Origin of the sequence: Vibrio sp. Hal054 (assembly GCF_037162405.1) — a bacterium.
In the GTDB taxonomy this organism is placed as follows: Bacteria; Pseudomonadota; Gammaproteobacteria; order Enterobacterales; family Vibrionaceae; genus Vibrio; species Vibrio diazotrophicus.
Map to the genome: position 1 here is coordinate 1 of NZ_JARLUT010000003.1, position 57,671 is coordinate 57,671.

60 protein-coding genes (1 of these 60 running past the window's edge) are annotated in these 57,671 nt (G+C 42.5%); 32 read left to right on the forward strand and 28 right to left on the reverse strand.

Annotated features, from left to right (window positions below):
* The 11 genes from P4S58_RS22340 to P4S58_RS22390 form a co-directional block, all read right to left on the reverse strand.
* The coding region (locus P4S58_RS22340) for a pilus assembly FimT family protein (protein WP_443089035.1) at positions 1–897 on the reverse strand (897 nt) is incomplete at its 3' end.
* A 20-nt stretch (positions 898–917) separates the two neighbouring features.
* Complete coding sequence (locus P4S58_RS22345) at positions 918–1,481, reverse strand: type IV pilin protein (protein ID WP_337165878.1); 564 nt, start codon at positions 1,479–1,481, stop codon at positions 918–920.
* An 81-nt stretch (positions 1,482–1,562) separates the two neighbouring features.
* Entirely contained in the window at positions 1,563–2,765 is a 1,203-nt protein-coding gene (locus tag P4S58_RS22350) for a hypothetical protein (protein ID WP_337165880.1), read from the reverse strand.
* Entirely contained in the window at positions 2,762–4,492 is a 1,731-nt protein-coding gene (locus P4S58_RS22355; protein WP_337165882.1) for a GspE/PulE family protein, read from the reverse strand. The genes P4S58_RS22350 and P4S58_RS22355 overlap by 4 nt, the downstream gene beginning before the upstream one ends.
* A gap of 10 nt (positions 4,493–4,502) precedes the next feature.
* Complete coding sequence (locus P4S58_RS22360; protein WP_337165883.1) at positions 4,503–5,204, reverse strand: hypothetical protein; 702 nt, start codon at positions 5,202–5,204, stop codon at positions 4,503–4,505.
* Between the two features lie 179 nt (positions 5,205–5,383).
* Positions 5,384–6,847: a hypothetical protein gene (locus P4S58_RS22365; RefSeq protein ID WP_337165884.1), complete on the reverse strand. Its 1,464-nt coding sequence runs from the start codon at positions 6,845–6,847 to the stop codon at positions 5,384–5,386.
* Between the two features lie 3 nt (positions 6,848–6,850).
* Entirely contained in the window at positions 6,851–8,524 is a 1,674-nt protein-coding gene (locus P4S58_RS22370; RefSeq protein WP_337165885.1) for a hypothetical protein, read from the reverse strand.
* A 10-nt stretch (positions 8,525–8,534) separates the two neighbouring features.
* Positions 8,535–9,764, reverse strand: coding sequence for a TcpQ domain-containing protein (locus P4S58_RS22375; protein WP_337165886.1), 1,230 nt, complete (start codon positions 9,762–9,764; stop codon positions 8,535–8,537).
* 294 nt (positions 9,765–10,058) lie between these two features.
* A complete protein-coding gene (locus tag P4S58_RS22380) occupies positions 10,059–11,249 on the reverse strand; it encodes an ATPase, T2SS/T4P/T4SS family (protein WP_337165887.1) in 1,191 nt (396 codons plus the stop codon).
* Complete coding sequence (locus P4S58_RS22385) at positions 11,242–12,255, reverse strand: type IV secretory system conjugative DNA transfer family protein (protein WP_337165888.1); 1,014 nt, start codon at positions 12,253–12,255, stop codon at positions 11,242–11,244. Before P4S58_RS22385 ends, P4S58_RS22380 begins: the two co-directional genes overlap by 8 nt.
* Positions 12,252–12,944, reverse strand: a complete 693-nt coding sequence (locus tag P4S58_RS22390) for a DotD/TraH family lipoprotein (protein WP_337165889.1) — start codon at positions 12,942–12,944, stop codon at positions 12,252–12,254. Before P4S58_RS22390 ends, P4S58_RS22385 begins: the two co-directional genes overlap by 4 nt.
* A 185-nt stretch (positions 12,945–13,129) precedes the next feature.
* On the opposite strand from P4S58_RS22390, the gene P4S58_RS22395 reads away from it, so the two are divergent.
* Complete coding sequence (locus P4S58_RS22395; RefSeq protein ID WP_337165891.1) at positions 13,130–13,759, forward strand: hypothetical protein; 630 nt, start codon at positions 13,130–13,132, stop codon at positions 13,757–13,759.
* A 96-nt stretch (positions 13,760–13,855) separates the two neighbouring features.
* Here P4S58_RS22395 and P4S58_RS22400 read toward each other — a convergent pair whose 3' ends face one another.
* The 13 genes from P4S58_RS22400 to P4S58_RS22460 all read right to left on the reverse strand — a co-directional run bounded on the left by P4S58_RS22400 (position 13,856) and on the right by P4S58_RS22460 (position 25,780).
* On the reverse strand, positions 13,856–16,852 hold the full coding sequence (locus tag P4S58_RS22400; RefSeq protein WP_337165893.1) for a hypothetical protein: 2,997 nt from the start codon (positions 16,850–16,852) through the stop codon (positions 13,856–13,858).
* A gap of 15 nt (positions 16,853–16,867) precedes the next feature.
* Positions 16,868–17,182 carry a hypothetical protein gene (locus P4S58_RS22405; RefSeq protein ID WP_337165896.1) on the reverse strand — a complete coding sequence of 105 codons (315 nt, stop codon included), beginning with the start codon at positions 17,180–17,182 and terminating at the stop codon, positions 16,868–16,870.
* 15 nt (positions 17,183–17,197) lie between these two features.
* Positions 17,198–18,412: a hypothetical protein gene (locus tag P4S58_RS22410; RefSeq protein WP_337165897.1), complete on the reverse strand. Its 1,215-nt coding sequence runs from the start codon at positions 18,410–18,412 to the stop codon at positions 17,198–17,200.
* Positions 18,413–18,426: 14 nt separating this feature from the next.
* A complete protein-coding gene (locus P4S58_RS22415; protein WP_337165898.1) occupies positions 18,427–19,197 on the reverse strand; it encodes an HNH endonuclease signature motif containing protein in 771 nt (256 codons plus the stop codon).
* Between the two features lie 25 nt (positions 19,198–19,222).
* The gene (locus P4S58_RS22420) at positions 19,223–19,600 is read right to left on the reverse strand and encodes a hypothetical protein (RefSeq protein ID WP_337165899.1); all 378 of its coding nucleotides are present in this window, start codon (positions 19,598–19,600) and stop codon (positions 19,223–19,225) included.
* 45 nt (positions 19,601–19,645) lie between these two features.
* Complete coding sequence (locus P4S58_RS22425; protein ID WP_337165901.1) at positions 19,646–20,038, reverse strand: hypothetical protein; 393 nt, start codon at positions 20,036–20,038, stop codon at positions 19,646–19,648.
* Between the two features lie 18 nt (positions 20,039–20,056).
* The gene (locus tag P4S58_RS22430; RefSeq protein ID WP_337165902.1) at positions 20,057–20,251 is read right to left on the reverse strand and encodes a hypothetical protein; all 195 of its coding nucleotides are present in this window, start codon (positions 20,249–20,251) and stop codon (positions 20,057–20,059) included.
* Positions 20,252–20,301: 50 nt separating this feature from the next.
* A complete protein-coding gene (locus tag P4S58_RS22435) occupies positions 20,302–21,249 on the reverse strand; it encodes a hypothetical protein (protein WP_337165903.1) in 948 nt (315 codons plus the stop codon).
* A gap of 9 nt (positions 21,250–21,258) precedes the next feature.
* Complete coding sequence (locus P4S58_RS22440) at positions 21,259–22,578, reverse strand: TrbI/VirB10 family protein (RefSeq protein WP_337165904.1); 1,320 nt, start codon at positions 22,576–22,578, stop codon at positions 21,259–21,261.
* Positions 22,571–23,701 (reverse strand): DotH/IcmK family type IV secretion protein, encoded by a 1,131-nt coding sequence (locus P4S58_RS22445; protein WP_337165905.1) that lies wholly within the window; start codon positions 23,699–23,701, stop codon positions 22,571–22,573. The genes P4S58_RS22440 and P4S58_RS22445 overlap by 8 nt, the downstream gene beginning before the upstream one ends.
* 105 nt (positions 23,702–23,806) lie before the next feature.
* Positions 23,807–24,535, reverse strand: a complete 729-nt coding sequence (locus tag P4S58_RS22450) for a hypothetical protein (RefSeq protein ID WP_337165907.1) — start codon at positions 24,533–24,535, stop codon at positions 23,807–23,809.
* 2 nt (positions 24,536–24,537) lie between these two features.
* Complete coding sequence (locus tag P4S58_RS22455) at positions 24,538–25,089, reverse strand: DotI/IcmL/TraM family protein (protein WP_337165910.1); 552 nt, start codon at positions 25,087–25,089, stop codon at positions 24,538–24,540.
* 4 nt (positions 25,090–25,093) lie between these two features.
* Positions 25,094–25,780 (reverse strand): hypothetical protein, encoded by a 687-nt coding sequence (locus P4S58_RS22460; protein ID WP_337165911.1) that lies wholly within the window; start codon positions 25,778–25,780, stop codon positions 25,094–25,096.
* A gap of 384 nt (positions 25,781–26,164) precedes the next feature.
* Between P4S58_RS22460 and P4S58_RS22465 the strand changes: the two genes are divergently transcribed.
* The 14 genes from P4S58_RS22465 to P4S58_RS22530 all read left to right on the forward strand — a co-directional run bounded on the left by P4S58_RS22465 (position 26,165) and on the right by P4S58_RS22530 (position 41,984).
* A complete protein-coding gene (locus P4S58_RS22465) occupies positions 26,165–26,782 on the forward strand; it encodes a hypothetical protein (protein WP_337165912.1) in 618 nt (205 codons plus the stop codon).
* 9 nt (positions 26,783–26,791) lie between these two features.
* Positions 26,792–28,231, forward strand: coding sequence for a secretion/conjugation apparatus DotM-related subunit (locus P4S58_RS22470; RefSeq protein ID WP_337165913.1), 1,440 nt, complete (start codon positions 26,792–26,794; stop codon positions 28,229–28,231).
* On the forward strand, positions 28,224–31,259 hold the full coding sequence (locus P4S58_RS22475; RefSeq protein ID WP_337165915.1) for a TraM recognition domain-containing protein: 3,036 nt from the start codon (positions 28,224–28,226) through the stop codon (positions 31,257–31,259). Before P4S58_RS22470 ends, P4S58_RS22475 begins: the two co-directional genes overlap by 8 nt.
* 10 nt (positions 31,260–31,269) lie before the next feature.
* Positions 31,270–31,836: a transglycosylase SLT domain-containing protein gene (locus tag P4S58_RS22480; protein WP_337165916.1), complete on the forward strand. Its 567-nt coding sequence runs from the start codon at positions 31,270–31,272 to the stop codon at positions 31,834–31,836.
* On the forward strand, positions 31,820–34,195 hold the full coding sequence (locus tag P4S58_RS22485; protein ID WP_337165917.1) for a DNA topoisomerase: 2,376 nt from the start codon (positions 31,820–31,822) through the stop codon (positions 34,193–34,195). Before P4S58_RS22480 ends, P4S58_RS22485 begins: the two co-directional genes overlap by 17 nt.
* A complete protein-coding gene (locus P4S58_RS22490) occupies positions 34,192–36,411 on the forward strand; it encodes an ATP-dependent helicase (protein WP_337165918.1) in 2,220 nt (739 codons plus the stop codon). Before P4S58_RS22485 ends, P4S58_RS22490 begins: the two co-directional genes overlap by 4 nt.
* 5 nt (positions 36,412–36,416) lie before the next feature.
* Positions 36,417–36,569, forward strand: a complete 153-nt coding sequence (locus P4S58_RS22495) for a hypothetical protein (protein WP_337165919.1) — start codon at positions 36,417–36,419, stop codon at positions 36,567–36,569.
* Positions 36,547–37,611, forward strand: coding sequence for a hypothetical protein (locus P4S58_RS22500; RefSeq protein WP_337165920.1), 1,065 nt, complete (start codon positions 36,547–36,549; stop codon positions 37,609–37,611). The genes P4S58_RS22495 and P4S58_RS22500 overlap by 23 nt, the downstream gene beginning before the upstream one ends.
* A gap of 58 nt (positions 37,612–37,669) precedes the next feature.
* Positions 37,670–38,281 (forward strand): hypothetical protein, encoded by a 612-nt coding sequence (locus tag P4S58_RS22505; RefSeq protein WP_337165921.1) that lies wholly within the window; start codon positions 37,670–37,672, stop codon positions 38,279–38,281.
* 253 nt (positions 38,282–38,534) lie between these two features.
* Entirely contained in the window at positions 38,535–39,275 is a 741-nt protein-coding gene (locus tag P4S58_RS22510; RefSeq protein WP_337165923.1) for a DNA/RNA non-specific endonuclease, read from the forward strand.
* Between the two features lie 21 nt (positions 39,276–39,296).
* Positions 39,297–39,725 (forward strand): hypothetical protein, encoded by a 429-nt coding sequence (locus P4S58_RS22515; RefSeq protein ID WP_337165924.1) that lies wholly within the window; start codon positions 39,297–39,299, stop codon positions 39,723–39,725.
* 9 nt (positions 39,726–39,734) lie between these two features.
* Positions 39,735–40,964: a hypothetical protein gene (locus tag P4S58_RS22520; RefSeq protein ID WP_337165926.1), complete on the forward strand. Its 1,230-nt coding sequence runs from the start codon at positions 39,735–39,737 to the stop codon at positions 40,962–40,964.
* A gap of 73 nt (positions 40,965–41,037) precedes the next feature.
* Positions 41,038–41,319 (forward strand): hypothetical protein, encoded by a 282-nt coding sequence (locus P4S58_RS22525; protein WP_337165928.1) that lies wholly within the window; start codon positions 41,038–41,040, stop codon positions 41,317–41,319.
* A 383-nt stretch (positions 41,320–41,702) separates the two neighbouring features.
* On the forward strand, positions 41,703–41,984 hold the full coding sequence (locus P4S58_RS22530) for a type II toxin-antitoxin system HicB family antitoxin (RefSeq protein WP_337165930.1): 282 nt from the start codon (positions 41,703–41,705) through the stop codon (positions 41,982–41,984).
* 53 nt (positions 41,985–42,037) lie between these two features.
* Here the strand turns inward: P4S58_RS22530 and P4S58_RS22535 are convergent, their stop codons facing one another.
* Entirely contained in the window at positions 42,038–42,553 is a 516-nt protein-coding gene (locus P4S58_RS22535; RefSeq protein ID WP_337165932.1) for a hypothetical protein, read from the reverse strand.
* Positions 42,554–42,816: 263 nt separating this feature from the next.
* Between P4S58_RS22535 and P4S58_RS22540 the strand changes: the two genes are divergently transcribed.
* The 13 genes from P4S58_RS22540 (at position 42,817) to P4S58_RS22600 (ending at position 51,540) form a co-directional block, all read left to right on the forward strand.
* On the forward strand, positions 42,817–43,341 hold the full coding sequence (locus tag P4S58_RS22540; protein ID WP_337165933.1) for a hypothetical protein: 525 nt from the start codon (positions 42,817–42,819) through the stop codon (positions 43,339–43,341).
* A 546-nt stretch (positions 43,342–43,887) separates the two neighbouring features.
* On the forward strand, positions 43,888–44,313 hold the full coding sequence (locus P4S58_RS22545; protein ID WP_337165934.1) for a hypothetical protein: 426 nt from the start codon (positions 43,888–43,890) through the stop codon (positions 44,311–44,313).
* Between the two features lie 38 nt (positions 44,314–44,351).
* Positions 44,352–44,642, forward strand: a complete 291-nt coding sequence (locus P4S58_RS22550; RefSeq protein ID WP_337165936.1) for a hypothetical protein — start codon at positions 44,352–44,354, stop codon at positions 44,640–44,642.
* 105 nt (positions 44,643–44,747) lie between these two features.
* Positions 44,748–44,927, forward strand: a complete 180-nt coding sequence (locus tag P4S58_RS22555) for a hypothetical protein (protein ID WP_337165937.1) — start codon at positions 44,748–44,750, stop codon at positions 44,925–44,927.
* 11 nt (positions 44,928–44,938) lie between these two features.
* Positions 44,939–45,178: a hypothetical protein gene (locus P4S58_RS22560; RefSeq protein ID WP_337165938.1), complete on the forward strand. Its 240-nt coding sequence runs from the start codon at positions 44,939–44,941 to the stop codon at positions 45,176–45,178.
* Between the two features lie 402 nt (positions 45,179–45,580).
* The gene (locus tag P4S58_RS22565; RefSeq protein ID WP_337165939.1) at positions 45,581–46,822 is read left to right on the forward strand and encodes a DUF1173 family protein; all 1,242 of its coding nucleotides are present in this window, start codon (positions 45,581–45,583) and stop codon (positions 46,820–46,822) included.
* 139 nt (positions 46,823–46,961) lie between these two features.
* Positions 46,962–47,270, forward strand: a complete 309-nt coding sequence (locus P4S58_RS22570) for a hypothetical protein (RefSeq protein WP_337165940.1) — start codon at positions 46,962–46,964, stop codon at positions 47,268–47,270.
* Between the two features lie 96 nt (positions 47,271–47,366).
* Positions 47,367–47,645, forward strand: coding sequence for a helix-turn-helix domain-containing protein (locus P4S58_RS22575; protein ID WP_337165941.1), 279 nt, complete (start codon positions 47,367–47,369; stop codon positions 47,643–47,645).
* An 80-nt stretch (positions 47,646–47,725) separates the two neighbouring features.
* Positions 47,726–48,328 (forward strand): hypothetical protein, encoded by a 603-nt coding sequence (locus P4S58_RS22580; RefSeq protein WP_337165942.1) that lies wholly within the window; start codon positions 47,726–47,728, stop codon positions 48,326–48,328.
* A 25-nt stretch (positions 48,329–48,353) separates the two neighbouring features.
* Positions 48,354–48,863 carry a hypothetical protein gene (locus tag P4S58_RS22585; protein ID WP_337165943.1) on the forward strand — a complete coding sequence of 170 codons (510 nt, stop codon included), beginning with the start codon at positions 48,354–48,356 and terminating at the stop codon, positions 48,861–48,863.
* 64 nt (positions 48,864–48,927) lie between these two features.
* Entirely contained in the window at positions 48,928–49,398 is a 471-nt protein-coding gene (locus P4S58_RS22590; RefSeq protein WP_337165945.1) for a hypothetical protein, read from the forward strand.
* A 535-nt stretch (positions 49,399–49,933) separates the two neighbouring features.
* Positions 49,934–50,407 (forward strand): hypothetical protein, encoded by a 474-nt coding sequence (locus P4S58_RS22595; protein ID WP_337165946.1) that lies wholly within the window; start codon positions 49,934–49,936, stop codon positions 50,405–50,407.
* A gap of 215 nt (positions 50,408–50,622) precedes the next feature.
* Entirely contained in the window at positions 50,623–51,540 is a 918-nt protein-coding gene (locus tag P4S58_RS22600) for a hypothetical protein (RefSeq protein ID WP_337165947.1), read from the forward strand.
* A gap of 325 nt (positions 51,541–51,865) precedes the next feature.
* Here P4S58_RS22600 and P4S58_RS22605 read toward each other — a convergent pair whose 3' ends face one another.
* Positions 51,866–53,014 (reverse strand): tyrosine-type recombinase/integrase, encoded by a 1,149-nt coding sequence (locus P4S58_RS22605; protein ID WP_337165948.1) that lies wholly within the window; start codon positions 53,012–53,014, stop codon positions 51,866–51,868.
* 420 nt (positions 53,015–53,434) lie between these two features.
* Between P4S58_RS22605 and P4S58_RS22610 the strand changes: the two genes are divergently transcribed.
* The 4 genes from P4S58_RS22610 (at position 53,435) to P4S58_RS22625 (ending at position 55,909) form a co-directional block, all read left to right on the forward strand.
* Complete coding sequence (locus tag P4S58_RS22610; protein ID WP_337165949.1) at positions 53,435–54,025, forward strand: hypothetical protein; 591 nt, start codon at positions 53,435–53,437, stop codon at positions 54,023–54,025.
* Positions 54,026–54,105: 80 nt separating this feature from the next.
* On the forward strand, positions 54,106–54,633 hold the full coding sequence (locus P4S58_RS22615) for a hypothetical protein (RefSeq protein WP_337165950.1): 528 nt from the start codon (positions 54,106–54,108) through the stop codon (positions 54,631–54,633).
* A 221-nt stretch (positions 54,634–54,854) separates the two neighbouring features.
* The gene (locus tag P4S58_RS22620) at positions 54,855–55,217 is read left to right on the forward strand and encodes a hypothetical protein (protein WP_337165951.1); all 363 of its coding nucleotides are present in this window, start codon (positions 54,855–54,857) and stop codon (positions 55,215–55,217) included.
* A gap of 194 nt (positions 55,218–55,411) precedes the next feature.
* Positions 55,412–55,909, forward strand: coding sequence for a hypothetical protein (locus P4S58_RS22625; protein ID WP_337165953.1), 498 nt, complete (start codon positions 55,412–55,414; stop codon positions 55,907–55,909).
* Positions 55,910–56,242: 333 nt separating this feature from the next.
* On the opposite strand, the gene P4S58_RS22630 is transcribed toward P4S58_RS22625, so the two are convergent.
* Both P4S58_RS22630 and P4S58_RS22635 read right to left on the reverse strand, forming a co-directional pair.
* On the reverse strand, positions 56,243–57,523 hold the full coding sequence (locus tag P4S58_RS22630) for a tyrosine-type recombinase/integrase (RefSeq protein WP_337165954.1): 1,281 nt from the start codon (positions 57,521–57,523) through the stop codon (positions 56,243–56,245).
* Positions 57,524–57,622: 99 nt separating this feature from the next.
* Positions 57,623–57,671: the 3' end of a hypothetical protein gene (locus tag P4S58_RS22635; RefSeq protein ID WP_337165956.1), read on the reverse strand. Its footprint extends 545 nt past the window's final position; the window shows 49 of its 594 coding nt (coding positions 546–594); its start codon lies off the right edge, out of view; its stop codon occupies positions 57,623–57,625.

Below are 57,671 nucleotides of genomic sequence, written 5' to 3' on the forward strand. Positions count from 1 at the left end.
GTTGGCTTGCTCGGCTTCCAAAAACTTCGTTTTAGCTGCGTTAGCCACTTCTATATCTTCAAAGATACTTTGACCAGCTGGGTTCATGTAACGTGTATCTGATACCGTATTCGTAGCTCTATCGTAGGAAGCAAAGCGCTCTGCGCTTGAAACTTGAACACCTTCAATATCAGCGGGAGTATCAAACACTATACCTGCATTATTAGCAAAGTGTTCAGTACCCGTAATGCTATTGATACCATCTCTGCGTTGATAAGGTGAGTTGGCTATATCTAAACCGACCTCAATGGTAATAATACCGCTATCAGGGTCGGCGTTTACGAATGTGTTCACTGCACCTGATGAAGAAAACGTAATTTTACTTTCAGTCGCTGAAGCAAGTAGGGCCGACTTAACAGTGTCCACTTGCCCATCGATCACGATACCTTTCGACTCATCATCTGCGGATAGCAATTGCATTGTGGTGGTAACAACGGTGCCATCATTATTCACCGTAAATTTATACGTTGTGTTATCACCGATGAGGATGAAATCCTCATATTCGCACGCTAAGTACACTGTTCCGCTAGGCGCTGTACCAACACCATTTGCGCAATCGCTAGACTTAAGCCAATCAAGATTATAGTGTACAGCCCCGTCTTTAAACGGTTTACCATTTTGGTCAAACTGCTCAGCAGGAGACAACAAGCCATTAGCAGCATCACCAGCACTGGATTGATAACGCACCAGTGCATTAGCAATCTCAGCCACTTGTTTACTTTGTATGTCTACTTCTTGCCGTCTCATGTCAGCCATTTGGCGTTGAGTCCATTGATTGAAGAGTAGACCCATGATGGCCACTGCAAACATAGCTTGCAGTAGTCCAAAACCCGTTTGTTTCTTGAGGCTGTTTTTCATACCGTACTCTTAATTGTTACTTAGTTATTGGTCAATGTGATGTACGTTTTAGAAGATATGGAGGCACAAAGTGAGTCACGTTCATCTTCGGAAGCTACACGCGAACCTCTGACTGATACCATCATTACTTTATCAATAAATGAATCCACCAAATCCGAACAGTTGCTACTATCTATCCCCTTTATCGTTACCGTTGCAAAACCTTTTGAGCTAGTAATGGTGTTACCTGCTAAATCAGTCGCTTGGTCTGCATACCCAAAATCAAGTCCGTTATCGGCATAAGGTGTATTAAACTGCCCAGCAGTAGAAGACTTAAAGTTGTCTGAAATCATGTCATTGCTGTACCACACTTTCGTATTTGACATACCAGAGTAGTTCTTCCACGTCTGCTTACTGGTTTTTGCAACGGCGTAAAAGTTAACAATAGCGTCAACTAATCCATCTTTGTTGGCCTTATTTTCACCTCGGACGTAGTTACCATACGTAATCGCGCCAACGATCGCTACAAGCGCTACTACAATCATATATTCGATAAGTGTAAACCCTTTCTTAAGCTTTCCATTTCTTACGAGTTGATTTTTCATTTATATTACCTTGTGATTTTTAGATTTATTTAAATAGCACATTTGCCAATACTTCTAATCGTTACATATTATAACTATTCACTATATGCCAATTATATCTTGCACAGCGTTCATTGACATCACCAAGCCTGCTAAATAAGCGGCTATAGAAGCTAAAAATATGATGTTCAGTATCCACGCAATACGTCTTACTTTTATTTCAATATCTGCGATTATCTTGTCTGCAATTTTTCCCATATTCTTAGTTGGGTCCACCAAATCAAAATAGACGCTCAATCGGTAACGTGTATTGTCATCAAATAATTCGTGGTTAAGCGCATCAACTTCTGAACCCGTGTCACTAAATACCGCTGCCATTTCTCCGATATTTGATTTCATAAACGGAGTAGCATTTTCTCTTAGTATTTTGAGTGCTCTTTGCGTTGTAATTCCTGACAAATATAGTGTTGCCAAAAACTGCAAGAACAATCCTGAGTTAACCAAGCGAGTAATCTTAAATGGCATCCCAAAGATAGGTATTCTCTCTAAAGTAATTCTTGATTTCCCTCGCAATACGTTTATTAGCGACCTATACATAACGATCGCAATTAGAATTAAACTGATCACTAATGGCCAATACGCCATTACGAATACGTCAATAGTGTTTATGTACTTAAGTGAACCTTCAAGCTCCACCTCTTTTCGTTCAGCAATTTTCACATATCCAGCGATTAGTTTTGGGTGAACAAGATGGATTAAAACTGTCAGCATACTCAGCTCTACAAGAGGCAGAAATAATGCGGCAGAAATGATAGCTACTAGTTTGTTGCTTCTCTCAGACTGATGTAATATTGCTTTAATACCCGTACCGCTATTTGCGACGGATGACAATATCATTTTCTCTCCTTTGTTCAAGAAAATAACAATTGCATCTTTGATGTCTGATTTCTCACTCTCAGCAAATCGAATTCTAGCTGTGCGATAAATAAACTTCTCAATATATCTGCTATACCAGTTTGGGAATGCTTTATGTATTTTTTCATCAAGAGTTGTCGTGATTTTTAAATAGTTAACACCGTCGGTGGAATTATGAGTGCTTTCTGAATTTGTAAATTCATAAATAAATGATAAGTATTCTAATATTACCTTCTTGAAAAGCGTTTTTGCGATAAAAAGTTTCACTTGAAATACAATGTGTTTTCCAAGGTCCTGCTTTGATTTGGCGCTCAGTCTGTAATAATTAAGTCTGAGTTTTTTACCATGCGCAGCAATAGCCGTTCTTAATGACTCAATTCTCGTATTCATCTGTATATTAACCTTGGGTGGATTAACTTATGTTGTTCCCTAAAAAGAAAGCTGTGGTTTAGTGAATCGCATTGACCAATTACGAGTGTTGGGTCTACAACACCGTTGAAAATATAATGTAGAGCAACATCGTACTTACTGTAGTTTCCATGCTTTAGCCATTCAATGCGGGCATTTACTTTGTCATTGGTAGCTAGATACTTACAAATTTCGCTATCTGTGTTGACAATTTCCGCTATCATCTGACGTCCCTTAATACCATCGTTACATTGAGAGCAGCCATTGTTGTTTCTAAAACGAACCAGCTTAAGCTTATGACCCAGCCCCATTGCATAAATTTGCTCTACAGTTTGCATTTGCATGTCTGTAAACTCTTGGAGTTCATCAACGGTTAGGCTACAGTGTGGGCATAACTTGGAATACAGCTTCTGTGCCACAATGGTTTTGAGAACACCCGTTCTAAGAGCTGCGGTATCCACCTCCATCCCCTCCAATCGTTCAAATACATCAAACGGATCATCAACGTGTATAGTTCCCATTACATTATGTGAAAGGGCGTAGGCGAGGGCAGCTTTACTGGTTAATTTATCTCTTAATTCCCCTACTGCCACATCATTAGGGTCTGCACGATATAGATAGCTACTTACATCTTGAAACGCCATTTCCATCGCATTTGCAGAGGTAATACCCGCGTCAATGAGAGAGATTTGCACAACGCCACGTATCTTTTGTTCCACTGGGTTTTCGATGGATACTATCTTCCTCGTGCCGCCAGCTTGTTCATCGATCTCCATCAATATGTTTTGTTGTGTCACCGATTTTCCCGAGTTAGTTTCACCAATGATCAGTGTTAACCCTTTACCTGTCATAGCACGGCGAAGTTGAGCCTCTTGATTTAGGATGAAGCCCAGTTTTTTAAACGGTATCTTCTGCGCTTCAGAGTTCTGGTCTGCCAGTACACGCAGAACCATCGTAAAGTTCATGTCTTTCTTATCTGTTGAATGACTGACAATACGTGCACCAAGTCGCTTTGTACCAATATCTCGATAAAGAGTACCGTCCAACTTCTCTCGCTCATTGAAAGATAACCCTGCTACGTTGCCGTCTTCGGGTGCGAGAGCTCCGTACATCACACTAATTTGGCGATATAATTTTTCTTGGTAACGCTCACCACCGTACATTCGCAGTTCGCCGTCAATCCGAAACTTAATGTGACTTTCTTTCTCGTCACACAAGATGTGGATATCCGACGCACCCATATTGTGAGCATCTAGCAGCATCTTATCGTTTATGGCACGTTGCGCGTTCTTCTCCGTTTCCTCTAGCCCAGATTTATGCTGCGATATGCTGTGCAAGTTAAGAATCGCATCTTCAGGTACGCGTAACACTTCTACTGGTGATTTAGGGTGAGAGTTTCTAAATTGTTGACGCGTCACTTGGACGAGTTCCATGTACTCTTCTTGGTCAATATCCAAAGACTCACTAATCATCAGAAATACTACTGGTGATTTTTGAGGAATTCTTGCTACCTTCACATGTTCAGCCGACGCATCGGTAGCGTCATTCTCTGTTACGTCCAAGTCGGTAACATAGTGCTCGCTTGATACAATGCACGCGATGGAATTGAGCCATTCTGTTGACTGATTCAACTGCAAAGCATCATAAACTTCAGAGTATGCTCCGAAATCACTAAGCGACTTGTGTTGCGCAAGATATTTAGAACCCACTTTCTTAACCCTATTTCTCTAGTGTTTTATAGGAAACACTGACAGGTGTTTGCTGGCTATCCGTATACACTTCTAGCTGGGCGTCAAGCACACCAAGCGCGTACTTTTCTTGGTACTTCTGCATAAGGAGGTTATTGTTTTCGACTTTGGCAGCTATCTGCTCAGCACTCGTAGCCTGTACCCATTCCGTTTTGTTTGTCTTAAGGTGTTTTACAAGTAAGCGGTCATCTTGATATTTCACTAAAATGTAATTTCCGAACTGCTCTTTGTTCTTAATTGCTTTGTTTATATCAACAGTCACGGGATCGCCATTTACATACAGCTGCGCTTTTATCTCGACTCCATTGCCAATCTGATAGCTGTCAACCATGTAAATTTTGTCAAAATTCCATCCAATTGGGTCTTGATAACCCACTGGCGATGATTTTTGCTGCACGCTGCTCGTATCGGTTGTAGCAGCACTAGATTCTCGGGCTGGGTTCTCAGCAGCAGATGCGAGCGCGATTTTTCGAGCAAGTGCTGCCTGTGCATCCCACAAGTTTTCTAGATCCTTTATCGCTTTAGTTTTTTCCGCGGTGTCCCAAGCTGCGTCGTTGATTTCTTTTATACGCGCTTCATATTCAGCAATAGTTAACGCATGACTAATAGCGCTCACACTCATCAGACAACACGCAATCGCTGTAAGTAAAAATTTCTTCTTATTGGAAGTCATAAATGACAATCTCCGTGTTTAGTATTTGGTCCTGAGCCTGATAGCTCACAAGTTCTATTACCGAAGTAGGGTATTGGTTAGTAATTGTTCTCAGGGTTTCCAGAGAGTTGAGATATTTACTAATGATTGTGACCTTAATAGGAATGGGGTGTAATACGTACTTTTTGAGTTGCGGATACTTACTCAAAAGCACCTGCTCCTGTTTGGCCTTTTACGTCATCAGCACCTTCTTGTGCTTTTGGATCGATAGCAGCGAGCGTCCAACTAAGAATGCTATTATCAGCTTTCAGTCCTTGTAGAATGCTAATGAGTTTATCTTTGCCACTTTTGCTAATACCAGTGACGTCATCAATCTTGAAAGGAGCTTCATATTCACTGATGGTAAACTGTTCAGTTAGCACGATTTTATTGCCATCGGAAGTGGCAATGCCACTAGGCTTGTGGCTCATAAAGTCATTGACGAGAGCTGTCTTACTTTCTCTTACATATTCGTAATGCATCTTTTTGGTTAAAGAATTACTTTGGCCAAGAGCATTGATATAGAGCGCTTGTGTTAGCTTATAACCTTCAATATTTACTTCAGCCATACCTATGGTGCTAATTACTCCATACATTGGCTCGGTACCGCTCGCACGCACATGTGTTTCATAAAGCTGCTTGTCGCTTTCATACGTTTGCATGAGCTTTTCTTGATGGGACTTGTATTCAGCCTCACTATCTTGAAAGGGTAACTTATCGATTATTGCTGTCTTAGCAACCTCTTCAATGGGACCCGCTTTGCTACGCGCTTTATCCCACACGCTACTCGTTTTAGGTTTAGTCGTGTCGCTTGTGCTACTGAACCACTGATTTCCAGCGAAAGCACACAAGACCAAAAAGCCACCAACAGTGACAACATTAGTAAAAGTGAATTTAGATCTTTTGTAGGTTTTTATACTGCTGATGTACGGAAGCTGTTTTTTACTTAGGCTATTGAGCTTGGTAAGCCAGTCTTCCTCTAAATGATTGATTTCATATTTAGTACATGGTGCAGGTTTCTCTTGACCAACAACAGCATTAGCAGCCTCAGCAGCATCTTGTTGTTTAATGCGAGCATTGAATGGTTCGCATACCTGACTAAGACGAGGTGTTTGTTCACCGCGACCAATAGTAACTATTTTGACCAGTGAGCTGTCTGCTAACTCAAGTAGCCCTAAATCGTCTATGCAATCAACTACGCTCTGTCTGTTTGTGTAAGGAATAGCTATATCGACCACTACGCGAGCACCTTGAAAGGCGCACGCGTAAAATAGTTCATCGCTCAACTCACACAGAAAGAGGTTAACAATTTCCACATCACTCGGTTTAGCTGTTGATGTGTCTTGACCAGCAAAGCCTTTTTTTAAAGCTATGGCTAACGAAACGCATTGTTGCAAACTAATGGCGCTATCTTGCGGTAATGCCTTCAACACACCAACACTTAACGTCAGACCTGCTTTACCTTGTTGCTCTTCTATGACCCCCATAGGGGTGTATTTACTAAATACAGACTCAAAGGTGTTTACGTACTGGGTGTTGTTCTCAATTTTGGCTCTATTTCGCCAGAACATGTCGGTAACGACATATTCAAACAGGTTTCCAGATACGCTATGAATGTTTGACATAGCTTAAAGCTCCATAATGGTCGGTTGAACCACTATTACTAAGCTAGCTTTGTAACGTCTCTTTTGGTTGTAGCCACCAGCCCACCAAGGGAAGTCCTCGGCCAAAGATTGAAGGTCGGCTTCAGTTAAGAAATGTTCATACGCAGTCACAATCGAGCTTTGGCCATCTTTTAACACCACAGATGCGCTCTCACCTTGTTTGCGACTTGCTTCAAGTTGGACCTCATTATCCTCTGAACCAAACGACTGAATATCATTGATTGTTTTCGTGTTAACAGTGATATCTATATCGATTTTTCCTAGCGACGTAAGGCGAGGGGTAGTGTGTATAGTAAAACCTTGATCTATTAATGATGTCTCAATGGATTCTGTCGTGACACTATCTGACGTTACAGATGCAGAACGCCCACTTACAATGCCTTGTTCTTGTGCAGTCGTAACGATTGCGGGTACGCCGTTTTTGGTTTTAGCCATTTTGCTAATCTGACTGTAGATAGACGAATGGCGGTTAATAAACTCTGCTAGTGAATCAATATTCCAGTTACCTGTAGAAGCGCTAGCAGTAATTGAACCGTATGACGGGTTTGCTGCCAATGAAGGTGATGAGAATACGATTGAACCGAAACCATCAGTCTCGAACAATGATGACCAATCAATATTCTTGTTATCATTGACCTCAGTGATAACCTCAAAGACGTTCACTTTCATGGCGATCATTGCGGTAGAACGGATATTGTATTTCTTAAGGAACTGTCGGACGTCTTTCAATACAGCTGGTGTATCTTTTACGGTTACACTTCTGTCGAAAGTATTGATATACACTTCACCATCTTTCGAGAGCATTAAACCAATTTGTTCGCTCACGCCTTCAAGCGCTGTTTTTCCGGTTGCGGTACTGTTATATGACGAGCCCGTTGTCGAGCTTGAATCTTCGGTATTTGTGTTGGTTGATGCAGAATATGAGTCGCTGTACGCTTTGTTTGAAGCATCAACAATAAACGTTTCAGACTTTAGTCTGTACAGGGTTGCGCGACCGTTCTCATACTTCCACCAAGTATTCGTGGCGGCAGCAATGTAGTCCAGAATTTTTCGAAGACTTGACTCTTTAGAGTCAAGTTGCAAAGTGAATCCTGTAGATGAAGTGTATCCTTGCAAAGAAGATGTATCCAACGTTGAAATAGGGGTGATACCAGTAGAACTAATGATCCCCGAAGTATTGGTGGTAGAATCATTGCTGGCCGCTATATTGTTACCTGACCCGCTTGTTGAAGCACCAGATGCCAATTCACCCTTGATATAATCACGAGCGCTTTCATCAACGTTAATCACCACTCCCCAGTTTTGGTACATTTTGTTTACTTGTGCGACGATCGCATCAATGTCCATTTTATCAACGCGACTGTAGTCCATATTCATATCAAATACTGGCGGCAAATTCTGCTGCTCAGTCATTTCAAAAGCACCACCCAATACGTAGAAGTCATCGGTGTAGTAGTAGGGTGCAACTTCCAAATCCTTTGTGTTGTATTCAAAGGCTTGTTTAGTCGTATTCTTCAGAAACGCTGCTTTGGCATTGTTCTCAACGTGGCTTGCAACATGTTCACCTTCGGTTGAGCTACAGGCAGATAGCAAAATCGTGGTGAACAGACATGCGGTGACTTTATTAAACTTGAACATATGATGACCCTTATTCCCCACTGAGATTTACGGTGCTTTTAACCTTGGATGCTCGGCGAGTAATCACCACAGCATTGTTTTGTGTGTTCCATGTTGCAATGAGAGGAAAATCCTTTTGAGCAGTGCTTTTCATAAGCTTATTTACAATGCCATCACGTCCAGAGAAGCTAGCCGTGATAGTTGCGTTAGCTACAATAGGGTAATCCACTTCATTGGTGTCCCAAATGACCTGCCAATTGGCTTCCTCGCCAAACTTGAGAATGGTTTGCTTTAGAGATAGGTTTTTTGTGATATTCCAAGCGCGAATAGGCTCTTTAGTGAGTTGCGCTGTATGCTCTGAATTCATTGTTTTAACTGATACCACTTTCTTTGTCGTATCGACTTTGAATTCAAGGTATGGATGTTCAACCGCAATGCGCTTAATAATCTCTTTCCAATCACGACCAGTAACAAGTGAAATTTGTTGTTTCAAAATAACGCTTGATGCTTCGGGTTCATACTTCCAATCCGAAGGAATAACGCTGCTAATAAAAGCATTCAGATTCACTTTTGGCGCAGCTTTATCGCTTGTAACTGTTTGTTGTTCCGAAATCGCAATGGCATCGTTCTTACTTACCTTAGCAATGGCATGATTTGCATCTTCAGCTCGGACAATAACCATGTTTGACGGGGCGTTAAGCTCAAATTGCTTAGATACCAGCGCTTCTTGTGATTTCGCCACTTGCTCTTGAAGTGCACTTGTGTGCTTCTGGATGCCTTTTTGTTGTTCTAAAAACTCACCCATGCGACGGTTTTGTTCTTCGTAGATGGCTTGTTGAGTTTGAGCGGCGCTAGCAATAAGGGCATTGTTCTTTTCGTCAAATTCCTTTTGAAGCATGAGGCGGCGTTGAGCAATGTCATTTTGAACTTGGCTTTGCTTTGCAGTGAGTTCAAGCTGATCTTTCATTACTTCGTGTTGCTTGTTTTCTGCAAGAACGCGCATTTGAGCGGCTTGTTCCAACTTTTGATTACTGCGCTCACGCTCTTCACGTTGAAGCTCGATAAGGCTAGTCATCATAAACTCAGACGAGCGAGTGCTGCGGGTAAGAGCTTCGGTTTGCTTATTTAACGCGTTGATTTGAGCCTTCTTTAACTGCATGTCAGTAGTAGGCTCAATAGACTCATACGACACGTATACACCTGCGTGAGCCATGAATGATGCGCAGACTAGAGCTGCTATAGGTAGGAGCGTTGTTTTCATACAATTAATTTTCATCAGTTATACCCGTATATTGTTATGATATTATTATATATCACACAGACTTTCTAGACTTCACGCATGATTTAACGGTTGTTTTTCATACGCGCATGACTTTTCGTGTTCTTTCTAAACCAGACGAGTTTGACAATATCCAAAACCGAGTAGTTGAAGAATCCAATTGCAATGCAAAACACTGCCCATCCAATGTTGATATAAATCATTGTTAACGAGGGAAAGAACCCCAGCAAAGGCAACAGCGCAATCCCTGAGCCATCCATTACCCACAATTTGAATCTATTGTTCTCTTGGTGTGTATTTGCCATATGTATGCACCACCTTATTAAAAGTTTCTTCTGTGATCCGTCCCGCTTTCAATAGCTCAAGTGCGCTGTGGTAGTAGCTGGTGCCTTGTTGCCAAATCCAACGATTGATTTCATTTCTTAGAGTGCCGAGTGATATTGCAGCGGCTTGTCTTAATGAATCCTTTATTTCAAAATCCAGTAGCAGTACTTCTCGGCAGGCTACCAGCCCATTATTGGTGTCTTCGTATAGCCTTTGAGAAATGAGAATTCCAGATTCTTCAATAAGGTTGTCGATGAGCGCATCGCGTTCACTTGCGGGGAACTTGTTATAGATACGGGCAATTGCAGCTGAAATTCGATTAGCGTGCATGGTACTTGAGACTTTATGACCAGTGTTTGCCATTTCAATAGATGCTTTGAATGACTCCACTTCTGTCATTTCGCCAATGGAAAGCCAATCACCCGCCTTACGCATGGAAGTGCTGATAGCCTCTTCATATGACTCCATATCACCATTCTTTCCATCTTCAGACACGTTATGAGGAACGATTTGGTTAGAGTGATGTATCTTGACTTTGTGCCATAGGTTTTCCACAGGACGAGCGAATTCAAGGATTCGTATGTGGCTAGGCTGCTCAAGCGTGTGACGCTGTAGAGCGGCAATTGTCGATGTTTTGCCTGAGCCTGTCGCACCAATGACAAGGATAAGTCCTTGTTCCATCTTCTCTAGGTGCTCGACTATCTTTGGTGAAATCCCCAATTCTTCAACGGATTTTGGTTTGTCTGGAAGAGGTCGAATTGCACAGTCGATCCCTACTTCATTTCCGTAGCTGAACTTGGTCACGCAAATACGGAAGTTGTATTTGTCATTCTTGTTATTAGGGGAGACTAATACATAGTTAGGGTTTGTTGAGCGGCCTGTGTAGATGCGGTTCAGAGTCGGCACTGCCTCACTCAAAAGAGCTTCTACCTGATTGTTATTCAGAGTTTCGTTAGTTATGAGCACTTTATTGTTGTTCAACCTACCGCGCACATGGTCATAGCTTGTGATGTAAATATCTCGCAGCTTGTTCTCGTGTGCATAGAGTAGAATGTCTTCAAAGGCTCTCTTATTACATTGGCCAATTTGAAGCAGCTTAGGCGGTATGTGTGCTAGGGTGGCATCGTTAAGCGTGCTATTCATAGCGTTTTAGCCTTTCCTGCTTAATTTCGTTCATAAGTTGTTCGTGTTTCGGTGTGAAGATGGTTACATCGGACGATTGGATTAATTCGAGATTTGCGTTCCCTAAAATGATGTCATCGCGCACTTGTTGACGTTTGTCGCCGTCAGTATCACGCGAACTATAGGCATCCCATTCCTCGGGTTTTTCAGAAAAACTAGACTGTGAGGTAATTGCCACCAGACGGGGGTTGAAGGTTAACGATTCACCCTTTTCAAGCTTTAGATGTTGTAAGTAGTAGTCTACTGTATCGACTTTTACATCAGTGATAATGCCAGCTTCGACCAATCGCCAATATCGGGTCATGCCAATTAAATCGGCGTATAGCAATCTTATACGGGAAAGAAAATCATCCAGCGCTGCGTTCTGTCCTCTTTGCCAACCAATCTCCACGCCTTCTTTCCAAATATCCCGTTCAATATCACTTTCTGGCAAAATGGATTTAGCAGGCAGTCTTAGGTCTTTATTGGGTTCTGAGAAAATGTAGTCTTGCCAGTAAGGAGGACTAATCGCTAGGCGAGGGTAGGCTTTGATAATGTACTTTTTGTCCTCTGTGAGAATAGTCTTCTCATCAATTTCCTTTACGCTGCTATCCGCTTCGTCTACTACACCGCCTAACAAGAACATCCCTTTCGCTGCGCCAGTTGCTAAGACAGAACTCAACGATCTGAAGTCTAAAAACCTATCCCAATACTGTTTCTGAGCAAGCATACGCTTTTTCATATAATTGTATTCGGTCATATAGCCGTGGTTGTATCCGTACTCTTTAGCAGCTATTAGCATCCTTGCACGAAACTCTTTGCGCTCAGATTGCTGCTTGATGTATTCAGCGTTGCTTTCATTGAGTTCAAGTAACGCCTCCTTGGTCAGCAGTTGACCCTCGCCTTTAGCACAAAAGGCGACATTGGGAACAACACCGATGGAACCAATAATCATCGACAAGACGATTTGGTTTAGCCTTTTCATCATTGAGCAGCCTCTAATGGTTCGCTTCGTGCTGGATTTAATGCGCCGCCGCTATCACTTTGCATTGGGCTCATGTAGGTTTGGGGTTGGGGCACTGATACGCTAATTTTTGCTGGTGTCTCAATCGACGAGGCCGCGTTTTCAAGCACCACATGCGGTTGCGAAATAGTCTTATAGGAGATCAGAATGGTTTCAAAGTTAGGGTCAAGACGGATGTCCACAAATGAACCCACTTGGACATCTAACATCTCAAGCATTGTAGACATGGGCATATTTTTGAAATGGATTTCTACAGGCACACCCTGCGCAGGCTTTCTGCCGATTTCATAAACAGAGTCCATATCCCAATTTAGATTGATCGCTAAACTCTGAAGTGCGGTCTTTATGTCGCAATCACAGTCAAAGTCTCTTTTCACTTCAAGGCCCGAAAACGTCTTGTACTTTGTGCTGCTTACTTTCTTTTGCTCTTGGAAGGTACTGTCTAGCTTCAATTGCCTTTGATTAGCAAGCTTGCGAGTCTCATCAATGAGTTGGCGGGAGAGAGAAACGATTTCTTGATCAATCATTGTTGGTCTTGAATGTTCTGCATCAGGGGCTGTCTGGTTGATAGCGACCTCGTTTTTATTTGCGCATCCGACCAGCGATAGAGCTGACACGAGGCTTAGACATGCGACTTTGCCGATTTTTAGCATTCCTTTAACACCATATATGAATGTATATTTGCGGATTATATATCACTCAAGGATGTTTTGTTAATGCTAAAAGCGTAAAAAAATGATGATTATTTGATTAGTATCTATACATTTTTAAACTATTGGATTATGATTCCGCTTGTATATATTCTAATAATCTATGTTGTATAGTGTCACGAGTGGTTATGTCTAGTAGTGAAATCCATATTGAATTGCACCGCGTAATTTCTAGTCAAATACTTGAAAATGATGCGGTTTACCGTTTGCTGCTAAGCAATTTCCCTAAGCAGTGTGCACGACTGAACGAAGGCGATTGCAGTCTTTCTGAATTACTTGAACTTCAGAAATTTGTAGACATGCAACGACATGTAAAGCGTAATAACGTGCTGATTGCTATGCGTTTGGCTGGTGGTATGTCGAGCTTTTGTAGACGTGTCAATTTTGACATTCGTGACACCGAATCCTTACTAAAAAAAGGGGAGTTCGGCAGTATTATTGATGCTCAGTGCACTCTGCTACAGCTTGATGCATCTTGGTTTGAGCATGGAAGAGTTTATTTTGATGACAATCGCATAGCTCAAATACGCGCCCAGAACCTCGCTACCATTCAACCGTCAATATCCAATTTTACGCATCTTATCGCCGAGTTGAAGGCCGACCTTTCACCTATTGAATCTCATCTTATTAACGTGTTTGAAGGCAAGGTATCGCCACATGCTTCACGCATCTGTCGTCTACTTGAAGAAAAATTATCTCTAGATAATGGTGTGTTGGATTTGCGTAGTGCAAAATTTATCGCACAGTTAAGCTCTTAAATAAATAACAATTAATATATATATTACTACCAGAATATCTATTTATTATATTTAAGAGCTTATTATTTTATTTGCGCCAATTAAATGGCATGTCAATTAAACGTATTTTAGATTCTCTAGTACTTCTGCTATTACGTCATTTTGCGTAAGTGGCTTCTCATCGTACTGAGTCATATTAATTCGATTTGATATATGGTCGGCAACACTTGCTTTAGGGAACATCTTCGCAAGTCGCATAAATGCCGATTTTTCTCCAAATCGTGTCCTAGCCAGTTTCTTCACAATCTCATCACTCTCACCCGACGCAAAGTTCCATAGATAACTCGGTGTCACTTGATTTCGTAATAGCTGCGCGACCATACCTTGATGCGTTTTAAACTTGCCAAGGTAGAGGAATATACGCCCAAACCCTTCAGAGATATTCAGAAAACGACGACACTCATTCAGAAAGCTATCCGATAGAGTGAACTTGTCCTTCAGCAACTTGCGATCTTGGTCAGTAGTAGCCAGCACAATGACATTTGTGGCCAGCTCTAGGAAGTTTTCTGGTGCGTGTGACAACTGCTGCATTGCAAGCGTCATGGCTACGCTATATTTACGAGCAATCAGTAGAATGTTATCCACGTAGTTGTCCATCTCTTCCGATTTAAACTGTTTGTATTCGTCTGTGAAGTCATGTTTACGAATGTTCTTCTCAGAGGCGAGGATTGCCCTGTAATGGTCTTTGTACATCTCAGGCACGTAGTTGAGGAAGGTTTCAGGATCGCGCCAAAAGTTACGTGTACCTAAATGCTTGGCCAGTAGGCCAAACAACTGCTTCTGGAACACAGATTCACTTGATGAACCACCTGCAATAGCCTTAAGGTCTACACCCACAATCTTGGCTTGTGATACGTCTATCTGAGACTTTTCACCGAGTATATGTTTATAACGAGCAATGATCCCTGTTAACGCAGATTGTATATAGTCATAGAGCATGACATTACCTGCCGCAGTATCAATGGTGATGGATTCCAATCGCTCGCGTTGGTCATTGTCTTGGCAAATAAATTTATAAAAGTCAGTCAGGTCAGGTGAGCCTTGGCGATGAGCGAAACGAGCGTGTTCAAACCACTCATCTTTGCCTGCTAAGAACAGCTGGTCCCTCACGTTGTACCATGAAAAATGATCGTCGCTCGCAATTGAAATCGTACCATCCTCAATTGCCTTGTTAATTTCTCGATGAAGGCGGTGCTCATCCTTCACATAGCTACCCAATCGAGCTTCATATCGAAGGGGTGTCTTATGGAACGCAGCAAAGAATGCAGCCACTAATAGGTTCAGCGTATTTGCTAACTGACGTGATAGTGATTCTTTCGACTCACCGTTAAGCAGCAGCTTTAGGAAACCAACCGCAAATTCTTTCTCGCGATACTCAAGCACATTCAAACCAAACTGAGGTTCGAATATGTTGAATCCATTGCCTTCTTCGTTCTTCAGTGCAATACATTCGATTTTGTATTGTTGATGCTTAGGCAACCATGCTCTTAGCGAGTTAAGGTAGTTATGTACACCAGAACCAAAATCCAAATAGGACATAAGAGGTAGGTCTTCATTACCTTCAGCAAATACATAGGCGTTATTAATTATAGATGCCATCACGGTCTTACCTGCATCCATAGCACCAGAAATGATATTCGCTGCGTAGCTTTGCTCAGGAGAGGCAGGGTTAAATGGGACTAACTTACCATCTAGTGAAGACCAACAAATAGCACCTGATTTCATCGGCGATGAAGGTCGGGTAAACGGCATGGTTGCAATATGCTGCCTAGCTTCTTGTATACATGGCCGAGCACTTGGTTTTTTTGAAAAAGCGGGTAACGTAGAGTAATAGCCTCTAAACGGGTCGGCTGGTGTTCTTGGGGTTAGCGCCCCCCAAGACAATAGGGCTTGCTTTAATGCTTGTTTATTCTTCTTCAACGTCTCTAGGTTGTCCGACCATGTTGCGATGCTAAGTGTTCCAGAAAGCAACGTTTTGCCCTCTTTCGTGGCCAAGTGCATTAAATGATTAATCGCACCATCAATATTGCGACCATATTCCGAGATCATAAAAAACAGCAGGAAGGTTTTTCGTGCCGATAGACGTGACACTAAGTTATCTGTGCCCGTTTCTAGCTCAAAGTAGGCTCTGATAGGAATTTTATAGTCTAGACTTTTGAAAAATTGTGACCATGTGCAGTCGTTGGTGATGTGGAAGTATTCACGATCTATCGTAGCCACAAAATTGTCACCGCAACTGATGTATGGGGTAAATCGCGATACCAGCTCTTTGTCGTCACTAATAAGTTGGTAAGCAAGGGGAGGGTGACTAACAAATTCTGGTTCATTGTCATTCAGTGTTAAGTCTACTGGATCTAACAATCCCTTCGTTTTCCAACGTGAATGATCAAGACTAATTAAGCTTTCTTCTTCTTTGGTGTACTTAAGATACGTGTCAGCATCAACGGGAATAATGCCTACAAATTTCTTTAACGCGGAAGTCAGAGAAGTGGTGAACGCTGTATGCTCGTTGATAAGATTAACAGATTCTTTGGTGACATTCTGAGTGTGTAGCGGTACTTCATCAATAATTACGGTAGTGTCTTTCTTTGTCTCCGTCGAAACAAAGCTTTGCGGCATCGTCTTAAGGATAAGTAGAGCACGCTCAAATGCACAATTCTCTTTTAGATCTTGCTTCTGGTGTTCAAAGAAATGCTCTGCGTCAATACCCAAGCGCTTAATGGTATCAAGCGTTCCTTTGAACATTGAATCGAGTTCTTTTTCGTTGCGGTTCATGTCTCGCACGAACATAAACCCCATTTTATGGCGGGGATCACGCAGAGTGGATTGTAGACCGTCGGCTAACTCATCGACGTAGTACTGCTCAGTTTCATCAGTCAGGTATCGTTGAGTACCAATGACTTCAAAGGCTGAAAATACGCTACCGTCCATCGACAAAAGTACATTGCTGTCTATGGCAGATACGCACATTAAGTTGCAATGCGAGAACGAACTGTTTTGTGTTGTGTCACTGATGATGTTCGTGATCGCGTTGAAGGATGGTAGTAATCCCATAATTCGAAACCTTTATTAGTAGAGAATGCTAATTTTTTGAGATGCGTCTGTTTGCCCACCTTGAGGCTTATCTATTGTTTCTGCCTGCTGACGTTCCCGCTTAGCGTGCGCCTTGATGCTGCGTTCTTGCAATACTTGCAGTTTTGCTTTCAGCTGCGCATTGATTTGCTCTTTAGTTTCTTGACCACTAATCATTTCGATGTCCAAGACATCTTGAGCGGTAATAACATTGCCGAATGGATACAGTTTTGCCAGTGAAAAAATAAAGTCATTTTCTACTCGCTTTGCGAATACTTCTTCGTCACTGATTGCATTGTATGTAATGTTCATATCCAGTGTTTCCTATCAAAGTGCGCCAAGTTGCGGTAGCAAGTTTTGTTCGAGTAACGCTTGAGCCAGTTTCTCTTTTTGGCTTTCGTTGCCACTGTCCACCACAAATCGCACTGTACCTGTAGAGAATCCCACCAACCTAAAACCTTGAGTGAAAAGTTCCGTCGCGGCTCTTCTACACATCACGCGGTCATACGCTCTTACGTAGGCAGCAATCGGTGACGCACTTGCATCCGAATTGTTGGAATAACTAATGGCGACCCAAATAGCTTCGTTAATTAAGCCATTGGTGTAATTCATAAATTTAGTTTCAATAGGGGGCTCGGCAGGCACGAACGGTAAAGGTTCCGAGTCAGTATAAAAACACTGACCTAACCTAAGTGTTGCGTAGTTCATCATATCGACGATTTCTGGTAGTGCTGCCCACCTACGTGAACGCGTTGTTGTAATCTCCATCCCGACAGGAATGTAACGCCTATGATCTTTTTGCATGTCCTCAACTTGGAATTCCATGAACCCAGCTTTTTTACGTGCAAAATCCACCACCAATCTAGAGTCGTCTTCACTTCCGTTCATTCCAACAGTGCGGTCTTGAAAGTCTGTTGTTACCTGATAGTTGTGGCTCACAGGGTAGCCTTGGCCCATAAGATGAATGAAGTAGGGAAGCTTGGGGAATTTACCACTGACAACAGTGCTGAATTTTTTGTCAATATCAATGTTGTTCGCTTGTAACTTCTGAGTACTTTCACGGATGGCGTTGTTTAGATGCAATGAGTTCGCGCCATCTATGGTAGCTAAGTCTCTATGGTGATTTGGACATATGATTTCTCTCAACTTCTCAAGAATGGTGTACTGGCATTCCTCTATCTTTAATCCGTAGGTTTGGCGCAGTTTATTCTCCATTGTAGAGAACACTTTTAGCATCACAGGAAGCTTGATATTGAGATCGTCATCTAATCCAAGTTCGATTGCGATTTGCGACAACGTTACCCCGAAGAAGTTTGCGTTGAGTAAACGATGACGCTTGCTCAGTCCCATATGCTTAAACAAATGAGGCTTAACGTTAGTAATGTAAGTAAATCCTGCATCGAGCGAGCTTAACGATACGCGACTGACATCATTTGGCTTATCGTTTGAGCACATAAACGCTAAGCTCGGTTTAAAGCTAGAGCCACCATGTTCATCATCAATCCAAAGAATAGCAATGTTGTCATTTCCCGCATTATTCATAGTTTCACGACCTATTAATTCTGTTTTAGTTGTTTAGCGTGGTTATCCCATTGAGTGGGGAAGTACTGACCTGATGTGTTACTCATAGAGAACAGGTTTTCTGCAAATAGCTTGATTTCTTTCTCAAACTTGTTCGGGTCAAACAAAATCCGTAGACCTGAAAACGTACCGTTGGCTCGATTTGCGTATTCATCTTCAGACATGTGAGCAAAGACATTCGCAAAGTGCAGAGGGTCATTAGTTTGAAAGTTGCGTAAAACCACCGCTTTAGACGCTTCCAACGCTTCCATTACCACATGTAGCTCGCCCGATTGTCTTTTTAGCAATTGATAGGCTTGGGATGCTTTGTTTGTATGCTTCATGATGTACTGATGGGCATAGGTGATTATCTGCATCTGATTAATCGTTGCTTGCGATAAGTTGGGCTCATAAATGATGGTCCCAAGCTCGTTACTGCCGATATAACCTAAGTGGTAACACAGGTGACAAAAAGGGTCTAATAGCTCAAAATTGACCAAATCGTTATTTCTATGATCGCCGTCTTTGTGGTGGATATGGTATCCAGCCTTCATCGGTGTAGAGCACACCGCGCAGCATGGCGCTTGACCTTCATTCATAGTGGCAGTGATCTGATTAATGTACTTAGCTCGGTTTTCCTGAAAAACTTTGTCGTCTTCATCCGCATGAGGGTTGTCTGCACGAGCGACGGCATGAGAGTTTCGAATAACTCCCATGAAAAAATTAGTGTCGTGGCGGTAACTGCCTATTTTTCTTAATTCGCTCATGTTCAGCCTTGCGTTTGCGGTTTTGCTAATTTAAGTCAGGGGTAATAAAACCACTATCCATGTCTTGATAAACTTCCACTGTATCGGACTCAAACAATGTTCTATTGGCCATGTCTTGGCACCCTCGTGGAGATGCCAACAAAGAACCTGCGATACAGACGACCATTCCATATTTTCTTGGGATGTTCATAGAATCTGCTTTTGCAATCATCACGCAGCCTGCGATAAATGCGATTACACCAGATGTCAACAGTCCGTTATACCAAGTGATTGTTCCTAAATGAACGACTTCTGCCATGCGGAAGAGGAATGACACGGTACTGTCTTCGTTGGACGCTGCCAGCACGCGATTACTGTTTACAAGGAGCCCGACAACAGTCAGTACTCTATTTAACTTCATCATGACATATCCAAATAGGGGTTAGATTTCTAACCCCTGTACGCTTCATTAGTTGTTTGCTGAGTTCAACATTTCGTTGTATTCAACGTTTTCACCAGTGACTGTGTTCCCCATAAGGTTCAAGAATGCACTTGGCGAGCATAGTGCAGTTGCAATTAGCCACATCACAATCGCGGCTTTCTTGGTCTTACCATTGTCTTGACCATTGTTACGCGAGGATGCCGCAAAAATAAAAGCACCGACAATGAACAAGAAAATGCCAGCAGCTAGCGCGATGTTATACCCTGTAACCCCAGCAAGAAGAGCTATGTCATTACCATCTTTAAGAAGCTCCTTTGCTCCACGACCATCCTCTGCTAAAGAGGCAAAAGAAGTCAGTAATGAGCCTGTTGCCATCATTGCAACGAGTGCCCCTTTTGTGATTTTTTTAAACGCAACCATTATTAAGGCTCCTTGTGATTAATTAGTGGCTTTGCCTTGGACGCAGTAGCGCTCAAAGCATGTTTCGCCAGTTTTGAAATTGATTTGCTGCACAGTACCAATACCATCGACATACTTGTTCATGCTCAGTGGAATAGGCGCTACCGTAATAGGGTTAAATACCACAACCTCTTGCGAATCAGGTTTAGGCATAATGACGAACCAATCCGTCAAATACACCTTATTCGCTGGTGGAGTAGGCGCTGACGGAGTTTGCGCTTTTGCTACACGGGTCGCTTGCTCAGTCGGTTCTTGTTGAGTCGCTTTTTTTGCGCTTGCTTTTTTGGTGCAGGTTTCAGCGCGAGCAATTCTTCTTTTGTGTATTCCTCGCGGTTGCTATCGATGAAGTAGCCGCCAGAGATGAGAAGACGGTATTTTCCGTCTTGCTGCTTCTCTATACCTTCAACACGTTGCGATCCTAACCATTTGTTCAAGAACCCTTCACCTTTAACCAAAGTAATGGAGTTACTTGCAGTGCTTCCGTCCTTCTTAGGAGCATCTACAACGAACAATGTATTGTTCTTTAATGGCTCGCCAACAATGTTGAAGCCTTTTAATCGAACACGCTCTACAACAGGTTGAGCTTTTGCCACCGTACCACTAGCGAGTTGGGCGCTAATACCTTCTACTGTCGTGCGTAGCTCTGCCACTTCACGACGAGCCTGTTCGTCTTTGTTTAGTGCTGATGATTGAGATTTAAGCGCTTGAATAACCAACGCGTTTACTAAGGCTGGGTCGACATCGGCACTCGGCAATGGTATGTCGCGAATCTTACGATCTACTTGCACCATTAAATCATTGCGCACTTGAGCCACGTAGGTTTTAGCAGCCGATTGCACAGATTCAGGTAACGTCGCATCCACATCCTGACGTACTTTCTGAGTAATCGTCATCATTGTTTCATCAGAAATTGCCAGCTCTTTAGGATCTGCCTGTTGTACAGTCGCAATCTTTTCATTCAGTGACTTGTAAACAGTTTTAAGATTATTGCTGGTGTTCATGTTTTCAACAATGCCATAACCTGCACCAGCCAATGATAGAACGCCTAACGCTAACGCTACGTAACCATACACAGGGTTAAATACCCCAGCATTCCCACCTTTTTTGGGTGATTTCTGCGCCTTAACTGCACTTGCTGCATTTGAAGCAGCTTGGTCTTCAATCTCAGGCATGATTTATCCTCATTTGTAATCAGCGATTTTTTTACGTGTATCTCCGTTTACAATCGTTTTTTCGGATAAATACACAGGTTTAGCCAATATCACACCCACGGAATATCCCTCGGGGATAGTAATCGTAGGCGGGATATTAGAATATTTTTGTAAGTCTGGTAGAAACTCTGTTGCGACGTTAGCGATACCACCAAGCACTTGGTTTCCTAGACCTTTCACAGCACTTGTACTCGTGACGACGCCATCAGACACAACCGTTGATTGGTCGGTCACATAGTCTGCGAACGGAATCATGAATGCTGCACTTGCACGCGCACCAAAACGAGTCCAAAAATGCGAGTCGTAGTTGTTATCAAACAGCGGAGAAGTATCCATTTTGATATCAATTCCGTAGCCTTCGACTTGTACCGCTTCGCCCTGATAGTCTAGCGTAGTGATATGTAGCAAAATGCCGTCTTGGTTCTCGGTCATTTCGAAGTTACCAGTAAACCGAGCACCTATCATTGGTGGTTGTACAACATCAAAGAACACTGGTAGCGAATAATCAGACACCAGCTTCCAATGAAGCTCTGTTAGCACGGTTTCACCCATATCCCAAATCAATACGCGGTCATCCATTTTTTCAGGACTTCTGCTTCTGGCACTGCTCGTTTCGCGACTATCGAGAGCCGCAGTGCTGCTTGCATTTTGCCTAACTTTCTCTTCCTGAATAGCTTCTATCACTATCGTGGAATATTCATTACTAGCTTTCTCGGCTACCCATTCGGCATGAGTCTTTTTAGCAACGTCAGCTGTATCAAACTTAGGTACACTGTCATTAAAAAGTAGCGCTGTCTTAGCAGCAATCTTCTCTTCCCGTGTCATTTGAACAGGTTGTTTGCTATTGTTATTTTTACTTGTATTGGATGCAGCCACAGAACTTGTTGTTGGCGGCTTATCCTTGTTTTGTGTTTCAAGCATCTTTTGGTATCGCTCAGCCTTATCCTTAAGTGCCGTCGTAGAATCAATGTGTGATTTTCCTAGCTCTTCGGCTTCTTCTTTCACTTGCTTTTCTTTTTCGTTGATAGACTTTTTCGCAGCACTATTGTCATCAAGTGGTTTTTCCGTATCTGTTTTGTTGGCAGCGGAGGCATTTGCAGTGACAGCGTTGATGTCAGACTTTACTGCTGGCTTACTCTCTTGCTTTAATTGTTGAGAAGATAAGTATGCAAATCGTGCATATGCGGCCCCCAAAGCCCCTAAACCGACTAATACCACTACACCGATAATGAGATAGTTCTTGCGCTTTTGCTGTTTCGACTGATCTCTTAGGCGCTTTGGACTATTCATAGACGCTTACCTCAGTCTCTTGGTTGTCAACATTGAACCAGTACGTGGCTTTTGGTCGCGCTTTAAAAACGTACCAGTTACCCAAGGAAAGGGCAGCGTTTACTTCATACAGCATTTGAGCTTGGGACTTAAAATAGTAATAATTATTATGTTTGAACGCTCTCGAATTGGCTGGTAATCCTTTTATTTTCAATATTTTGTATGCACCTTCTCGACCATTTAAAATATCAGCCATTACAGGGTCGTCATCTTTATTAAGTTTCGACAAGGGCACAGTAATTTCCTTAATCTTCTCAGTGTTGGTCGGCGACATGGCAGGAATGATCACACGCACTTTCACGTCTACTTCTTGTTCTGGATTGGAGGTTATTGCTATCGGAATAGGCTGGTCATAATTTTTTAACCATACAAAACCGCTCACCATACGATGGTTGAATTTTGGTACTATGAGCAGTTGGTTTTCGTTTTTCGTTTGAAGATCAAAGCTGGCGGCAGGCGATAGCTTATCAGGCAAATGGCTAGTAATAGGATATGCGCTACCCGTCATGTCAAAGAAACTGATGACAGTAGGGTGGTTCACTTGGTTATTAATCTCGATTTGAACGTTGGCTGTGGGATCGTAATTGATAAGGTCTGCTTTTACTTTGGCCTCATACAATCCAATTGCTTTCGCTCTTTCTGCTTCATCAGCTGCCTGACGTTGCCTAATGATAAGCTGAGGATCGTTTTTGACTTCAAACTCAGCCTGTTCAATAAGCAGGTCTTGCTTTAAAGAATTTAGCGTTGATTGAGTATTAAGCTCTTTTATTCGTTGGTTTTGCAATTCCAGCTTTCTAGCAGTGAGCTCACGAACGACAGTGCGCTGAATGCCACTCAACTTATCGTAATCAAGCAACATGTCATCAAGAGTTTTGTAGGTGCGGAACAGCGCGGCAATCACATCGTTTCGACTGTATAGCATGTTTGTTTGTGGATCATACACACTGTCATTGTCAGCGGCATACTCATTAACAGAGGTAGCAATATTTTCGATAGGCTCCACACCTGTCCTCTGTGGCGCAATTTGAATTGCAGCACAGACTGACAGTGGAATCATAAGACCCACAATGACACTTGCTTTCAATATTCTTTCGTGACACATATACAATATATTACTACCTAGACATTTTGCTATTATAAATAAAATGAGATTGGTTGCTACTTTTGTCTTCGTGTTTTTCAGAAAAAGTTATTCCAATGACAGTACGCTGCGTATGCTTAGCCCATTTTCCCTGACAAGTTGACTAGTTCTTTGTAGCAACACCTGATACCTGATTGGTGCATCTAACTTTTGGCCGACCATATTAATGGTCATCATCATGTTAAACTCATAAACATAAAACGATTCTGTTTCGAGTTTTGGTAGCTCAGATGGATCGCCGCTCTCTTGCTCGTATGAATATGTTCTTAGCCCTTTACTCACAAGCTCTACATCTTGAATGCTGACATCCATTGAAGTTTTATTGGTTATCAGCAATCCAGTAATCCCAGACTCTTCCAGTTTGTTATAAAAGTCCTCCCCTCGGGTTACTTGCGAGAATGGCATCTTCGTCATTGCAAAAATGTCTGCATTACACTTGTTCTTGGTAAATGCATAGCTACGCCAATCGAAGTTCAGGCATTTACGCAAAGAGGCTAGCATCCAATCGCCAATCTCTTTATCTGATGTATTAATCGGTAGCCTTGTGCTAATGGGATTAATTGGCTCTTTTTCTGGGTTGACGGCGACATAACTTCGATTCACATCTACTGATGTCACTTGTTTGTAAATACCGTAGCTCAACATTACTAGCGCAATGGATAACCACATATTTAGAAACCAGTTAATGCATTCGCGTTTTTGAAATGAGTTGAATGCTAAAATGGCCTCTAAAGCTTCATCTCTCGCTGGAGCATGTGTTTTATTTGTACTATCCATACTCATATCTGAATACCTACAATTTCAAATTGGTAAGGACTAACAGACTTTTGCGTAGGCATAATGAACAGACGCATGTATTTACTCTGTGTGGTTCGTTGAGTCCGTCCAACTCGGGTTAATTTCACAATAGTAAACACAGTGTAATACTGCCTTTTTTGCGTTGGCCGTTGCAGGATCACAGGTGCAGTAGGCATAGCTGCGTAGATAGTTTGGTCATTTTCTACTAGCTCATCCTTAATTGGATCTGCATATTTCTGCCGATATATGAACGCTGGGTTTCGCGAAAAATAGGTATCAGCACAGTAGGCACTCTTTGATTCTGCATTTACTTGGGTGAGGGAAAAGCAAGTTGCTACTACATCATTTGTGAATGTTAGCAGTTTGGTGTCCGTGATTGAGGCAAGATCTCTAATCCTTACGCTCTTTATTTTCCCATCTTCTTGGTAGATTGCTTGACGCTCGGGCTGTTTGTTCACGCTATAGGCTATGAGCCCTACGATAAGCATGTTTACAATAATAAGTATCCGTGTAATTAAGCTCTGTCTATGCATTTCATTATTTCCATAGTGTCATGCCGACTAGTTGATACTGGTCTTTATCGGCAGGGCTAGCATCTACGTAGAATTCAATCTTATGCTTTGTACGCATTTTGTTGCGATTATCCGTCAATTCGAAATTGGCGGTGATATCAAGTCTAAAGCTTTCAAAAATAGTTGTGTTCAACTGTTCATAGGGGATATCTGAAAGCTGGCGCTTATCGGGCGTAGTGGCGTTTACTACAATTGGTACATCTACCATGTCAAACGTCATCGAATATACAGTCTTTTCATTCGATAGCCGTTCTCTTACTTCGTACTTATCAAAATTCACGTCTAAGTCGTCGCGAAATGATGGTGTCGTATTGGTCAGCTCATAGTCCAGATATCGAAAGCTACTGGTGGTTTGATTCAAAATAGCAGTGAGTTTTTGAGAGGTGAAATTCTGTATCTTAGCAATCGAGTCATCAAAGGTATGTTCGGGGTCGCGTATGGGAGCGCCATTTATACGGCCTTGTGTCACGCTTATTTCAAAAACGCCACTGGCATCTTTTAGTTGTACCCGCGTAAAAAAATATCCAACGAGCAGGCATAGAGTGACCCCAGCAACAACAATTGTAGTGAGGGTGCCGCTTTTCTTCATCAATCTGTACAGGTGCAGCGCAATGCTACGGTTCACTGCAATTTCTTGAGACTGTCTATCCATTGGACGCTTCCGTTTTGGTCGAACGTAAATAGGTTCCACACTTTATTTTTGTCATTACCGGCAATAGTCATCGCCACAAAAAAAAGAGCGATCACGCACATGACTATGGTTATGAATTTTTGAACGTTAATGACCCAGTTCAGCGTGCGTTGATCATCCCACCATCGCGGCTTTTGGAATGTGAATCGTCCGACTTTGATCATGTTTCGAATGTTCAACGGTCGTGAGTTGGCGAAGTTCAAATACTCTTCGGTCTGATTTCGATTCTTCTTGCTCTTAGCCATATATTTATTAATCTATAAAATTGTTATATCATGATTATATATAACGCAGTATTTTATAGCAGCTCTACGCTTAATACCATATTTATTATTTGGAGTTCCAATGTCTGATACGCAGCGAGTTCATGTTGTTATCGCCAAAACACAACGACGATTTGTTCTTGGGTTTCTACTGGCATCCGTTGTGCTTTTAGCTGTTCATCAGCTTGGACATATTTTGCTGGGGCTGTTTGCTTTTTTCACCGCCAATCGTTTAACAAAGCACTATCGGAAGCATGGGCAGAAAGTTGCTTTTCCCCTGTATCTAAGATCTGTTGGGGTGGCGACGTTTAACTGCTATTTCTACATTGTGATTGGTCTTATGGCGGTTGTGATGTTTTCAAGCAGTAAAGCACTTTCGCTAGTAGATTATGACAAGTCAATTATTGCTGGCTTCTACCTTTTTGTGGGTGTCGTTCTGTTGTACCTGCTCACTGTGTCCGTGCTAATGATACAGCTGAAAAAAGAACGTTTACCAGTATCAGGTCACTTCCATACCACACTTAGCTTTGTTGTTCCGCGATGCTACCGTTTCATTCGCGATATCCCCAATACTGCTGCGCGGCTTCGTCGTCGAGTGAGAGCCATCAAACGTTTGTATGCCATTCGTAAATTTTCCGAACAATCGCACAGTGCAGAAGTAAAACAAGCTATCACCCCTGAGTTTTCTAGAAAAAGTTAAGGTTTCCTCATGAGTAGTAATGGAATTCAAGATGATGACATCATGGAGGAGCTGAAGAGTTATTTCTGGCTTCTCGTTCTATTCGTTATTTTCTGCTTTGTAATCCTGTCTTATGCACCCATTTTCTTTGCTGCGTGGAGCATGGGGCGAATGGTCGAGTTGTATGTGTGGGATTTCCTGAGCACTCCATTGAACACCACCTATTTCTCTGATGGGATACAGGTACTTAAGACGACCAAAGTAAGTCAAATGAGTTGGACGTGGCTGTTTGAATTTGAAGCCTACTACAACAACGTCCTTCGCTATTTTTATGCATCCTTTTTTCTAATTATTGGCGCGAAAATTTTCTACAACTATCTCGTGGTCACTAAAACACATGATGTTCAGTCTATGTTGTCACTCTACGCTCGGGAGAACGCTGCAATTGAGTCGCTGGTTCATGACAACCCATTGAAATACAGCCGTATTTATGACTTTACCAATAGAGATGATTACCACAATCGCCATGCACAAGCCATGCAACCGACCATGTTTATGACCGCTTGCCCTCCACCAAACGCGAGCCGCACCGAATTGCAACAATGGAACGAGGCACTTGCCCTTGACCCTAATACTACGGCATTTAGACCAATTGCAATTATCGATCGCTCTACGGGGTACAGTGATTTCAGCCGTTCTCTAGCAAAGCGAGCTTTTGAGCGCCAACTAACTAGCCCTCCTGTGCTACATCCAGCTTATGTCGATGAGGCTAACACGCCCCGTTTGTTTGATGAAAATGGGGTTCTAATTGACCTTGAATATAACGAAAGTGGTTTGATTGTTGGTGGATTTGCGACCAACCATATGATTAATAATGGTCGAGATTACAACGGCAGCTTTGACGATATGGGGCTTCTGTTTAATGGAGTAGAGCGCGACATCTTCTACTTTCTTTGTGACCGCTATCGTCATCCAACAATTGAGTTAGAGGTTCTACTCGCCAATCTTATTAATTGCCACGCCTATACACGTACTTTTTTTGCTTCGTTCCTGCAAGTGGTTCGCCACAATGAAATCATAGCAAGTACAGAGTTCTACCTGCTGTGTCGCGAAGACAGAGCTCTTTACTTTACTCTTTACAGCGCTGGTGAAGAGAAGCCGTTTTGGGAAGCGACAGGCATCATGGCTCATCATGCAGTTGAGGTTGAATTGGAGACTAAAGTCACACAGCCGCAAGTTATCAAAGCGGTGGATGCTCTCGAAGAAGAGTTTGACCGTGTGTCACGCTGGAAGCCGAACGCGAAAGACATCCTGACTCGCATCAAATATGCGTGTCAGAAAGAACAACATTTCTCACGCGTCCATATTAGTGATGATGAACTTGCGGGGGAGTGGAGCGCATTGGACAAACGCGCAGACAGTTCCAACGTGAATGACGTAGTGGAAAGGAACGCCGTCCATCATGAGTAGTTTTTCTGATAAAACGAGACTAGCCCATCAGCTCGGACTGCTTGAAAACCGCAGTCAACATGTAGATACGCGTCCACTGTCTAGCTTGTTTTTGGACTATTACCCAATTTTCGTCGGTGCATTTATCTTTTGTATCGGTGTGCTTATTTTCATGCTGCCTCCACTGTCAAACCTACTGTTTCTAGTTGGCATTGGTTTTGTTCTGCATGGTTTATCCGCACAAATGGACTACCTAATTAGTGCGCCGTACGTAGGACGAAAGAATGCTCTTAATGACCGAATCTACAAAGGTAAGAAACCAAGGCATGGCCATGAATCGGAGCATAAACGCAGTGGGCTACGCCTAAAAGCAGGTGATGCACTCATGTTGGTTGGCTATGACTTGTTATTTAACCGCCAGCTATGGATTGACTTAGACCGTGAAACGCGAATGGCGTTGATTGTCGGTACAACAGGTGCGGGTAAAACCGTGACCTTGTGCTGTCAGCTGTTTCAGGCTTGCATACAAGGTCATCTTAAAGGTGGTGCACCTATCGTGCTCGGAGACGGCAAAGGCTCAATAAAGGGCTTGTACGAGTTTGTTTTCTACATCATACGAACTGGACGAATCCACGACTTACGTGTGCTTAACTTCCTCATTGGTGGTAAGACGCGTGATATCAATGCCATGCTGGATGAAGACTATCCATCAAACAAATTCAACCCGTTCTCTATTCTGAACCACGATGAAAGTCGTGAACTTATCATTGGTTCAACAGCGTCAGGGGAAGGGGGAGGTAGCAACCAATACTTCCTAGACCGAGCTTCTTCAATGATTGCGGGGCAACTGCCAATTTTGGTTTATGCTCGCGACAATCTTGGTGAGCCCTTAGATATCCGTGTTATATCCCAATCTTTGGGTTTGCGTGAGCTCATAAAAATGGCTTCACGCCAAGATGTCCCTGATGAGACTCGTACACCATTAAAAGATTACTTGAAATCTCTTAACCAAATCAGCGATGCGTACTTCAATGAAGGTGGTTCTGACCTTGAAATAAACCAGAAAGCTGAAGAACAGCACACTTATAACAAATCGATGCTAACCAAAGCACTGAACGATATGTCTGGTGCTCTTGGTCATATTTTTAGCTCTGTCGGCTCTGACATTAACCCGAGGAATACGGTTTTACATGGGCAGATTCTGATAATGTTGCTCCCCGCCATTGAACGTGATCCAACTCAAACAGCGGAACTTGGACGTATGTTTATCAACTCAATGCGTCCAGCGTTCTCATCTCTGTTTGGTTATCAGGTACAAGGCAGCAAGAAGGAAACGATTGACAGTCTAGCTTCAACGCGTCTAGTGCCTACGCGAGTATGGTTTGATGAGATCAATAACTACTATGCCAGTGGTATATCCCAGCTTGTTTCTTTGTTGCGTGCTGTAGGGGTGAATATCACTTTGTTGGCGCAGTCAATTAAGGCGTTTGAGAACTTTGGTTTGTCTGAAGCTCGCCAAACTGAATCCAACTTGAACAACAAGTATGTGTTCGCTTCACAAGATACTCACGAAACAAAAGACTTACTCAACGCCTCTATGGGTACCACTCGAATGGCGCGAGCCGCAGAAAAGGTTCAAACCATGTGGGGAAACTGGCGCGGTGCAGAACGGGTTCAATACAGTGATGAAGAACTGATTACAATGCGTGATTTGTCCAGCGCTGATCCAATGGAGGGTATATACCTCTATCGCGGCAATGTGATACCAATGCGCAGTGCATCGTTCTTCCCTAATACCGAGAGGGATGGTGAAGTTACTGAGTTTTACTTAAACCATTTTGCCGATCTCGATAAGCCCAATGATTCACAAATCCAATACATCAAATCTGTTATTGGTTTTGAGCGAGAAAGCGTATCGCAGGATGTCGAAGCCATTGATAGCGCCAAGAATTCCAGCCGCGTGTTGAGCGCATTCGCCAAGAAACTCGAAGGAGTGTGCGAAAATATCCAGCGTTCTAACAGCCCTGAGCTGTATTCGTCGTTGGATGCGCTCATCTACACCTATATTGATGAGCTGGTGGAAATGGACTTGCAACAAGTGTCCAACACTGAAGCGCAATTACTTGCTGAAGCCGACAAGCAGCGTACAGAGGCACTTAGCCGCCGCAGTGCGGCAGAACTTATGGATATCGAGGGTTCTGCCACAATGGTTGTTGATTCCGCGGAAATGTACGCCACTCACAGCGCTATGTATGCAGAAAAGCTCGGTCTGAATGACGATGATATCGTTCTTCCTAACTTCTCTGATGATGAACTTGCTGATGAGATGCCTCAGTTGCAACAAGACACACCTGTTAGTGCTAATGAGCCTGTAGAAACGCAATCTACTACACCTAAAGCAAGCATCAATCGCCAGAGCTTAAGCGCTCTATTAGCTAACGCTCCTAACTTTGGTCACGCTGCTGAAGCAGCTGAGCCAGCCACAACAAATGATGTTTCCGCAGATACAACAACCGAAACGTCCTTACCTGTTGATGGTGAAGGCTATGACTATGGTCACGATGATGATCATCCTAATGAATCTCTCGATTTCGGGGAGCTTCAGGCTCTCATTGATGAGAACAATCGCCTTGCTTCTGAAGAAGCTGCAAAGAGTGCCAAAGCGCAATCAAACACACAAAACACTACTGAGAACACTGCGGAAGATGAGTCTACAGATGTTGCAGGTACGTCCACTGACGGTGACGCTGAATCTGATAGTACGAACGATGAATCGGTATCTGACAAGTATTATCAGAATGAAAGTGTGGACCGCCTAATTGAAACTGCAAGTCAATACAGCGAGCTAGATAAAGAGTTCATTAAAGGCGAACTGTTAAACGTCAAAATCTATCCGACTCAACCAACACCACCAGTGTTAGGTAGTCAGTCCGAGCAGGATGACCTTACAGGAAACGTTAAGCGTGAATTTGATGACGCGAGTCAGAAATACAGACAGACGCTCAGTGAAAGGCAAGAAAACCTTATTGACCGTTTCTTATTGGACTAGGAGTTTTTTAATGGCTGTAGCAGTGGACATGCCCACACCGAGTTTTCAACCTGTAGTAAGCCCAACTGATTCGGCTTACTACCACCAGCTGACGCGGTTTGATACAGAGCGGCTACCTTTGTTCAACTGCATTTTGTATGCCTCAAACAAAATTAATGTTCATCCAGACTACATCTACACCCTTGTCATGGCTGAAGGTGGCACTATGGGGAAATACCGCAGAAATAAAGATGGCACTCATGACATGGGAATAATGCAGATTAACTATGAAACATGGGCAGTTGATCTTCCTCGAATTGGTTGGAAGGCCGATTGGCGCATGGTGCTTAAAAACACCTGTTCTAACATTGAGCTCGGTACCATTATCTACCAGCATCGCGCTGAAAAAGCCAAAGATGAACTAACGGGGCTTGCGAACTACCACTGGTATTCAACAGCAAAGAACAAAGGCCCACATTTTACTTATAAGGAGCGAATAGAGCGCATCCTGAAAGATATACGCGCAGACAAAGCGAAGTTTGCGTCCACAGGGGTAGTGAACGGCACGTTGAGATGCAAATATGCTAATTGTGACTGAGAAATATCGTGTAGCCAAATTGATAGCACAGTCACTGGGCTTTGCTAAATTTGAGTTTGACCATTTCAGTAACGCTCATGGTGATGTGATCTGCTTTTCGTCAGGCCATTTGTTCACCCGTTCTCATAATGAACCTGAAATCTATAGCTGGAAGACACCGCAGAACTTCAATCAGTTGCCTCGTGTAATCCACTCAATACCTCACTCGTTTACTATCAAGATACGCGGTAACGATGTGTCCAGTTTCGATATGATTGATACGATTACGTCATTTATGCGCAGTCATGATCTGATAGTCAATGCGTTTGACTTTGACCGTGAAGGCGAGAGGGCATTTTATGACCTCTTCAATCATGCAAACACAGAAGCTCATGTCTATCGTATGGATTTGTCTAAAGGCTTGTCGCGTCGTTTGATTTGTGAAGCCTTCAGTAACTTATTAGACGGTTCTGATACCAAATCGCGCTATTACGCTTCAAGTGCACGCGATGTGTCTGATTTCGCCTATTCGATGGTGACGCAGGTTGCTACGTTTTACGCTCGCAGTGGCAAATTGCATCCTCTTTTATCGGGGTACAATGATGCTCAATCGAGTGTAGTCAGTCTTGGCCAAGTGCAAACACCAACACTGGCATTAATCGCAAAGCATTGCCGTGAAGTTGAGCAATACAAAATCCATTCAATCACTTCACCCACCATTACCTGTAAGATTGGGCGTTATAAATGTGAGTTTGACTATGACCCTACGTTGAGCGGAACAGATGAAGCATTGCTTGCTCAACCAACGCTAAGCCGTAACTACTGCAAAACTCGCCAGATTCAAACCAATACTATCTCTTGTGTCGCTATTAAGACCTCAGTCATCAGCGTTTCAGCACCGCCTCTATTAAATACTGCTGGGGTTCAAAAAGCGGTCAAATCATTGTCGCCGAGCGAAACGATGAAAGTAATGCAAGAGCTCTATTTGAAAGGTTTGATAAGTTACCCCCGAAGTGATTCAGAAGAACTACCTAAAACCCATTACAGTAACGGACGTTTAGCTTCACTGCTTGAATCGTTAAGCCATAACGAAGGTTTTTCAGAAAAACCCGAAGGATTAGCGAGTTTGGTACGAGATGTTGAACGCGGTGATACACCTAATTGTGTTAGTGATACTCACGAATCTGCGCATAGTGCCATCGTGCCTACAGATGTGACACCACCATCTGATCTTACTGCGAACGAACAGTTGGTATACAACACTATTTGTGAAGGATTCACCGCGGCGTTAGCTGGTGATTCGGAAATGCTTCATGTAAGAATGAGCGTCGCTTTCGATATGGAGCAGTTGGGGGTTGTTGGTGAAAGTAAAAGTATCTTCACGATGGATCGTTCGTTCTCGCTGTCAGCAACCAAATTCAACACGATCAAAGTGGGTGATTCATTCTCCCCAGATAGCATAGCAACCACCAAGAAACGTAGAAATGTTCCTCAGTACTACAAGTTGCATGAATTACCAATGATCATGCTCGAAAATGGTCTAGGCACGGCAGCAACACGACATTCAGCAATTGATAAGTTGCTCTCTCGTTTCTATATAGACCTAGTACCGTCAGAGGATGAAAAATTAGTAGTGATGACAGCTAAAGGTCAAGCTGTCTTAGATATTCTACCAGAGCAGTTTAAAACCCCTGAAACCCGTGCCCAATGGGAACGCGACTTAGACGTAATCGAACGTACTACGGAGCTTTCCAAAGCCCTTGAACTACGAAATGCCTTTGTATCGAGGACGTATGACCAAGTGCAATACCTCTGTGGATTGTTCAATTCTGGCCAGCTTAGTCACTACAACAGCGATACAACACCTGCAAGTCAGGCGCTTATCGAACAGGTCATAGCACGAGCAAAGATGCTAAACATAACCATTGAACCGAGTGATTACGTGCTTAAGAAGGACTGTCATAATTTCCTATTGGCGCACCCTCAACCGTACCACACAAAGCAAAAGTATGAGTTGGCCAAATCGGGTGTTGCCATAGATCATCACACGCAAAAAGACGCGAAGATTGTGACACAGCATTTATCCACCGATTCCAGCAGTGTTCCACCATCTCAAAAGCAACTGACACTAGCGAAGAAGCTTGCTTACTCGTTAAACGTGAAGTTCCCTGATTCAGCGTTGAAAAGTGCTGAGAAATGTTCAGAGTTTATCGAGCTCTGCGAATCTAAACGCAAGCCTACCGCTGCACAAATCAGTCAACTCAAAAAATTGGCTCTACAGCTTCATTACGCGATTAGTCCCGAGATTCTAACTTCACGTTCTGCGACTCGCTCTCTGACCCACAAACTGAACAAGCTTAAAAATACGAAAAATAGATGAATTACTTAGATGGAATGACCGCGCCGCAACAGACGGCAATACTGTGTGATGATTGTTGCAACATTATCACTGCGGGAGCAGGGGCTGGAAAAACTGAGGTCATGACCCGTAAAATTCAGCATCGTCTTGCTCGCTACACGAATTCTGCCCACAAGCAGCCAATCGTTGCTATCACATTTACCAATGATGCTGCGAAAGAAATATCAGAGCGCGTCAAAAGGAAAGTAGGCGAAGAGCAGGGAAAGCGTATTGTAACTTCCACTTTCCATCGCTTTGCCATTCATCATGTGATTAAGCCATTTTTCAGCAATCCGTTTTTCAAAAAAGCGGGACTCCGTATTTTTTCCATCGCTTCAGGTCGGGATGTGTATTACCACTTGAAGCAAGCCGAAGAAAAAGGGTTATCTGTTAAACAGAAGAACGATTTTAAATCACTTGAATCCACGTTTACGCTTGATAGTTGGCTTTCACTCATTCGTGCTAAAGGTTTTTCCCCAGAGTCGTACTTTGCTGCGAATAAAGACCGATTTCTAGGGGTAGTTGCGTCATTAAATGATATGGCCAATTACAATGAGCGTCCGACGCTGCTTCAAGACACAGACCGTCTCAACTTTTATTTTCTAAAAATGTGGAAAGTGTATGTTGACCTCCATCGTAAAAACTCGCTGGTTGACTTGGATGAAATACTGGTTCTTGCCACGGACTTAATTGAACAAGATAGGGACGTTCGTATCACGCTCAAACGTCGTTACCCTGAAATCATGGTTGATGAGTTTCAGGACGTGAACTTTTGCCAATTCAAATTTGTCTTGATGCTGGCACACAATGGACGAAACCTATCTTTGTTCGGTGATGTAAAACAAGCTATCTATGGGTTTAGAGGCAGTGACCCATACCTGTTTAAAAAAATGCTGTCGGTTTTTTCACATGCACAGGTTCTCTCTCTACCACACAACTTTCGTAGTGTTCAGCAGGTGGTGGATGTCGGAAACGCACTAGCCTCTAACATGTCACTATTGCTAACGAATGACCCTATGATTGCTGGAAACACGACAACACCAATTGAGCCTGTAATCATACGCGATTGCACTATGCCTAGTTGTGAATCTGAGTGGATAGCGACGAAGATACAGTGGCTTCGCAATCAGGGGATTGAGTACAAGGACATCGGCATTTTGTATCGATTTAAACGGTTAGGGGATGTGCTCGAAAATGAGTTCATTCAACGTCGGATGCCATTTCGTCGAGTGGGCGGCTCTGATGATCGTTCACTCTATGAGGATGAGCGTGTCGTCGATATCGTGAAATTCTTGCATCTTCTTTTTCGTCCGACATCGAAACACGCCATGAGCAGTTTTCTATCCTCTCATGCTGAGTTCGGTATTCGTTCCCAAGACTATACGGCTATGGCCAAGCAACACGGGTTTAAGGACTCGCATCATGCCGCGTTGAGTTATTTGCTAAACCAGCACTTCAATCGTCATAGTCCTGCGTGGTCAGTACTGAATGCAGTTGCATCAACGACGTTGTTGTTATCACCCGATCTCGAACGAGTTAAGACGTTTGACGAATACTGTCGCTCTCATAATGCGCAGTTTCTGTCTCTCTCCGCGGCTGCAAAACAGGAGGTGCGGAAGAAGTACGGTCCTGCTTACGAGAAAGCGGTATTAGATTTTGTTACGGTACTTAAGGACGCCTACTGCCAGTTTTTCTACCTCCCATTCGCGACAGATGACGTTCGCCAATCCGTCGTGCAGCGGGACCGTGAACGGATCACTGATGACTTTGATGCCATTTTTAGCTACTTGTTTGGCAGTGATCGCTTAACGTCTGAGGATATGAATGTTCTGGACTATATTTGCTCTCGACCTCTCGTTATCCATAAGTCTGATAAAAAGGATGAAGAGAATATGACGGATATCGAGATGCAAACCGTTCACGCTTCAAAGGGCAAAGAGAAAAAGGTTATTTTCATTGTTGGCTGTTCCAATGACACATGGTTTAAAGATATGAACAATGCTGACCCAGCATCACTGACGTATCAAGAAGAGCTACGTTTGTTCTATGTTGCCGTTACACGAGCACAAATGCAGCTCTACATAACAAGGCATGAGCAGTATTTATCGCGTGGCCAACTCTATGAGACAGACCCTCTTAGTTTCTTAGATTATTTAACTGATTTGCATGGCAGCAGCGTGCTCGTGAATGAAGGATAGTCACAATGGCGACAACGGTACCTCTCAGCGATGAAGAACTGCGGTTTTTGGAAACACTGGAAACATTGATTTCTGATAGCTCCTATCTTGGCGAAGTGGAGGAAGTCGATAATTTGGCTTTGGACGGTGATCATGATGGCGAAAAAACCTCAGAGTAAGCAGACCATAGATAGGGCTAACCAAGTTTGGTTAGCCTTTCGTGAAATAATGCGGGAAGTCATTGTGCATAACATTGACCAACATTTGGATGGCAAGCTGTTTATGCCTCGGCCACTGCAAGTACCCTTTAATCCAATCAAGGGCGAGTATTTTCATGGAATGAGTGGACTAATCCTGACGCATTACGCTTACAGTGACTATCTTGAATCCCGTTTGTTTGAGCCTAGGTTTTCCCAGTATCACGAGTTAAATAAGCTCGGGTACGCAATACAAAAAGGCTCGCGTAGCGTGAACTATCCGTTAGTGCATTTGTATGACGCCGTTGAAACAGTGAACGAAGAAACAGGGCTGGTTGAGATGCTGTATAAAACCGCTGACCTTCGATATAAGACGTATAAAAACGTGTTCAGCATTCGCACCCTAGTCAAAAAGGTTGTACCTAATAGTGCCTCAATTTTAAGTGATGTTATTAACCCATACAGCACACCTGAAGGGCTAGAAAGCTTTGCTGGTGGAGTTGTTAGGCAGTTGCGACTCGATGTCGTTTTCAATGCGGAACGCACTTCTAATTACTCTACATCAGGCAATCGAATTACTATCGGTGTGCCGCAGGTTTTTTCGTCACTTTTTGAGTTTTATAGCCACCTGTTCTATCAAATGGTGATCAGTATTTTGCCTATACGCCGATTTGTAAATATGGGTATCAGCGTAAACACGCATATTGTTTCGTCTATTACCGCAATGATGTTAGCCAACGAACTACTTATACAGTGGACCCCAGTAGACAAAGCTAAGTTAGTGGAGCTTGTTGGTAAACGTCCTGTTGATGACTTGTTTTTCGATGTCATGGTAGCGGAGCAGGTCTATCGGTACTTTATTTTATCCAGTGGACATTCAAGACCGTTGGAGCAACTTCAATCAGCTATTGGTACGCGTATTTGTACCGACTTTTTTATGTTTTCTCAAAGTGAGGAAAAGGGGGTTCAGGCTAAAGGGCAAGTCACAATGCAACAGTCTGAATCCACTGTTATTAGTTTTTGACTTATGATTGTATAAATATTATAATCTAGTCAGTTTATTAAATTCATTCGAGGTCATCATGCAACCAACAATTATTTCCCGCGATAAAATCAACTTTTTCCATTTTATCGATCAGGTCTATCCGTCACGCATTATTACGGAATCGAAGAGCCGATTATTGCTGGATATGTTTTCTGGCAAGCGTAACTACATCGTATTGAAGGTCGGTGATGTGCGGCATTTGGATGCCATTGTTGATATCCAAGTGTCATTAATCAAAGTTCAGTCTATGTTGTTCCTGAAGACTCGATTCTTGGCCGCTGACGAAACAAAGAACTTCTTTTCTACTATTCCAGTAAACGCAAAACGCGGTGCAAGCAATGTGACCTATCCTGAGAACGGGCAGGATCTAGATCTTGAGTTCCATTTTCTTGACCATTTCTCTCACGAAAAGCTTGCAAAAGTGTTGCGAGTTACCGTTACCGATCAAGACTTCATCGCTACACTGGTGAACCATTATCAAGCTCAGTTAGAGAGCGAAATTGATGACGAGACTTTTGAAATAGACACCAAATTATTCCTATGTCTTCCTGAAAAGCGTCATGGTGAATACGTCATTGCAATCTCTACTGACAGTGTTATCACCAAAGCATTACCAGAGTCCAACGAAACGGAATTTTTAGATAGTTAGGGGTGCATATGCCGATAATTAGATTGGTTGTCTTTATTGCAGCTGTTTTGTTGCTTTTGGCTGAAATATGGGCTGTCTTTTCGACCTATGGATTTTTGCTAGGGATCTTAAATTTGGTTATCGTTTTGGTTGTGTTTGAAAAGGTATCCCGACGTATTGTTAATCGCATGAAAGCGGCAAGGCAAGCTCAATGAGGTGTTGTATCTCGTTGTGTCGAGGGAATACCCGCTCACTGATTGGAAGGTTGGTGTTCATGCTACGTACATTACTTTTCTCGCTTGTTTTGCTCGGCGCTGTTCCTGCCCATTCAGCGCTAAAGACAGGGGAGAGCTATATTGTTGATTATGAATTCTTTTCTGTAGAATTGGATTGTGATACTCGTTCCGCTACTCGCTGGTGGTATGTCACTCTAAAAGACTTGGGCAACTTTAAGCGCAGTGATGAGTTCTACTATGACCCTTCTGTACCGTCCCGATGTCAGCAAAAGTCTCAGTCTACGTATCGAAATCACTCCAAAGTCAGCTACGATAGGGGACACTTGGTGCCTGCTAACTCAATGGATTTTTCAGCGTTAGCCATTGTTCAATCAAACTCGATGGTCAATGTGCTTCCTCAAGTGGCTCAGATGAACAGAGGGGCTTGGTATCAGACCGAACTATGGGAAGAGTGCAGGCGCGATCTATATCAAATGACGGTGTATGGCGGCGTGTATCGCGATGATAGCGCTCCGATTCCTCAAGGTGGTGACTTTACCCGTACACATGGTGTAACAGCGCCACAAGCCTTTTGGAAGGTCATTACCTATGATGGCAATGTCATTGCTTGGTGGATTCCAAATAGTGTCAATGCCGTAGCCTCCAATGTGGATACGTACCTAGTTAGTGTGCGCGATATTGAACAATGGACAGGACAATCTATTGAAATTGACCCTTTTTTGAAAGATTTCAAATCCGCTAGTACCAATGCAATGCTGGCAGGCTGTGATAAGAGCTAGATGTGGTTTTTTTGAAAAAGTATGAGAGAGCATCCTATGGCATGTACTGAGCGTCAAGCTCGGGTTATCGGCGCTCGCGATAGAGGACCAAGTGAAAATGGTTGCTGTGATGACGATGGATGGCCTTGTGTGGATACGACACCTGATTGCGAAGAGATCAGGTTTGAAGGTGTTAACTGCACAACAGAGGAATTCATTGAATGGTTCCTGATGGTAGAGCAATCGCAAGACCGTTATGACTTCATCGGTATGGCAGGGGAGGGTGATTCACTGCTCGACATTGGCGGTTCTACTATTGATTGCACTGTGGGCACTGTACTGGAAGTTACCTTCGACGCCTATTTTGACGCGCTTCTTACGGTACGCATCAATGACGCCAACCGAGCACTAGACCAGCAATTGTTTTTAGCCAAGAAGCACCTTGGCCTTATTTCAACTAACACTCGATAAGGGAACTGTATGTACGATGTAAATGAGGTGATTGCTGGGTTTAATGCAATCTCTCTTGGCGCTATTGCAATAAGCCTAGTCGCGATGATTGCACTCAAGTATTCAGAGTCAACCAATCCAAAGGCAAACGTTAGTCCCTCTGACTTAATCACTTCGAAACGTCTCTGGGCTTGTGTGGGTGTTATCAATATATTTCTATCATTTGCTACCACCTACATCGCTTTTTATATGAAGGTTAGCATTGCAGGTTTAGCGGCTCCATTATTCATAACGTTGGTCATCGGCTCACTCGGTGTTCGTTTTGTCGGTGAGTGGCTGACCTTTAAAGCTCCGCTTGATGTTAGACCGTTTCGCTATTTGGTGTTTGCAGGGCGTGATTACTACCCAGTAGGCGGCGCTCTAGATTTCAGAAATGCATTTCAGGAAAAAGATGAAGCGGAAATGGTTGCTGAGTCTCTGCTAGGTAAAGTATTCCAGACAATAGATCCTCAGTTAGATGAAGAACAAACAGGCGAACTTATTGTCCAATGGTCGCACGTCTATGATATAGAGACTCGCCAGTGTATAGCGTTCTTCGGAACTAAACGCGAGGAAGACAGTGTACTGGTGCAATGGGACCAACCTGCAACCAACAAGCAAGAGCATGGGCACTATGTCGCTAGCTTTATCTCAAGCGATCTTGCTACGGCTTATGCTGGCACTATTGAGAGTCTTGTTCCTGCCATTACCACATTTGCAACAGACAATTCCATCAGCACCATTGCACAAAGTGATGAAGCGTTACACGCGTTTGCAAGATTGGTGATCGAGAAACTTCGTAAGTCTACCGTCTATCGAATATTCGGTTTAACTGACTATGGCGACCAATCGGTGTATGTTGAATCGTTTCTCGCTCACGAGGATATGGTTGATGTCTGTCGCTATCTCTGTGGTAAGGGTGAAATCATTCTTTCTACAGAGTTAGATGCCCAAGCGGTAAGCCCTTGTAATTTTGCCATTGCTGCGACACTTATCGCGCACTACGGCTGTGCTCCTGCACTGCGTGATGAATCGGCATTGGACTTGGATATGCACTGTATTAGCGAAACTGCTGGCAACGGCAATCAGCTTAATAGTCGTTACGCAAGATGGGTTCCCAAAGACGAAGCTCGCATGATGGCCACGTTGCGCACCTACGTTGCTAACCCTAATGGCTTAGACAGTGTTAATAGTCACTATGCTAAGTATCACCAACAGTAGCCAACCATTTAAAAGGGCGCAGTTCATTGCGCCTTCCTACTATCAGTTCTACTCATAACCTATCAAGGATTTTATGGCGGTATTTATTATCAACTCATTAGAGTCGTACAACTCGATGCTACAAAGCGCAATTGAAGATGCCTACGATGATGACGATTGGATCGCTATCGGTGTAGATACGTGGCTGGTGGATGACAACGCTGCGTTAGTTCCACGCTCTGTTACGGAGCGCTTACTTGCCGACTATGACGACCAATCTAACCCCTTTGGTTCTTATATTGTTGTTGCCTTCAATTCCTATTGGGGCTACCACGAAAAAGAAACTTGGGAATGGTTAAAACGACGAGGCTTTTAAGAAGAGACGAGCACATAGAACGAAGTATTTTTGATGTAGACGGCAATCTTTAATCAAAACACCAAAACAATGTCTAGTCGTTTTGAATCGTTCTATGTACTCATGGCATTTTTATCATTATTCAACTGTGTGTCCAATTCAGCATATTCATATTGTGATGCTTCTCATAATTGTTCTATGAACAGACACTTTTTTGAAAAAGTAGGTTTAGCTAAGCTTCCTGCATTCTTTGAAGGTGTTATCCGAATTGCAGCATGAATGCCGCGAGCAGCGCTATACTTGGAGTATTAGAATCTGTTGCTTTAGTAACCTACTATTGTACACTTTGCCGAATGCTTGTGGCTTGAGTCACAAGCCAGCTTTCTTTACTTAAGGTGCCGACTATGCAATACCCAATAGCCATTGAAATGGGTGACTCGGAACATGCCTACGGCGTGATGTTCCCCGATATTCCTAAGTGCTTTTCTGGTGGTGACACACTTGAAGAGGCGTTAACTAACGCAGAGGAGGCGCTAAACCTCTATTTAGAAGACTTAGCTGAAAGAGGTCAGATGCCACCGACAGCTAAGGAATTGTCGCATTGGCAATCAATGGAAGAATATCAAGGTTTTTCGTGGCACGTCATCTCTGTAAACACATCGCAGTCTAACAAAACTGAGTGTTGAGCTGAATTGTCTTGCTAACAACAAGCAAGGCAATTCAACCAAGTTCGGTTCTATCAGTTGGCCAGCTCAAGAGCATTTTCAATTTGTAATGTTATCAGGTGATTAACTTTATCCATATCACCTTGCGAAAGGCTATCAATCAGACTTCTAATGGATTTCTGATCACTGAAAATTTCTTCGGTTGGTTCGTCTGATTCGGTTAACACACTGTCTCTTTCATCCTTTTGCATCAGCAGTACTTGGCCCGCGAGTTTGATATCTTTTTCCCACTTGTCGATTGCTCGCCTATCTGCTTTGCGCATCTCTTTAACTTCATCAATCAGCTTGCTTTGTTCAACTGCAATAAACTGATATAGACCGTCAAATCCATGCTCTAGCACTTCTACTACATACGTGATGTTTGGGTTTGTAGTCAACCTCATATCGCCAAACACGAAACGCTTCACAGCCTTCACAGCGACGATTTGATTATCAGGTAGTATGCATGGGAGAAGTTCATCAAGTTCAGTATCTATATCTACTGGCATACCATTACCTTGTACTGGCACTAGTTTAGTCAATTCATTCATAAATACACTCATCAATGTTTAGCTCTAACATTCTATCACATACTGCGCGTTGATAAATGTATTTGTTTATAATTATGAGTTGTGTATTCTGTTTGATTCGCTGTTTTTTATTGATTATTTGTTTGTTTTGTTGTAAACATATGTAATTATATTTTTCAGCAACATTTGCAATTTGTTTTCGCTTCTTAATTGACAAAAACTGTTGGCTTGAGTGTGTGTCTATTTTAATGACTGTCTCTTTCATCAAATACAAGGAGTAGTTTGTGTTATTGGATATTTCACCATTGGCTGAGCCCAATTTGAAAGATTCTAAGATAGTTTCGAAACTGCTTCGCTACGAGGGTACGGGTCGCGCTATTGTAGAGTTTGACAAGCATAAGTCGAAGCTCTCTGATTATGCTTACTGGTTTATGTTGTCCACGCTTTGGGTGTCTTACACTGGCTTCTCAGATCTCAAGTTATGGAAGAAGCTGTTCAGTTCCAATAGGGCACATAGAAAGCACAGTATTATGAAGCCGAGCGAGGTAATTACCTATGATGAGCTTCCAGATAGATTGACAGTTTTCCGAGCTAAGCGACCAAATGAATCTGACTGCATTGCCTATACATTGGATGTCAACGTAGCAATACAATGGGCTCTAAGAAGAGAGGTCGATACTATTCATTGTTACACCGTCGCAAAGGCCGATGTGCTAGCTTTGTTTCTTCGAAGAAATGAGAGTGAGGTTATCGTTCTAGAACAAACTAGCCTTGATTTTATTGAGTGCATAACAGTAATTTCCGAATAGAGGATGAACTAACGTGAACCAGCTTATTGAATTGTCATTTAGGGCTACTAACAAACCGCTGATACTGCTCCTTTCATCAATGGTTGCGCTGTCAGTACTTACCATATTAACAGTCATTGCGTTGCAGCTTACGGCTACGTTTTTTAATGTCAGTATTTTGAATTTTACGGCCAACATTTTCTATTTGTGTTCGCCAGTGTTACTAGCCTATTGGAGTTATCAGTTATTACGAGCATACCGACGCGCAACTCTACCGTGATGAGAGGCGTCAATGCTATGAGTAATTTACATATTTGTTTAGGTGTTGATTAGTGGGGTGACGAGGTTTTCCTGAAAAACCTCTGCTTTTCCCAATCATTCGTGGTTATAGAAAGGTAAATGATGGTGTTGTGTGTATTGCAAATCGTAAATTTACCCACCCACATTTAAGTGACCTAAACGGATTGTTTGTACTCTTAATCGCTGATAGTTGGATGATTAATAGTTTTGAATTGCTTGGTAGACCAAGCGTTAGATTAGAAGAAATCGAATAGTAGGAGAATAGCGATGCCTAATGAAAATACACGTCTACGAGCTTTGTATCTCGGCACTACAGGCGATGGAGTTAAAGTTCATAGTCGCTTTTTAGCCCATTGTGATGTAGCCACCACACTCGCATTGTTCAAGTCTGAACGTGTACCTACTGATGTAGCGCCATTCTTTATTGACCTTTTCGATGATAATGATTGCACAATCATAGAAACCATTGGTGTTTCGGAAGAAACCTATCATAAGGTTACGGGAGAACCGATTTTGTCCTATTCGGATTATGAACGTGAGGAAGACTTTCATGAGTGCACAATTTTTGGCGCGATGCAGTCTGTAATACGAGACAACGGTGTAACCATTGAAGAGAACGAACACTCGAAATTATTTGACGCCGCTTTCAATCTGCATAAGTCCCGTCAGTCGGGGGATAAATTACATCAATAGATGTTTGTGCGTTATCTCTAGTTTAAAGGGGAATTTCATTGTTAACAGCATTTAAAGCAACCATGATCGCAATTCTATTAGCTGTCGTTCTACTGGAAACCTTCTTAGTTTCTGATTATCTGATCTATCAGCAAAACATAGAGTCACCATCTTGTTGCGGTTACGTAGCACCTGAATGGTATAAGCGTCCTGTTACTCATCTTCTAGTAGATTGGACAGAGCCTCAGTGGAAACCTAACGCCGTCCACTCGCAAATGTGGCTTGTGAGTGAAGGCTTAGTTCAAGGCAATGTTCAATTTTGGACTGTATGGGATAAATCGGATATGTAAGCCTTATGAGAAGCATTGAGCGTTATTGATTGCTCTGATGCTAATAGGCTCGCTAACTCGCATCTCAACTAATGTACAGTCGGAAGAAAGGATCTTGAAAAGCTGATGTTAGAGCTTACCGACTTAGCGATGGAAGAGATATCTACAGCATTGAGCGATCCCGATGGATGGAAAGCATCATTTGACCGAGTTGGCCAAGTTTATGTAGAACGACCGTATGTCGCACCCCAAAATGAGCTAAATCAATGGCGAGTAAGATTCCTAAGCGCCATTCAAGGTAAATAGGTAGATAGACCATGACCAGTGAACATTTAGAATGGATGACAACACTACCGACGCAAGAAGGTGAGTACCTTGTTGATGACGGCAATTCAGAGCCGAGGCGCGTTACCATAGTCAATATGAAAATTGATAATAACCCTGAACGCCCTGACAATTTTCATGTGGTAGAGATGAATGAAGATTACTACGCACTGAGTGAAGAAAACGGATGTGATGAATGGTCATGGGCATTGATTACCGACTCGCGAACTTAACCGTTAAATGCCAGCTTGCATTTTCTTAGAGGCACATGATGCACAATTTAGTTATACGGGTTATCGACCATAGGGATCGCTTAAAGCGGATACCAATTTCTGCGTTCGCTTCTATCGGCAGTACCACTAAAACTGATTTGCCAAAATTTGACGAAAAACGCTTTCTTAAATGTCCACAGTGCTTACATTGTGATTTTAAAGAAGGTATCGCAATTAATCACTATGAATGTGATGGATGCGGAGCGGGTTATCAAGTGTGGTTGCCCTAGTTTTTTAGAAAAACCGACAGTTCTTCTGCTGGTGGTCTAACTTAATTTCTGAATTAACTATTTGCCACGGCCACCAGCCATATAGCGTCCAATGGGAAGAGTGTTGTTAGTTTGTAAATAGGGGATTTTAAATATGCGGATATCGGTGGTAGACAAAAATCAACAATCATCCAGTGATGCACCGCATCGTTATCTTAACAACCCTTCCATACTGTCTCTCGTTAGCCGTCGTGAGCCCGAGGCACAAGCTCTTCTCGCGCAAGTACGCGAATCCCGCCAAGAGTTGCGATGCCATTGTACAGACACGCCAGCTCGCATGTTCATTCGCTATACCCATGAATTTTTCACCTTAGTTAACCATCCAGAAGAAGGTCAACATGCACCAGATTGCCCACTTGTTACTGAGATCCACGGATATGGAGAGCGGGAGCAGGGTAAAGTGGGTGCAGAGCGAGATGAAAGCAATCTTGATAACTTCTATATGCATCGAGAGGTCAGAAGCGGCCAAGCAGAATCGCCAAGAGCGCCATCTGGTAATGCTAAACCAAGTACGGCAAAGGAACACAAACTAGACAAACTGTATCGGTTCATGTGTGACAAAACTTTGGGTAACTGGTACTACAAAAATAAACGTACACGACAAACTATGATGCAGATATTGGCCAGCTTTCGGGAAAAATGTCAGGAAGTGCCTTTTGGTGACACGGTTCTAAGTCAATGGACGTACTACGGCGGTAATGGGTTCGATTTTGCTAAAGAGAACCTGCTACGCTCAATCAAGCAGGGCAGCTGGAACGGAAGAGGGAGACCACATGCATTTTGGTTTACGTTTTCAAACAATGTCCAATTTGAGCAAGGTTACATCGTTGTAGACGGTGTGGCCTATCCTTACAAGAGCATTATACGTCCATACGCCCCAGCTAACGGCCCCTTTTTCGTCTGCATGACAATCTGTGTCGATAATGGTAATCCGTGCTCTCATACTATCTATTTGCGTCCAGTGGTAGACATCAATATACCGATGCCTGTCGATAGTCAGTTCGAGCGTTCTGTGGCTCTTGCCTATATTAAATGGATAGATGGTACCGACACCTCGCAAGCAAAGTGGAGCTTAAACAAGCCAATCTATTCACGCTCAGTACGCGATGACTCGCCTTGTGTGCTTCCCGATTTCGTCATTCAGCGAAAGTCGCCATCAGGGGTATTGGCCGAAAAATACGTACTCGAAGTTATGGGAGGTCGTGACGAAGTCTATTTCGAGAGAAAGTCACGGCTAATGCCGATAATGATAGATGCTTGGGGAGCAAATGACTTATACGAGATCCATGATCTACACTCACTGCCAATAATAAACCCACTTACACCGAACAGATAGATTAACTGGATTCGAACAAGAACGCGTGACACACAATCCGTAAATTCGATTCTCCAAGAAAAGGCTCTCATTTTTGTTTACATAACGGTTTAACCGTTATATAGTGAGCACCTATGTTTCCTGAATTGGTGCAATTACTATGAATTTTACTTTACGTTATAAAGCGGATGCGACAAAGCTCATCTACGAATCAGGTTTGGCTGACCAAGATGATTCTTTGCTGAGAGATAGCGTTAGAATACAGATTGATTGTGATGCTATTAAAACCGATTTCTTGGTGGTCAGCGCTATTGATAACCACTTTGATGATGACATTGACGATTCAATCAATGGCATTTGGTTATTAAATGATGACGGCGAAAATGCGTTTTGCATTAGACCTAACGGGGATATATACGACTATGTTGCCGATATGGAAGGTAAGAATAGTTCGTTTTGCCTGAACTAATGCTTTATTGATCAGTCTGTTCTCTGTTCGGTGGATAACGCAATATAGGTGGCGCACATTCGTCACCGATGAATAATTCGACCTAGAGGAAGATTGATGACCTTAGATATGCGAAAAGGTAGCTACAACCGTTTATGGGTAGTATTAGCTGCATTAGCCCATATGGATGGTAAAGCTACTTTAAAAGAGCTCAGTGAGCTGTCTGGATTACCACGCAGCTCTACAGAGGATGTGTTGAAGAAGGTGCTTGATGGCCAAGTTCCAGAGCTTATTGTGACAAGAGAGAATGCCACTTTTTCTGTTATCGAATGGGGCTCATTTCTCACTAAAAAGCCATTGTTGACATTTTTTACCAAACACTTGAATAGCGACTAGTTTGTTAAGTCCTGAACATTCACGTTCATTTGAACGAAGCAGTATCATTTAACCAGCACGCATTTATGGAGTCGGTCAGTATGATCACTAATACCCCAAAAACAATCGAAGACCATGTAAGCCTCATTGGTACTAAATGGCATATTGGAGAAGATGTAAGGGTTATCGTTGATATCGAGAATCTAGTTGCTACTGAACAATCGGTATCGGGTGATATCCACTGGAAAGGAATTGGCTCTAGTCAGCCGATCAGAACCACTCAGTTGCGATTTTTCCGCCGTTGGTTAAAGAATGCTGCACCAATAGATCAAGAGTTGCTTACAGCTCTCTATGGCTCACTAGTAACCTCCATCGAACAGTGCACCGACGAGCTGACCATCATTCATGAAGAAATGGCTAAGCTTAACGAGCGCAAGTCTGCTCTAGTAGACCAATTGGCCCGAGCAAAAAGTCTGAAGTTTATACAAGACAACGCTCTTTCTTTGGAGCAGGTGCAGGTATTAGAAGAGAAGTACACTTTTGCTCACGATAATCAAAAGCACTATGAATGGTTAAAGCAACGTGTGACTAAAGAATGGTTCACTGTATTTGGCTACATATTCAAGACCTCTGAGTTTTCAATTTCAGATCTCTGTGATGGGAGTGATGGACGGTACATAGAGTTAGTTCTTTTGGCTGCATAGTCACTAGGTACTTTTTCTGAAAAACATGGATATTTGGTCAACTAAGAAAGGTAAAGGTATTATGCGTTACATCTTCGGTCTTCTGCTCATGTTCGGGGCTACATGCGCCTATCTGTATGGCCTACACCTCTACCTTTCGGCTATTCCTAACCCCACAGTGATGATGTTCATCTTTGGTAGTTCACTACTTGTATCCCTCACCTACGATATTAAGCAAGGGTTTGGCCGAAGAACATTTGTGCTTGTGTTATCCACACTGCTTATATTTTCCATTGCGCCTTATTTGGCGATAAAGTTTCGCATGTACTATTTAGAAGTCATAGCCGCGCTTAAGGAAATACCTAGTGAAGAGTTGGAGTCACTGGGGTATCACCACTATGTAAACGCTGTTAAAAACCCAATGGTTGGTGTCGGCGCTTGCTTCGCATTCAGTCTTGGGCTGGCTCGTTTGTCTTTGGGCGCACTAAGCATCAAACTTATTACCAAAGCATTCTTTAATGGCCAAACAGAGCCTTGCAAGTATTGTGGGAAGTAACCAAACATAGCTAAACAACTAAATGCTGGTGGCTTTGGCCAGTAGTAAACGTGAGGAGCGAAATATGGCTTGTTGGATCAACCCAAACGAACATATGCCAGTTGATGATATCGTGGTTATTGGTCGATATGAAGGCAGAATCGACACTAGGGGTAATGGTGGAGTCATCGACGTTTATGCTCACAATGGTAAGTGGATTAACTTGCCAGATGGTGTTTCTATTAACGGCTGGATGTACGACCCAGAAAACTTACCAAGGCTGACAACTACCACTAAGCATGATATCAGCAGAATTGATCGCCTGTTATTTCTGCTAAATGCAATTTGGGTTAAGAACCCAGAGCTTCGATTTAATCAGCTCATTTATCTTGTTCATGATTCCTATAGCGCAAAGCGCGTCAATTTAGGCCGTGTTACTATGGATGATGGGGGCAATGTTCCCGTCACAGGTTTTGACATGTTCAATTTGTCGGATGACAAGTTCATTGATCACTTAGAGCAGGTTCTGCACAATGGCCTATCTCAAATGTGGTGACAGATGCTCTGCACCTGACACATTTGGCGATGAAGAACTGATTTTCATTGGGTGTGCTGACAGCCTAGATTTTAATAATGATTGTGTTGTCATTAGAAATGGTAAAGCTATACCTGTACAAATGAAAAATCTGCGTCTGCATAAAGTCACTAACTGACGGTAAACAACTAGGCGATGGAATATATCACAACGTAGGAATTAATTCTCACAAACGTTATTTGGATGTTAGGTCACACCTAGAGGCTAAAGTAACGACCATTACCGATGAGCTATTTATGCAACCCAAGTAAATGGTTGTCAGAGTAAAATTAAAGCTAGAAATGTAATTATGGTGAATAGGGGAAAGCAAACTTCGGTTTGACCGTTACCTAGAGATCGGTGTCCTAACTTGAACCTATTCACCGCCCCTTTAATTAAAAGTTCATGTCTAATAATTGAGCGTAAGATCTCTATCTGGCTATTCTGTTTTTTATAGGGAACAAATAGAATGAGATGAATAACACGATTTTAATAGTTTGGCGTAAGGAGCTAGAGAATGTTGACATCCACACAAGAATTACCCACTTTACCATTATCGAAAAAGTATATAATCCAAAAATTGGCAGATGCAAGTACCCAACTTGCCAATCATGATGTGCTAAACCTTGTAGTCACAGAAAGATTGTTTGCGCATTTCCTATCTTCGCTCAAAGAGCATGGTTTGCCTGTGGAAATAAAGATTGAACTGTTCCCTCTGCTATTTTCAAATCATCCGTCTGTTGTTAGCGCAAAAGCAGATGTGAGTGCCTTTCAATTTGATACCTTTGCAGAGAAGATCAATGCTTTGGATGATTATTTTATCTCTAGCGATAGCTTTAATAGAATTGACGTTTCAGAATCACTAAACGAAATCTTTTATCAAATTATTGGCAATGAAATATCGCGAAGAATAGATAAATATTACAAAGAGTCAAAGGATATAGAGGAATTTCGCACAAGAATAACAAGGTTTGTCACCGCAAACGCTTAGTTAGTCACTCACATGTGTTGGTAATTCGTGACTAGGTAGTAAGTATCCTACTGAGTATTAAACACCTTACTTAAATTTTAGTACTGCTCGTTAGCAACATAATAAATGTAATGTCGTTGGCATTTCATTTGAGAAGTAATTGAAAATCTCTCAAAGAGATAATCAACGAAATCACCACCTAGAAATGAAGTATTTGTAATTAAGGATTCGGTTACATGAAAATGATTTTTCTGTCTGTAGTGACAGTAAGTGTTATATCTGGTTGCACTGGTAATGGCAATTCTATGGGGAGGGTGGTAAATGATAGAATAGATTTTCAATCAAATTTAGCCACGCATGAATTCGTCGTAATGAAAATGGGACGCCTAGATGAGTCAAACATTACTGATGCCCTTGTTGATTCTATGTATAGCATAAGCAATATTCCTCAAGCTTATCGACATATATACAGAGAGAAAAAGAATAAGGAGACTAAGAACTATTGGATTGGTGGCCTAGGGATCGACCATTCACCACGATTGATTGATATCACGTACAGCGCTAATAGTAGACATAAGTTAGATAATAATACGTGGTACTACGAAACGATTGATATCGATGAGCGCCGCGCTACTTTTTCAGTAGACATTACAGAAGATAATAAGTCTTACCATGTTACATTAAAATGCCCTAATTCATACAAGGATATTGACGACCTACGCGGAGCGAATATTTTTGAGGAATATGTAAACCCACTACCACAAGGTGTCATCAGTAATGATCTTAACAACTTGTGTGAAAATTCATCCATCACAATCGGTCAAAGTGAATTAGTGGAAGGCTCATTCAACTCTAAGTTCAAACCTGAAGATGTATATGCCAATTTTGAGCGTATTCTTGTTGCCAACAATTCTGTAACGCAAAACTTATCAAAAGTAAAAACCTTTGATATCAATAAGGCGCACACATTCACCTTGGAACAGGATGGCGGTTCGACCGAGTTGGGTATAAACGTATATCCTTACCGCGGTGGATCAAAAATCCTGTACGCTTACAACTATCGTTACAAGCTTACAGGCGATAATAAAACCACCTATAACAAGTCCGATATGAAAAAGGTAAGAAGCGTCCTTATCAAGATTGCGGATGACTAATTTCTAAGTAAGTTATAGAAAAATTATAGTCAATCGGAAGGTTAGCTAGCTAGAGTTGTAATTATGGTGAATTGGGGAAAGCAAACTTCGGTTTGACCGTTACCTAGCGATCGGTGTCCTAACTTGAACCTATTAACCGCCCTTTTGACTAAACGATCATTACTACTAAATTCAGTATCTCATCTTTCTATGTTTTTCAGAAAAACAAACGCTGGTGGATTTAATAGAGCAGTTCTACGTCTTACTGTTGCGTTAATGTGCTTGTGATCGTATTTGACGATTCCTTTCTCTCCACCTTTGTTAATTGTCTGTCCATATTAACGCCTTAATAAGCAGCTATTTTGTTCAATACCTTTTTCTGGTTAACAACGTTTGCCGTGTTCTCGTAACTTAACTCGCGAATGTAGCGATGTACCATTTCCATTGATGTCCAATCACCAAGCTGCATTAGTTCAGCTTCACTCAGTTTGTTGATATAACCATCTTGACAGCCCCCGACGCGCCCTGAGTGTCCCGTCCATCTTTTAGGATTAGGCGATGCGAACTCAATGCCTTGAGACGCCGCAAAATCAAATAGCTTCCCTAAGCAACGGTCTATAGTTTGGCCACTCATAGGCGTTTTGGACGCTATCATTTTTCCGTTTCGTGTCACCCGCGAGAAGATCATATCATCCTGTTTTAGCTTTCCTTCTATTTCAGTCAGGTAAAGGCGCATTACTTTTGCAAATGTACCCACCATCACTTTCGCTTTCACATTTGTACTGGTCTTTGAATACGTACGATGAATGATGACCATCTCAGAGTTCACCACTTCAACATCTTGCAATCGTATTCTTCCCAGCTCTGATTCACGTAGCATCGTGGTGTAGGCAGCGCACGCCAAAGTGAAGTCTCTCATGTTGATGAAATTTGTACCGTCCAAGCACTCCATAATGGCCATCAAATCTGCGGCACGCATACCGAACGCTTGTCTTTGTCGGTAACTTGCACCTGATACTTCTGCGCGATCCCTTTTTAGACTTTTGATGAAAGCAACTACCTGTTTTGCTTTGAAAGGGTTTGGTACTCCCAGATAATCCAAGATGTAGGTCATCTGTGCTTTGTATTGTCGAATAGTCTCTACTGATTTGCCATTCGCATACCACTCATGCTCAAGCCAGTGATACGCACATGTTAACGTTGCTGGAAACGCATACACGTTCTCTGACTCACAATAGTTATTCCATGTTCTCAGTACTGAGGCAAGCATGTAAACCGACGTTGATGCTAGTCCACCTCGATTCAGTTCAAAGTTCTTAAAACCTTGTACGTATTTAGCTGATAGAGGATCGTCGGGGTCAATGGCATTGGATAAATCTGGAAGCGCCACATTCATCCGACTAAGGTTGTTCTTTTGGTCTTGATACTTCGACTGCACAACATCAGAACTAATTGCAAGCTGACTTGTTCGTTTCGCTGGTAGTTGGCTCTTCATGAATAATTACCCTGCTAGACCAAAAGATTTTAAATGTTACGTCATCACGTTTACAGCAATGCACAAGCATTCCCGTTACTGTATTAGTATACAGTAACCACGTTAGATTATGTCAAGAACGTATTATAATCTGCATTATAGATTGTCTCTGACATTTGATCTTAGTTTAGTACAAAATGATCCAATAAAAGCATGTTGGCCAATGTTGAATAGCCATCGGTTGGTTAGTTAAGGGTAGGGCGGTGCAATCGAAATGCGTCTTTCTTTATGTTTGTGTTGATGTTATGTATAATCACAAAGCAACAATATTTATCTGTTATGATGTGTATTTAAATTTATTTCACATCATATTGAGTATGGCGATAGGTTATTAAGTTGCGTGTCTGAATGCTGGTATATTTATTAACTATGGAATCTTATATGATGAAAAAATCACTGACTTCTTTAATGACGTTAGCACTTATTTCTGCAACATCTTGCTACGCCAATTCAAATTCAGCAGCCGTAGCTGGTGGAACTCACGGTGACGATCAAGTTGAACAAATAGGTAAAGCTCTTGCAGCAGCGGCTCAAGCCAAGCGTGACCCTGAGAGCCTAATTCCAAATAAAGTCCACGTATCATTCAATCATGGCAATAACCCTCCAATTTCCACTGACCTTTTTTTGTCAATTGATGGTGCGAACTTCATCGCTTTAAAGACAACACCGTATGTAACAGCCTATGATCGGGTAACAGGCGCTAAAACTGTTGAAAACATTGAGTCTGGTTTAACGTTCTCTATTTCACCTATCTACAACCAAAATAAATCTGATTTTTCTTATAACGTCACGTACAAATACAAAGCCACGCCGTCTGTAAAGAACTTTGATGTAGATGGGGTAGCTGTTAGCACCATTGAGGGTCAAGCTATTGTGGGTAGCGATATGTCGCTGAAACTAGTGAAAGATGTTGAACAGTGCAGTGCTTCTTCTACACCTGTGGACACGTCATTCTGCGTCAAGGCTTACTAGCCCAATTCACAATCCCATGCTTTCACTCACTAGGTATGGGATTTTTACTTTAATGCCAATTAACAATTAGGTGTACTACCGTGAAATTACTACCAAACCTTGTCCTAAAAACCGTTGTTGCTGGTGGTGTGCTTACACTCGCTGCTTGCTCATCAACACCCAAGCACATTACTGTCGATGAAAGTCTTTTTATGCTGAAAAATGCACTCGTAAGTATGCAAGTTGATAAGGATTTTGAACTGGATGATGCGGGTTCTGCGTATATTAGTCGCTACTCGGTTAGAGCGATAGTGAACGACAAGCCAGAAGATTCGTTTAGCATGACTTCTCTTAACACAGCTTCATTCTCTTACGGAAAGATTGTTTCACAAGTAGATTTCGATATTGCACCCGATACCCCGCTAACACTCAATTTCTACATCAACGAAAAGCGTGAAGGCTGCTTTCAGTATGTGAAGGATGTGAGTGAGTACGCTTCGAAAGACGATGTGTTTTCTACCAATATCGATGTCAGTGTAGGGACGTATTGTGACCGCGACCTTTCTAAAGTTGTTGGTTTGAGAGTGTTAGAAAGAGCAGGGTACAACTATCAACAGATAGTTTATTAGCCCCCACTTCGTTCGCATAACAAGGAGCGCTTCTAGTGATTAACTTCGTATGGGTATGCCTCGCATTTTTGGCGGCTATGGTTCTTGGCTATGCACGTTACATTGAAAAGCGCCCAAAATTTAGGTTCATGTTTGTATCAATTGGGTTGGTCCTTGGTGCAATGGCAACAACAGTCTATTTTTTTGCAACGTGAACATATAGCTAGCATTGGAGTAATGTTATGAATGGGTACGACCTAATTACCGCTGAAAGACAAAGACAAATTGAGATAGAGAATTGGTCACATACTCATGATGACCAGCAAGGCGTGAGTACACTAGAGCGAGCGGCGTTTTGTTATCGAGATGCGCATGACGTTACACCGTTGCCTGACAGCTGGCCTTGGTCTGCCGAATGGTGGAAACCCAAAGATCGTCAACGTAACCTTGAACGAGCAGGAGCACTGTATCTGGCCGCCGCTGAGGCCGCGGATAGAGCAGGGCAAAGTACCGACAAGCAAAGATTGTTAGGCTATGTTGAAGCGTGTGCTCTTATGCTCAACAGTCTTCTAGACGCCACAAACAACAAGGTCTTGGGGAGTTAATACGATGCTTCATTTAGCCAATTGGGTTAAGTACTTATGCAAAAACTCGTTTCGTAAATATGATTATTTGATTGAAAATATATATTTAGCTTCTGTTAAAAGGAATCCACATAATTTTTCAAAAGGTATTGTGCTTCCAGATGCTAGAGGTGACTTACGTTAAACAGAACTTACTTAATTAGAAGGATATTTTCATGTCTAAACCTGTGGGAATTCAAACTACTACCGAAACCGATCTGAGGGAGTTTGCTAACTATGTTTTTCGCGCTGACCCTGATACGGTGGTACTTATGGTGCCTGATGAGCTGAAAGAAATTGCGGTTGCTATGTACAGGGGCAATCACTGCATTTTCGTCAGTGATGTACAACACGCACCAGAGGGTACGGTCTGGTTTGTATCTAAGCCGAAAATTACATTTGCTGAATTGCTAGAAATCGAAATTAGCGAAAATCATGGTGTTGTATCGGGTTCAGTAGATGCGATTGACCTTGATGGAATAATAAAGCACAACTCCGAACTCTATGATCATATGGCAACGCTAAATGAGGTTCAGATTGCAACGCAGATTGAGAACCAAATAGGTCGTCTGTTTGCATGGTGGCGTTCTGGTGTCATTACTGACTCGCAACATAATGAAATGCTGAAGGAAGTTAGAACCAAGGCAATTCAGATCGCTAAATCTTTGGCGTGAGTAAAAATGGTCAATAGATGAAGTCTGTTTTAATTTTTGATGAATTCGAATAACGCAAAGTCCCAAATCCATTCTAGTTAGTAGAGCTTGTAACATTTTACCGTTACGCAAATGCAATTGGTCACTGTAATAGTGACCAATATTTCGGTGGTAGATAGAATATGACAAGAAATATCAAACCATTATTTAAAAGGTTGGTCGGAATGGTTCTTAAATATCCGAATAAAGCTACCGTAATAATTACAGTTATTACGGTTACAGGGTAACATATTTTAGGTTATCAATATTATCGAATGTACTATTTAAATATATTTTTAGTCTTTTAAATAACGCCTAACCACTCTCATCCAATGCCGTTTCCAAAATTGCATCCTTTAAGCTTGCAGACGCAATTCGGAATTCTACTCGTGAACTTTGGTAAATCGCTAATGATTGCATATTTGCATGGCCACTGTCTTTCATCACATCTTTAGGTTCTCTACCACTGTCTAAGTCGATTGTGATACCACTATGGCGAAGAGCGTGGCTTGAAAATGTTCTGATTTCATCGGCTTCATCGATGTAGCCGTCTTCCATTAGTGCCAGCGCCGTGAGTTCGAAAGCTTCTTTAACTAACTCTCCAATTTGGTCAGCACCTAAGTTAGCATCGATAATGCCAGCTTCTCGGCCATGTGATGCCGCTTGTATTCGGGTAAACAAAGGCGTGGTTTCAGTTCTGCTTGGATAGTCGCTAAGACCTAAAACCCGTCGATACCGTATCAACGCAGAAATCAATCTATTAGAACAAGTTACAGTCCTACCCTTGCCTCTCTTACTTTTAGCGATCTTAAAACCAAACTTCACCGAATTATCGTCCGTTCTGATTCGATGAAAGTCTGACATCTTCGGGCTTCTTGTATTGGTGGCCGCAATTTCGCTGCGCCTTGGGTACGCCAGTATCATAAAGTGAATTAGAAATCTGGTGCGTTCGAAATACAGTTTGTTATCACTGGTTTCAGTGGCTCGATTAACTGTTTTGAGCAAGTAAGAGATTTGTGTGCGACTCAGTGCCTTTTCTACTTCGTGATCGACAGGAACCACGTTGTCCATGTTGTTGATGTTCATTCGCCTAAGTGCAACAGCAGCTGGATTCCTATCGCAATAACCCTCATCACTAAGATATATATAGAAACTACTTAAGTTTGAGAGCTGAGCCTTTACAGTATTTTCTTTTCGTTGGTACTGGCCGTTAGTGACTGTTCGGAATGGTCGCCATTTGTCATTAATAAAAAGCTCGCTATTCTCATAGAGGAACTGCGGGTAAGTCCCTCTAGCAATAAGTTCTGGTGGTGGTGTGTTGCCGAATTCTACGAACTTTACTAAGTCGTGACGAGTCACATCCATAACGTCCTTTTTTAAGATGCGCCAGATAAAGTTCAGAAAGACGGTCAGATCACCGCGATAAGCAGAAAAATTGTTCTTATGGTGTCGCGACTCTGCCAAGAAATCATATGCATGTTCGTACGTTTCAATGACTGTCGGTATGGCAATGCTGTGCAAAGTGTCACGCACTTCGGCGCATGGGGTGCTGCAATGTTCCGTCGGGGGAAAGAATGGTGTGAAATACACTTGCATGTTTGTGCACCGTTTTATTTTGTGTCTATAAAAAAGTTCGCAATTATGCGAACCTTTTTAGTACAAATCCATTTCTAGGAATTTTATGTCATGGTAGGGTTATCGACATTCGTACTGAGTGTAACTGTACCTTGCGCCACCACTCTCA

Bases quoted from the DNA above. Each gene is read 5' to 3' on its own strand.
- P4S58_RS22345 (WP_337165878.1), bottom strand. From the start codon at position 1,481: ATGAAAAATCAACTCGTAAGAAATGGAAAGCTTAAGAAAGGGTTTACA.
- P4S58_RS22350 (WP_337165880.1), bottom strand. From the start codon at position 2,765: ATGAATACGAGAATTGAGTCATTAAGAACGGCTATTGCTGCGCATGGT.
- P4S58_RS22360 (WP_337165883.1), bottom strand. From the start codon at position 5,204: ATGACTTCCAATAAGAAGAAATTTTTACTTACAGCGATTGCGTGTTGT.
- P4S58_RS22365 (WP_337165884.1), bottom strand. From the start codon at position 6,847: ATGTCAAACATTCATAGCGTATCTGGAAACCTGTTTGAATATGTCGTT.
- P4S58_RS22370 (WP_337165885.1), bottom strand. From the start codon at position 8,524: ATGTTCAAGTTTAATAAAGTCACCGCATGTCTGTTCACCACGATTTTG.
- P4S58_RS22375 (WP_337165886.1), bottom strand. From the start codon at position 9,764: ATGAAAACAACGCTCCTACCTATAGCAGCTCTAGTCTGCGCATCATTC.
- P4S58_RS22380 (WP_337165887.1), bottom strand. From the start codon at position 11,249: ATGAATAGCACGCTTAACGATGCCACCCTAGCACACATACCGCCTAAG.
- P4S58_RS22385 (WP_337165888.1), bottom strand. From the start codon at position 12,255: ATGATGAAAAGGCTAAACCAAATCGTCTTGTCGATGATTATTGGTTCC.
- P4S58_RS22390 (WP_337165889.1), bottom strand. From the start codon at position 12,944: ATGCTAAAAATCGGCAAAGTCGCATGTCTAAGCCTCGTGTCAGCTCTA.
- P4S58_RS22395 (WP_337165891.1), top strand. From the start codon at position 13,130: ATGTCTAGTAGTGAAATCCATATTGAATTGCACCGCGTAATTTCTAGT.
- P4S58_RS22400 (WP_337165893.1), bottom strand. From the start codon at position 16,852: ATGGGATTACTACCATCCTTCAACGCGATCACGAACATCATCAGTGAC.
- P4S58_RS22405 (WP_337165896.1), bottom strand. From the start codon at position 17,182: ATGAACATTACATACAATGCAATCAGTGACGAAGAAGTATTCGCAAAG.
- P4S58_RS22410 (WP_337165897.1), bottom strand. From the start codon at position 18,412: ATGAATAATGCGGGAAATGACAACATTGCTATTCTTTGGATTGATGAT.
- P4S58_RS22415 (WP_337165898.1), bottom strand. From the start codon at position 19,197: ATGAGCGAATTAAGAAAAATAGGCAGTTACCGCCACGACACTAATTTT.
- P4S58_RS22420 (WP_337165899.1), bottom strand. From the start codon at position 19,600: ATGATGAAGTTAAATAGAGTACTGACTGTTGTCGGGCTCCTTGTAAAC.
- P4S58_RS22425 (WP_337165901.1), bottom strand. From the start codon at position 20,038: ATGGTTGCGTTTAAAAAAATCACAAAAGGGGCACTCGTTGCAATGATG.
- P4S58_RS22435 (WP_337165903.1), bottom strand. From the start codon at position 21,249: ATGCCTGAGATTGAAGACCAAGCTGCTTCAAATGCAGCAAGTGCAGTT.
- P4S58_RS22440 (WP_337165904.1), bottom strand. From the start codon at position 22,578: ATGAATAGTCCAAAGCGCCTAAGAGATCAGTCGAAACAGCAAAAGCGC.
- P4S58_RS22450 (WP_337165907.1), bottom strand. From the start codon at position 24,535: ATGGATAGTACAAATAAAACACATGCTCCAGCGAGAGATGAAGCTTTA.
- P4S58_RS22455 (WP_337165910.1), bottom strand. From the start codon at position 25,089: ATGCATAGACAGAGCTTAATTACACGGATACTTATTATTGTAAACATG.
- P4S58_RS22460 (WP_337165911.1), bottom strand. From the start codon at position 25,780: ATGGATAGACAGTCTCAAGAAATTGCAGTGAACCGTAGCATTGCGCTG.
- P4S58_RS22465 (WP_337165912.1), top strand. From the start codon at position 26,165: ATGTCTGATACGCAGCGAGTTCATGTTGTTATCGCCAAAACACAACGA.
- P4S58_RS22470 (WP_337165913.1), top strand. From the start codon at position 26,792: ATGAGTAGTAATGGAATTCAAGATGATGACATCATGGAGGAGCTGAAG.
- P4S58_RS22475 (WP_337165915.1), top strand. From the start codon at position 28,224: ATGAGTAGTTTTTCTGATAAAACGAGACTAGCCCATCAGCTCGGACTG.
- P4S58_RS22480 (WP_337165916.1), top strand. From the start codon at position 31,270: ATGGCTGTAGCAGTGGACATGCCCACACCGAGTTTTCAACCTGTAGTA.
- P4S58_RS22485 (WP_337165917.1), top strand. From the start codon at position 31,820: ATGCTAATTGTGACTGAGAAATATCGTGTAGCCAAATTGATAGCACAG.
- P4S58_RS22490 (WP_337165918.1), top strand. From the start codon at position 34,192: ATGAATTACTTAGATGGAATGACCGCGCCGCAACAGACGGCAATACTG.
- P4S58_RS22495 (WP_337165919.1), top strand. From the start codon at position 36,417: ATGGCGACAACGGTACCTCTCAGCGATGAAGAACTGCGGTTTTTGGAA.
- P4S58_RS22500 (WP_337165920.1), top strand. From the start codon at position 36,547: ATGGCGAAAAAACCTCAGAGTAAGCAGACCATAGATAGGGCTAACCAA.
- P4S58_RS22505 (WP_337165921.1), top strand. From the start codon at position 37,670: ATGCAACCAACAATTATTTCCCGCGATAAAATCAACTTTTTCCATTTT.
- P4S58_RS22510 (WP_337165923.1), top strand. From the start codon at position 38,535: ATGCTACGTACATTACTTTTCTCGCTTGTTTTGCTCGGCGCTGTTCCT.
- P4S58_RS22515 (WP_337165924.1), top strand. From the start codon at position 39,297: ATGAGAGAGCATCCTATGGCATGTACTGAGCGTCAAGCTCGGGTTATC.
- P4S58_RS22520 (WP_337165926.1), top strand. From the start codon at position 39,735: ATGTACGATGTAAATGAGGTGATTGCTGGGTTTAATGCAATCTCTCTT.
- P4S58_RS22525 (WP_337165928.1), top strand. From the start codon at position 41,038: ATGGCGGTATTTATTATCAACTCATTAGAGTCGTACAACTCGATGCTA.
- P4S58_RS22530 (WP_337165930.1), top strand. From the start codon at position 41,703: ATGCAATACCCAATAGCCATTGAAATGGGTGACTCGGAACATGCCTAC.
- P4S58_RS22535 (WP_337165932.1), bottom strand. From the start codon at position 42,553: ATGAATGAATTGACTAAACTAGTGCCAGTACAAGGTAATGGTATGCCA.
- P4S58_RS22545 (WP_337165934.1), top strand. From the start codon at position 43,888: ATGCCTAATGAAAATACACGTCTACGAGCTTTGTATCTCGGCACTACA.
- P4S58_RS22555 (WP_337165937.1), top strand. From the start codon at position 44,748: ATGTTAGAGCTTACCGACTTAGCGATGGAAGAGATATCTACAGCATTG.
- P4S58_RS22560 (WP_337165938.1), top strand. From the start codon at position 44,939: ATGACCAGTGAACATTTAGAATGGATGACAACACTACCGACGCAAGAA.
- P4S58_RS22565 (WP_337165939.1), top strand. From the start codon at position 45,581: ATGCGGATATCGGTGGTAGACAAAAATCAACAATCATCCAGTGATGCA.
- P4S58_RS22570 (WP_337165940.1), top strand. From the start codon at position 46,962: ATGAATTTTACTTTACGTTATAAAGCGGATGCGACAAAGCTCATCTAC.
- P4S58_RS22575 (WP_337165941.1), top strand. From the start codon at position 47,367: ATGACCTTAGATATGCGAAAAGGTAGCTACAACCGTTTATGGGTAGTA.
- P4S58_RS22580 (WP_337165942.1), top strand. From the start codon at position 47,726: ATGATCACTAATACCCCAAAAACAATCGAAGACCATGTAAGCCTCATT.
- P4S58_RS22585 (WP_337165943.1), top strand. From the start codon at position 48,354: ATGGATATTTGGTCAACTAAGAAAGGTAAAGGTATTATGCGTTACATC.
- P4S58_RS22590 (WP_337165945.1), top strand. From the start codon at position 48,928: ATGGCTTGTTGGATCAACCCAAACGAACATATGCCAGTTGATGATATC.
- P4S58_RS22595 (WP_337165946.1), top strand. From the start codon at position 49,934: ATGTTGACATCCACACAAGAATTACCCACTTTACCATTATCGAAAAAG.
- P4S58_RS22600 (WP_337165947.1), top strand. From the start codon at position 50,623: ATGAAAATGATTTTTCTGTCTGTAGTGACAGTAAGTGTTATATCTGGT.
- P4S58_RS22605 (WP_337165948.1), bottom strand. From the start codon at position 53,014: ATGAAGAGCCAACTACCAGCGAAACGAACAAGTCAGCTTGCAATTAGT.
- P4S58_RS22610 (WP_337165949.1), top strand. From the start codon at position 53,435: ATGATGAAAAAATCACTGACTTCTTTAATGACGTTAGCACTTATTTCT.
- P4S58_RS22620 (WP_337165951.1), top strand. From the start codon at position 54,855: ATGAATGGGTACGACCTAATTACCGCTGAAAGACAAAGACAAATTGAG.
- P4S58_RS22625 (WP_337165953.1), top strand. From the start codon at position 55,412: ATGTCTAAACCTGTGGGAATTCAAACTACTACCGAAACCGATCTGAGG.
- P4S58_RS22630 (WP_337165954.1), bottom strand. From the start codon at position 57,523: ATGCAAGTGTATTTCACACCATTCTTTCCCCCGACGGAACATTGCAGC.